Genomic DNA, 56,511 nt, shown 5'->3' with positions numbered 1-56,511 from the left:
CGAAGCCTTGCCCCTTGCCCACTGGCCTTGGGGGCGATGGTGTCATCCCCAATCCTGCTGGGGATTCTTTGACGGCATGATGCTGGTTTTGGCTATAGACAGCAGCAGCGCTGGCTCAGGTACCTGAGTCAGCGCTATCGTCGCAAGGGTGAGGGCAATTTCTATCACCCTGCGATATGTATGGTGGGCTATTGAGTCATCAAAGTTGAGTCATTAGTCATTCCACCCGAACCGAATTAGCGCTTCTAGCGAAACGCATCGGGGTTAAGAGACCGACCGGCAGGGCTGCCGCCGCTCAGACGAGCGCCGGTGCCGCCATCGGTGGGGTCGAGAAAGGGCTTAAGGTTAATGCCGCTGCTGCGCGGGCTGCTGGCGGAACTGGGCAGACCCAAAATATTGCCAATTTGCCCTAGCACGTCGCTGTTGCCGCCCGCAAAGGTGGTGACCCCGTCGGTTTGGTCGCCTCGGTCGGCGATCGCCAGGTTGTCAAACACGAGATCGCGGGTTGCGGTCGCATCTTGCCCCGGGGGCACGGTGAATACGATACGGCAGCCAGGAGTGTTTTCAGTCGTGACGCAGACGGTGTTGTAACCATTTTCTACCGAGGTTTCAAGCGCCATCAGACCGTCAGGACGGTACTCTTCCAGACGGGCGCTAATGGTAGCACAGCGGCGTTCGGCAGGCCAGGCACTGCCCATATCTTGGGGTACTGCCCAGGGGTAGGCTTGCCCCGGCTGACTAGTGGGGGAATACATTACGGTGTATTGCCCATCCTGCATCTGACAGGTGAAGCGCGGTGCGGTATCCGCCTCAGCGGACTCTGCCGGAGTCGTTTCAGGGGTGCTTTCTGGAGTTTGGGTTTGGGCTTGGCCGACGGCCCCAAACGGCCCGGTCAGTAGGGCGGTGGCTAGCCCACCCATGAGTACTTTAGTGAACGAGCTAGTCGTAGAACGAACCATGGTGTGCTGCCTCCAGAAGTCGATTTTGCGTGTGAGTACATCTTTGCTCAGGGTGCCCCGGCGGCTGAAATTCAGACCAGCCCGCAAGATTGCTTAACCCCAAAAGCAATTCCCTGTTGTGCGCGACGCGATCGCTGCCCCACAAGTTCCCCCCACTGCCTATCGCCTCAGCTCTCTGAGCTTTACCTGCTTAAACTTTCCTCTACCCCTTGCAATTCTCGAGATTGTGCGTATCCTTAGTTAGGCTTTGGGCTCACGCTGTATTTAGGCTAGGCAAACCTAGGTTTGACGCTGCATCTAGCGTTTGCCAAGGAAATCATTGGCAACTGCGTTCACTCCACACTCACACCGCCCTAGAGGGAGACATAACCCATGGCATACCCAACCCACCATTCTCCTACATCACGTACCGGCTACCGTCTGGGTGGCTGGGCAGGCGCTGGTCTGATGGTGTCTACCCTGCTAATTATCAGCCCCGCCGCCCAGGCCGAAACCCTGGCCGCCTGGCAGTTTGACCCAGCAACCCAGCAGTTAACCTTTACCCTGCCCAGCGGCATCACGCCGCAGTACGCCGTCGCAGCGGACGCTTCCCAGATTGTGGTGACCTTGCCCGAAACCCAGTTGGGAACGGCAACCACCCAGCAAACCTACAGCGGGGCTGTGAGTCAAGTGAGCCTCAGCCAGGTGAACGATGCCACCGTGGTGGTGCTCGACCTGGTCGCCGATGCCGAGCTAGCCGCAGAGGGAATCAGCCTGATTTCTATCGCCGCAGGTGATCAAACCCGCTGGGTGCTCACCGCCTCAGCCACTGCCCCTACGGCGTCTGTGCCCAGCAGCGCCCCTGCACCAGACAGTAACTCCATGATTGTGGAACTGCCGGTGATTCCAGGAAATGACCCACAACTAGGCTTTCCGGAGGCGGGTACTGGACGGCTGAGCACCTCAGCGGCCAACCTGATGCTGCCCAGCGATATTGCCAGCCTGACCAACCTGCCTGAAACTCTGCCCGTAGACCCCTTCAACCTCGGGCAACCCGGAGAGCAGATATCGGTGCCCAGCCTGGCTGAACTTGACGCGGTGATCGGCCCAGTGGCCACTGCGCCCCAAGGGCCAAGCTTAGCCTCGACCGAACCGCCGATCGCTGGGGCAGCACAGCCTGAGACAGCGATCGCCCCCCTGCCCGCCGTACAGCCTCCCGCCAGTACCGGCTCGGTGCTGACCTTTGAGCCACCGTCGCTGGCCGAGGGCGCTGTCCCCACCGCCCAGCTACCGGTTGCCGCAGCTCCTACCCCTAGCCCCGAAGCAGTGGCAACCCAGCCAGCCAGTTCCCCTGTCTCTCCGGCTGCGCCCGCGATCGATACCGAGACCAGCGGTGTGCCCATTGCGGTCACTCCACCTGAGCTGCCAACCCCTGGGCAACCAGCGGTAGAGCCTGAGGCGACCGAATCGGAGGCGATCGCGGCGGCTCCAACCCCTGCCCCTCCTGTCGAAGCCAGCAGCCCGACTCCGGTCATTGCCGCCGACCCCCCAGCCTTACCAGAACCGCCCGCAGAGGCGATCGCAGCAGCTCCAACCACAGCCCCGGCGGATGAAGCCAGCAGCCAGACTCCGGTAATTGCTGCCGACCCACCGCCCCTACCAGAACTGCCCGCAGAGACGGCAATGGTTGAAACCCAACCTGCTGGGGCGATCGCCGTTCAGCCCGACGCGATTAGCCAAGAGCCACCCCCGCTGGCCACGGTTCCCGTTGAGTTAGCTGGCACCGACCCCAATCTTCTGACCGTACCCACTGCTCCAACTACCACCAGCCAGGGTACTGTAGTTCCCCCATCGAGTCCGGTGATGTTGGCCGCAGCTAGAGAAACCGTTCTATTTGGCAGCCCCCTGCCCGGTAGTAGCGACCAGGCAGCCCTACCCAGCGCTATTAACCCGGCTTCTAGCGATCGCCCCCTTTCCCCCGACACGCTGGTAGCAGCGGGCACGGTGCTAGAGCTGCGCTACGTCGGCGATCAGCCCCTCGATCTCAACGCCAGCTCCAGCCAAAACCAGGTACTGCTGCTGGCCCACGACATTCGTGACCCCATCACCAACGGCGTTGTCGCCCCGGCGGGCAGTCAGCTCATTGGCCAGTTTGAACCAACCCCCCAGGGCCAGCGCTGGGTGAGCAAAATGCTGATTGCCCCCACCGGGCAGCAGGTCGATTTTGCCAGCACTACTGAATACATGGTGGGTAACACCGAGGTGAGCAGCCCACGCCTGGCCGCTGGGGCGGGATTAGGGGCCCTAGCTCTGCTGCTGTTGACCGGATTTAGCGGCATCGGTCTAATCGGCGGCGCTCTGGTCGGGGCCACAACCGTGGTGGGCACCTCTCCCCAGTACGTTGTCATTGAGCCGAACCAGGTGATTCAGGTGCAGGTGATGCAGGATATTCCCCGTGCTATCCCCATCGCAGCCGCCCCAGAAACCAGCCGCGAGTGGGGCAGCGGCGGCTGGTAAATCAGCACTGGCCAAGCAGAACATGTCAGCAGAAAGGCTTCAGGTAGAAGAGGAACACACTTCTACCTGAAGCCTTTCTGCTGCGCCCTTAACCCCAATCAACTAGGGCTGCGCTGGGAACAGGTCGAACGGAAACGGGCCGTAGGTGCCCGACAATTCAGTTACCTCGGGGTCAGAGGTGTGAAAGGTAATGAGCACCCCACGCGATGGGCCGCTGTAATCATCCAAATACCACGCGCCTTTGAGGGTGTTGAACTTGAGATAAATCGCTCCCTCACGGGCAGGCAGGTCTAGGCTGACGGTAACCCTAAGGGCTTTCAAAAATGACTCCAGGGCTTGCTGCCCCTCAGCCAAGGTATCGGCACAAATGCCCAGAGTTTGATAATCAGACCAGTCGTTAAAGTCGCTCAGGTCAGCCCGCACCTGGGCAGCTTCGGCATCGCTGAGGGTCGGTGGCGTAGTCAGGCAGCTAAACTGGCCCAGCCGCTGGCGAATGGCGGCGATCGCAGCAGCGGAGGGAAAGGACGAAGTGGTCATAGGGAGTTCTCTGTTGTCTGTTTCGGGGGTGAATTATCCCACAGCGGTTGGGCTTACTAGCAATGGGCCTCTGGCCCAGCTACCAGAGGTGCCACCATGACCTACCATGTCCGCATGTTAGACATGCCGTCGAGCGATCGCCCGCGAGAACGGCTGCTATCTTACGGAGCTAAAAGCCTCTCGGCTGCAGAGCTACTGGCCATTTTGCTGGGTACAGGCCAGGGGCCAGGTAAGCTGTCAGCAGTGGGGCTTGGCCAGCTTATTCTGCAAGAAATGGGGCAAAATCAGCGCGATCCGCTCACCTCGCTAAGGGATGTATCGGCCCACGATCTGGAGCAAATTTCAGGCGTTGGCCCGGCTAAAGCCACCACCATATTAGCCGCCATTGAGCTGGGGAAACGGGTGCTGCAAGCGATTCCGCCCGAAAAAACCGTCGTGGACGACCCCGCCATTGCCGCCGCCGCTCTCAGCCACGAATTGATGTGGCAGGCCCAGGAGCGCTTTGCTGTGGTACTGCTTGATGTGCGCCACCGGCTGATGGGCACCAAGGTGATCACCATCGGCACCGCCACCGAAACCCTGGCTCACCCAAGAGAAATTTTCAAAACCGTGATTCGCCACGGTGCGGTGCGCTGCATCGTGGCGCACAACCATCCTTCAGGCAACCTCGAACCTTCCCCCGACGACCTCTCGCTCACCCGTCAGCTCCTTCAGGGGGCGCAGATTCTCGCTGTGCCGGTGCTCGACCATTTAATTATTGGCAACGGTGACTTCCGCAGCCTGCGCCAAACCACCCAGCTCTGGCAAGAAACACCTCAGGGAGCCTAGGGGCGCGTTGGGCTTTCAGGGTGATGCAGACGCACAACGCAGCAATGGTTAACCCAAGGTATAGGCCAGGCTAGTCTAAGCAACAAAAAGAGGGTGCAATGGTCAAAATCCGATCCTGAAAGGATCATGCACCCTCCTATAGCTTTGTCCGAGAGGATTTGCGATCGCCTAGATCGGCGCAGCAGCAGAAGCTTCCAACGCTGGTGCTATGGTCGCTAGGTCAAGGCTGTCGTTGATGTCGCCGAGGGGCGTAATCAAAGAAGTCGTAGCAATGCCACCACTGACATCAATCACGCCATCGATACCGGCAAAGAAGTCGGCTCCCTGATTGGTGAAGGCCACTACGTCAAAGGTGGTCTCAAACAGGCCCAGGGGGCCTTCGATCGCAGCATCGAGCACGCCATCGGTGAGCGTGCCGGTGCCATTTAGATCTTGAACAAACTCAGCCACATATTCGCTGGCCAAAGGCCCAATAGCGAAATCGGTCGCTACCGGCAGGCTCAGGCCAGAGCCGATGGGCACTGAAGCATCCAAACTAGCCAGCCCGTCAGCCAGCGTCAACGACCCAGTCACCGCCGAGAGGGGCACCGACAGATCGCCAAAGGCACCTAGGGATGCCACAATATTGCCGCTGTTGAGGTCAACGGCACCGTTGATGTCGCCCACCAGCGGCAGCGCCGCAGCGAAGGGGACAACCGCGTCATCTTGAAAGTCGATGTCGGCCACTAGCTGGCCAAAGGGCGTGGCCAAATCGAGGTTGAGATCGCCTCCGGCCACATCGACGGTGCCACTAATCGGGCCGAGGGCCGTGGCCGAGTCTAGGGTAAACGCACCGTTGGCAAAGGGCACGGTGTCATCAATGGCGTTGATGGCATCCAGCACGAAGGTGCCAGCGGCGGCAGATAGGTCAAACCCGAGCACGGTGGCTGTTTGGTCGTCCGTGGCGATCGCCGCCTCTAAAATTCCCCCATCTAGGGTGAAGGTGCCATCTGAGACAGCGGCCAGATCGGCAAAGCCTCGCAGCGTTGTCGGGGCATCAAAAGTGCCCGTTAGGGCCGTGCCATCGGCCAGCAGCAGGTTGGCGTCAAACAGACCATCCTCCACAGAAATTTGGCCGGTAGCATCGGGTAGGGCGCTGGCGAAGTCGGACACCAGGTCAGCAAAGCCAGGGTCGAAAGCCGCCAGCAGAGTTAGCACACTGGTGCTGCTGAAGAAGGCTTCGTTGGGGGTAAATTCAACGATGGCTTCTTCTTCGTTGAAAAAATCTTGGTTAGGCGACAAATCAGTATCAGTCAAAGACATAGGGAACACCCTTGCTTTCCTTTAGATAAACATCAGCGACAGATAACCTGTCGCAGGCGGCGCTAGGGCCACCCACTGGTCTGCAATGCTCCGCTGGGTATTGTGCCACAGGAATTTAAGAGTGCCTAGGTAAAGTTTTGGGCGATCGCATCGTCATTCCTGCATATTCCCCTAGCCTTACCACCGCAGGCCGCTCACTACCGAAACGGCGCGATCGGCTTGCGTTCTCTGCCCCGAACCGCCCTCACACCACTCAGCCGCGCCCAGCCGCCAAAGCGATAAACCCACACCAGCACCACCACCCAGTGCATCAGCACCACCACCCAAAGCGATCCCGTAATCCAGTACGCGCCGATCAGTATTAGCCCCAACCAGCCTGCTAGCACCAAAAAGCGAGGGTCAGAGAGGCCAGCTCCAGTTCCTCGGTACAGGGTTCTATCCAGCAAAACGTGGTACAGAACAAACGCCACAAAACTGACAATGCCCCACAGCAGCCAGCGATCGCCGGGCACTCCTTCTACCGGGTGGGGCAGCAGCATGACGCGAAAGATCGTTTCTTCGAGCAGGGCGGGGGCAATGAAACGGCGCAGCGCATCTAGCCCCAGACCGAGCGGGGTAGCAGCGGCATTTTGTCGCACCAAAAACCCATTCTTCAGCCCAAAGGGTAGGGCTATCAGGCCATAAAGGGCGATCGCTCCCAGGCCCAGCAGACCCAGAGGCCAGCTCAGCCCGGTGGCAGAGGCATCGGCCAAACGCTGAGCCCCTCGCTCCAGGGCAGGAATGCCGCCAAACAGCAGGGTGAAACTAAAACAGGACATTGCGCCCCCCCTCATGGCCGCCGCAGCCCCTCCACGATCGCATTCACGATCACCGCATCGTTCCAGGCGGGAGGCTCTTCGCCCAGTCGCACGATCACTAGCTCTTCTGATGGAATCACGTACACCCGCTGGTGGTGGCGACCGTCGAGGTAAAACGTGTCGGCGGCAGCAAAGGGAGCTGACGAAGCTCGGTTGACCTGGGGGTAGTCGGCGGTGCGGGCCTTGAGCCAGATGTGCAGGCCAAAGGTCGGCTCCAGGGGCGACGCTTCTAGCATTTGCGCTAGCCAATCGGCGGGGATGATTTGGCGATCGCCCACTTTGCCCTGGTGCAGCAGCATTTGCCCCAGCCTCACCCAGTCTGGGGCAGTGGCAAAAAAGCAGCAAAAGGGTTTGGCGCTTCCTCCAGGGCGATCGAGCCAGAGAAAGCCATCCCCCGCGCCCAGCGGCTGCCAGAGGCGGCTGCTCAGGTAATCGCCAAAGGATTCTCCTGTGGCTCGCTCTAGCACTAGACTGAGCAGTTGTGAGTTGAAGTTGCTGTAGTCAAACGCCTGGCCAGGAGCGCTTTCTAAAGGAATATCCAGCACAAGTTTTTGGGTATTTGAGCCGCCATAGAGCTGCACCAGGTCAGATCGCAGCGTGTCGATGCGGTTGTCGTTGCGCAGGCCCGACTGCATGTAGAGCAGATCGGCCAGGGTGATAGCGCCTCTGGGGTCGTCGGCCCATTCTGAAATATAAGTGCCGACAGGGTCTTGAATGGAACCGATGTGCCCCTCATCGATCGCCACGCCAATCAGCAGCGCCAGCAGGGTTTTGACCATCGACATGGAGTTAACGGGGTCGCTGGCCTGGTGGCCCTGCCAGTATTGCTCGACCACTAGGCGATCGCGGTGCATCACCAGCAGCGCCACCGAATTCTGCTCCTCGGCAAAGTCCAAGGCCCTTTGCAGGGCTCTGGGAGAAATCTCGGTTGTCTCGACCTGCGCCAGCGATGGGGCTTGGGGGCCAACGCCGGGAACGAGCTGCTGAGGCCGATACCAGGCCGCTGAGGTGATGGGGGTGTCGGGGTAGGTAAGCGATCGCCCCAGCAGTCGCCAATCGACCGAAACACGCAGCAGTCCACCTACGGCCACCAGACCCACCACCGTCCACAGCCTAGGCCCAAGGAAAGCTCTCGTCATACTGCCGTCGAGTTATTTCCTGCAATTCCAGGCTCTATTCTAGCTAGCTTGGACTCAGCCATCTTCAGCAGCCAGATCCCAGGGTTCTTTTGGCCTTATCCAGGGTCTACCTGTCATGCAACCCTGGGATCTGCGCTTACCCCTACATGCCCATGATGCAGTAGCCAGAATCGACATAAAGAATTTGCCCAGTCATGCCCGTCGATAGGTCGCTGCACAGAAATGCCGCTGTGTTACCTACTTCGGTCTGCGTCACGGTGCGGCGCAGGGGAGCAATTTCTTCGACGTGGTGAATCATATCGAGAATGCCGCCCACCGCTGACGACGCCAGGGTGCGAATGGGGCCAGCGGAAATGCCGTTGACGCGAATATTGTTGGGGCCAAGCTCAGAGGCTAAGTAGCGCACGTTCATTTCTAGCGCCGCTTTCGCAATACCCATCACGTTGTAGTTGGGCACCACCCGCGCGCCGCCCAGGTAGGTGAGGGTGACGATGCTGCCACCATCGGTCATGAGCGCTTTAGCCCCGCGCGCCAGGGTAATTAACGAGTAGGCGCTGACATCCAGCGCTAGCTGAAAGCCTGCTTTAGACGTGTTGCTGAAGTCACCCGTCAGGTCATCGCGGTTGGCGAAAGCTAGGCAGTGAATCAGAATATCGAGCTTGCCCCACTTTTCGCCAATGGTGCTGAAGACCTGCTCGACCTGGGCTTCATCCTGCACGTTGCAGGGCAAAAACAGACTGGGATTGAGGGGGTCAACCAGGTCTTTGACCTTACCTTCCATCCGGCCTCTTTCGTCGGGCAGGTAGGTGATGCCCAGGTTGGCCCCGGCTTTGTGCAGCTGTTGGGCAATGCCCCAGGCAATCGATTTATTGTTGGCAATGCCCGTTACCAGGGCGTTTTTACCAGTCAGGTCTAGCATGGTGTCGTTACGTTTGGGCGGTGGTGATTCGCATTTAGGAGTCTACGGGAATTTGGGGCCGGTGAATAGGGTATAGCCCGATAGAATGAATAGGCTATTCTGCTGAACGTTTACGTCTCCGCTACCCATGGAAGTTATTCCCGCTATTGATTTGATTGACGGTCGCTGTGTGCGGCTGTACCAGGGCGACTACGCCCAAACCGAGGTGTTTAACGACAACCCGGTGGAGGTAGCGCGGCAGTGGGTAGATCAAGGGGCCACGCGGCTACACTTGGTGGATCTCGATGGGGCTAAATCAGGTAAACCCGAGAACTGGCTGGCGATCGCGGCCATTGCCAAAGCGGTAGATATTCCCATCGAAGTGGGGGGCGGACTGCGCGATCGCGCCCGCGTCACCGATCTCTTCTCTCTGGGGGTGCGCTACGCCATTTTGGGGACGGCTGCGATCGAGAACCCTGAGCTGGTCAGCGATCTAGCCAGCGAATTCCCTGGCCAGATCATCGTTGGCATCGACGCCCGCGACGGCAAAGTGGCGACGCGCGGCTGGCTCGAAACGTCGGAGGTTGAGGCGATCGCCCTCGCCCAGCAAATGGAGCAGCGCGGCGCAGCGGCGGTGATCTATACCGATATCCAGCGCGACGGCACCCTGCAAGGGCCAAATATTGCCGCCATGCGGGCCATGGCCGAGGCCGTGTCCATGCCGGTGATCGCCTCTGGCGGCGTCGGTGCCCTGCGCGATCTGCTCAGTCTGCTGGCCCTAGAGAGTCAGGGAGTCACCGGCGTCATTGTGGGCCGCGCCCTCTACACAGGAGATGTCAGCCTCAAAGAAGCGGTGCGGGCGGTAGGCAACGGTCGGTGGCAGGATGTGCCCCCCTCCCTGGGCGATTCAGCCTTTGCTTAGCAATGAAGTGGTGAAGGATCGGCCTTGATTGGCGATCGCCATACCTAACACTCACTGTTTGGAAACCGAATTGGATATGGACTCTGTTGTATTAGATACCCCATTCGAGCCCGCTGCCCTAGCCAAAGCCAGCACCGCCACCCTAAAAACCAGCCTAATCAAACAGGTAGACGAGCGTGAGGCAGAGCCAATGGCTAAAAAAGTTCGGTTTGCCAACCAGACTCTCATGCCCCTCTTCAACGAGTTAGAAAAGCGAAATCCCACCCCTGATTTGCATCAACAAATTCCGCTGCTCAAAGGGGTTTGGCATTCAGTTTGGTCTACTAATCCCTTTCAAGATATTTTGCCAGGGCGCGTGCTCCATGAGTCTTACCAAATCTTTAGTGATCACGGCTTTTATGCCAACTTAGCCCGCTACAAACCAGGCCGCAAAGCCCCAATTTTGAGCTGGGTTTCGCGCTGGTTACTCAGCTACGATTTGATGATTATGCAGAGCTATGCTGTCCAATCTCAAACCCCAGCCAAACCCAATCAGCCGTTAATGCCAGGGCGATCGGGTGATCAATATTGGGAAATCCAGAATGTCTGCATTCAGCAGGTTTTGCGCATTGGCTCCCGTTCCTTCAGTGCTGAAACCGCTCAAAACTGGTTTGAGCAAGCGGTAGACAAATATCAAAAGCAGCCCGAATCTCAGCGACAAACTTCGATACCCAGCCGGAGCACTACCCGCGTTACCGCCAAGCAGTACCAACAGATTTCTAAGGCTCGACCTCAGCTAGACAATTTGTATATTGATCAAGATTTTCGCCTAGTCAAAACCCAGCGAGAAAAATCTCAGCGCCCGTCCTACACGGTAGCGCTGCGCCTACCGAGCTAACCCCTACCTTCGAAGCACAAGATTCGCTTTTGGCGGCCCCATCACTTTGCAAACTCTGCCAATAGCGCTGGAAACTGTTCTGGTGGCGGAAATTTGCTGAAGCTATAGGTGGCAGGTGTTGTCGCCCAGGGTAGTTTCTCGTCAGTATAGGTTTCAATGAACGGGCTGAACGATTGAGCATCTTCCATAAGGCTAGCGCGGATATTAACGAAGTCATCTAGACCTTCGGGCCGGGTAAACAGCCAGCTCATGCAGTGGCCACAGAAATAATGGCGGGTAGCCCCGTGCAGACCGCCAATCACCGGGCTACCCGATGTAATGTTGAAGCTTTCGCTGGGGTAAAGAGCGCTCAGCGAAAAGGCGCTAGATGTCATTTGCTGACAGCCAGTGCAGTGGCAGGCCATCGTGATCAGCGGCTCTGAATCTACTTCAAATTGAACCTGCCCACATCTACAACGCCCTCGATTGGGAGAAGTCTTGTCTGTCATTGCTTACTCCTGGGTTGTTCACAACCTAGCGCAATCTCGCATAACCCATCCAAAGCTTTTGTAAGGCTGAATCAGCGGGATATTTGTGGCCTGTAGAGCGCCAACTAGCCAATTAAACATTCCAGCCCTACTCAGGGTGAAATATAGAAAAGTGGAGATCCCCAACAAAGGATAATGGGTCTATTGGTTAGCCAAGATCGAGATCTATTTTTGAAGGAGGTTTAAGTTGCCTCACCTGTTCTGGCTAGACCTTGGTCAGTAGCTCTGCGCCCTTGGGGTCGATCGCAGCGGGTGCCCGGTTAATTCCCGGCAGCAGATGTTCTACTAGGGTGTGGCTTTCTTCTAGCAGATAGTTTAGAAACGCCTGGGAGACTACCGAGAGCTGCTTACCCGCCAGGTGAGCCACATACCAGTGGCGATCGATGGGGAAGTGGTCAACGTCGAGGATGGCAAACTCGCCCCGGGTGCCCTCAGAAATAATGGTGTGCAGCGACAGCACCGAGATGCCCAAGCCCCCTGCGATCGCCTGCTTGATCGCCTCATTGCTGCCCAGCTCCAGGCGCACCTTCACATTCACGTCGTGCTCGGCAAACAGCTTTTGCACCGCGTGGCGGGTACCCGACCCCGGCTCGCGCATGATGAACTGCTCGCCATCGAGGACGCTGATGGGCGATCGCGCCTTGCCCACCAGCGGATGATCCTGTGGCCCCAGCACCACCAAGGGGTTTTCGAGAAAGGGGTAGATCTTGAGGTCAGGCTGCTCGGGCGGCGTGCTGATGATGTAGAGATCGTCGTCGTTAGTGGCCATGCGCTCTTGAAGCTGCTGGTGGTTCGTCACCTTTAGCGAGATATCAATGCCGGGGAACCGCTGGCAAAACGGCCCCAGCAGCCGAGGCACAAAATATTTGGCCGTGGTGATCACCGCCAGGCGCAGCTGACCCTGCTTAAGCCCCTTTAGATCAGACACCGCCATCTCAAACTGGTCGAGGCCGTCAAAAATTTCCTGGCAGGTGTCTAGCAGCTTTTGCCCTGCCTGGGTGAGGTAGAGGCGCTTGCCGATCTGCTCAAACAGCGGTAGCCCCACCGCCTTGGTTAGCTGCTTCACCTGAATCGACACCGTGGGTTGGGTCAGGTAGAGCTCTTCAGCGGCCCGGGTAAAGCTGCCGTGGCGGGCAGTTGCTTCAAAAACCTTAAGCTGGTGCAGCGTGGCATGAATCAACGAACAACCTCCCCAATCAAGCAACGGCACTTTTTACATAGACGCTATTCTATCAAATCGGGATGACTTAGTCTGCTTTTTCTATGAATGCATCAGTCGAGGGGAGAATTGACCGTTGGAAGCTAGGCTGAACGGAGGATTCAAAGTGCAGAAGCAGGGGGGCAGCACACCCCCCACACCTCACACCGCAGTTTTCAAAGCTGTGAGCCTGTCTTGGCTGCTAGCCGCCCGTCTTCATCGTGTCGATTTTGCGCACAAACAGGTCAGAGAAGATGGTGATCACCCGCCGGGGCCGGGTCTTAATGTTGGCGCTCAGCGACATGCCCGATTGCAGCTTCACGGGTTGCCCGTCGATCGCAATCACCTGATCGCCCAGGGTAATTTCTGCCGGAAAGCGAAAGTTGGGGTTGATCTGGTCGGGGGGCAGCGCGTCAGAGCCAATTTGGGTCAGAGTGCCCTTCACATCGCCAAACTCGCTGTAGGGGAACGAGTCAATGCGCACATCGACCTCCATGCCCTCGCGCACAAAGCCAATGTCGCGGTTGGTGATAAACACCCGCGCCACCAGGGCATCGCTGGGCACAATTTCGAGAATCGGCTCGGTGGAGTTGGCCACGTAGCCCGCCTGGTTGGCCTTGAGGTTAAACACGGTGCCGCTCACCGGGGCGCGCAGCTCTTGGTAGGTGAGGGTTTGCTGGAGCTGGGCAATCTGGCTGTCAAGCTCTTGCAGGCGATTGTCGTTTTCGAGAATGGTTTTGGTTAGCTGGCTGTCGATGGTGGCAATCTGGTTGTCGTTGGCGGCGATGCGCTGCTGCAACTCATCCTGGGAGGCGATGGTGGTGTTGCGAAACTGCTCCTGGGCCTGGGCGATCGCCAGCTCTAGCCGCTGGGCCTCTTCTACCAGGCGGTTGACCTCGGTCTGGCGGTTGTTCACCTCCTGTTCCTGCTGAAGGTATTGAATTTCGCCCAAGCCCCCCGCCTCATACAGCGGTCGAATGCGATCGAGAATATTTTGGTTGACCCGCAGGGCATCGCGGGCATTAGTCAGCTGGGCCTCGGTCTGGGTGAGCTGGCGACGCAGCTGATCCACCTCCAGGTTGGCAATGCTAAGGCGCGAGTTGAGTTCGGCGGTGGCGGCCCGCAGGCGATCGCGCTGGGCGATAGGCAAGCTTTCCCCGGTCACGTCCCCCGCTAGCTGGGCGCGGTAGAGGGCGTTTTCGGCCACCAGGGCGGCGCGGTTACTGGTCAGCTGCACCAGGCCAGGGGCAATATCCACCGGAGCGCTGGCATCGAGATCATCGGCTAGCTGCGATTTGTAGTAGGCGTTCTCTTCTCGCAGTTTGGTGCGAATGGTTTCCAACGAGGTGAGCTGGGCCTGGGTGGTTTCAGGGTCAAACCGCAGCAGGGGGTCACCGGCCTCCACGGCTTGCCCCTCGCTGACCAGCACCTCCTGCACCACACCGCCCACCGGAGCCTGCACCGGCTGCACCATGCCCTTGGGCTCCAGCTTGCCCTGAGCCGGTATGGCCTCCTCAAACTTGGCCAAACAGGCCCAGGCCAGAGTAAAGGTCGTCACCCCCACCAGGCTCCACACCACCGCTCGCGACCAGCGAGGCGACTGCCGCAAAATCACCGGCTTGTCGAACTGTACCTTTTGCCGCGAGGGCTGGTTGGCCAGCACGGCATCGCCGTTGGGGTCGGGGCCGGGGGTGGGGGGGATGCTGTTGATGCGAACCATGGGAGTGGGGGAGTAGGGGGTGAGGGGAGATGGAGAGTTTTGAATTTTGAGGTTTGAATTTTGAATTTTGAATTGAGAGAACGGAGATTAACTCAAAACTAAAAACTAAACATTCAAAATTTATGGCTTAAACGCCGCTGAGCTGCTGCTGGTAGAGGGTGAAATAGCGGCCCTGGAGTTCCATCAGTTCGGCGTGGGTACCTAACTCGACCGCTGAGCCCTGCTCCATTACCAAGATCTGATCGGCCTGCTGAATGGTGTTGAGCCGGTGGGTGATGAAGAACACCGTGCGGCCTTCGGCCCAGCCTTTGAGGTTCATTGAGACTTGGTGCTCGGTGTCGTAGTCGAGGGCGCTGGTGGCTTCGTCGAGAATCAGCAGGCGGGGGTTTTGGAGGATGGTGCGGGCGATCGCAATTCTTTGCCGCTGCCCTCCCGAGAGGGTCGAGCCCCGCTCGCCGACGCGGGTGTTGTAGCCCAGGGGCAAATCCATAATGAAGTCGTGGCAGCAGGCAATTTTTGCCGCTTCAATAATCACGCTGGGCTCGGCGTCGGGGTTGGTGAGTGAGATGTTCTCTTGAATGGTGCCCTCAAACAGCAGACTGTCTTGCGGCACAATGCCGATCTGCCGCCGTAGGGAGTGCAGCTCGACTTTGCTGATGTCGTAGTGGTCGATCAGAATGCGGCCCGACTCTAGCTCGTAGAGGCGCGGCAGCAGCTTCATCAGGGTGCTCTTACCCGAGCCACTCTGGCCCACCACACCGATGAAAATTCCTGCTGGAAACTCCAGGCTGACACTGGCCAATTGCAGCGGCCCCGAGGGCGCAAAGCGAAAGGCCACATTCTCGAAGGTGACCTGCCCGGCAATCTCAGGCATCGGGATCTGGTTGGCCTCGTCGGCCTCGGTCTCCTGGGGATGGTCGATGATGTCAGACAGTCGCTCCAGGGACAGGGCTGTTTCCTGAAAGTTTTGCCACAGCTGGGCCAAGCGCAAAATCGGCGCAGTCACGTAGCCCGAGATGATGCGAAAGGCGATCAGCTGACCTAAGGTGAGCTGCCCCTCCAGCACTAGGTAGGCCCCCACCCACAGCACCAGCAGGGCCGAGAGCTTGTTGAGAAAGTTACTGGCCGAGTTGGCAGTGGTGGAGGTGAGCACTGTGTTAAACCCAGCGCTAACGTACTCGGCGTAGCGCTCCTGCCATTTCCAGCGGGTGCGCAGCTCAATATTCTGCGCTTTGACGGTCTGAATACCTGACAGCGACTCGACAAGCAGTGACTGGGTAGAGGCGTTACGCTCGGCCTTGATGCGCAGCTGCCTGCGCACAATGGGTGCAGACAGCGCCGTCACCAGCACAAACAGCGGAATCGTTGCCAGGGCGACCAGGGTCAGCACCCAACTGTAGATGAACATCACCACGATGTACAACACCGAGAACACCGCGTCGAGCACCACCGTCAGCGCCGTGCCGGTGAGAAACTGGCGAATGTTTTCAAGCTCGTTAATGCGGCTGGAGAGTTCGCCTACAGGGCGTTTGTCAAAGTAGCGCAGGGGCAGGCGAAACAGGTGGTCGATAATCTCCGACCCCAGGGCCATGTCGATGCGGTTGGTAGTATCGACGAACAGATAGGTGCGCAAACTGGTGAGCAGGGCCTCAAAAATGGCCACCACCACCAGGAAAACGCCCAGCACTTGCAGGGTATCGACGCTGTTTTGCACAATCACCCGGTCAATGATGATCTGCACCATCAGCGGGTTGGCCAGGCCAAACAGCTGCACAAAGAACGAGGCCACAAACACCTCAATCAGCACCCAGCGGTACTTTTGAATTGAGGGCCAAAACCACTGAAGGCCAAACTTTTGCTGGGGAGTTTCGCGGGTGGGTTCTAACAACAGCACTTCGCCGCCCTCGCCCCAAGCCTCGGCAAAGCTCTCGGGGGTGCGGCGAATCACGCCCACCTCAGGGTCGCCCAAAATGTAGGCTTTTTCGCTGGTTTCGTAGAGCACCGCAAAGCTCTCCTGCCAGCGGATCAGGCAGGGGGTGTTGAGCCGACCAAAGGCCCCGACGGGCACCCGCACCAGCTGGGTTTTAAGGCCCATCATCTCGCTCACCGAGCCGCAGATCGGCAGCGACAGCTGGCCCATACGCTCGTGCTGGTTGGCCAAAATGCGGCGAATCACGTCCTTGCGAAAGGGCATAGAGAACTGCTGGCTGAGCATGTCGAAGCAGGCCAGCGCCCCGTCGACCTCGCCCCGACCCCGCGCGAAGGGGTAGCTGCGACTGGGCGATTTTTCTAGAGTCGATGACGGCTGGGCGCGGGGCACTAGATCAGCCTCGGTGGCGTAGGGAATGTTGTTGACATCCAGCACCTCTACCGATCGAGCAACGGCCTCTGGCTCCAGCGCAGAAGGTTCAGGCAGGGTTTCGGCCAGCACCGCCGGGGTCATACCCAGCACCCGCGCCCCTTGGGGGCTGAGGATCTCCACGGGGCGATCGAGCGCCAGGGTTGAGCCCACGGGCAGGTTGAGCACCGTGCCACCGCTGAGCACCCAGATCAGGGCGCGATCGAGCTGGGCCAGGTTGTTGGTACCGGTGGGCAGGGTGACGATCGCCGATTCGTCACAGACGGTCTGGGCCTTGGCCCTGAGATCGCCCACATCGAGGGCATGGGTTTTGGCATGCTCGGCCACTAGGTCAAAGGCCTCGATCGCATAGACGCGATCGCGCACCTCCCCACCAAACTCTGGATACTCGTTGAGCAAACTCAAAAATGTGTACGACGGCAGGGTGAGGGCCAGCACCTCGCTGGAGGCGATTACCGTTTCGCAGGGCACCCCGCGAATTAAGCTGATCACCCCCAGCATTTCGCCCCGGCTAAAGCGCCCTAGGGTCACCGGCTGCTGGCTGCGCGGGTCGTAACCCAGCAGCCGGGCCTGCCCCTCTAGCAGCACAATCACCTGCTGGGTCAATACCTCCCGCCGCAGCAACGGCTGACCAACGCGGTACCTGAGGGGCTGGGCGGTTTGCAAGAGCTGCTGTAACGCCTCGGCAGGCAGCCGATCAAACGGTTCCAGAGAGTGGAAGGTTTGCTGAATCGAGAGCGACGTTTGGGTCATAGCCAGGGGTTATGAACAGGCGGTGGGGCAGCCGGGAAGGTCTAGCAAATCTAATGTGCTAAAGCAAGAGCGTAGTATTCACCAGGGTTAATCAACACACCCCGTGAGCGATCGGCAGATACACTAAATCGATACACAACGTAATTTAAGTTCTGTCTCTCAGTTCAGCGGTGGTTTGCCACATGCTATGCCGTGAGGGGTTCTCAAAAAAGTAACTTCAGGTTAACTTAACCAAGTTTTATCACTAGCCTCCGATCGCACAGCCGTCAGGAACAGCTCCCCCGGTTGCCCCTGCTCCTGTGCCACTTTCATCCCCTGCTGCCTGGCAGACCCGTTCTCTATGAAGCGCTGGTAGCCTCTATAAACAGACCACCGATTGGATGAGTTCAACAGTTGCTATGCCTACGTTGATGTCTCAGCTCTCCGTATCCCGCTGGCTCCAGGCTGGTACCCTAGCCCTCAGTCTCGGTTTTATAGCTGGGTGCGAAAATTATCCCGCCACGGGCGACACCGTCACCACTGGCACCTACGAAGCCACAGCCACCGTTACCCAAACCTGGCAAGTTGACTACGCCCGCAGCTTCGATCGCCGCCAGACCATCCACCAAGAAACCTTCGAGTCAAACTCCCTCGTTAACCGCAATGGCGTGCGCCCCGAGGGCGCTGCCACCGGCCCCGACGACAACGGGCTCTACTGGCCCTCCCTGCCCCCTCGCCCCACCGCCGATGAGCTTGAGGCCCGCAAACGCGAACCCATCGAGCAGCGCACCGACCCAATGCTGCTCAAGGATGTCGAGTACGCCATCACCTTTGACTACAACGGCCAGCGGCGCACCCTGCCCACCACTCGCACTGTCTACCGCGAAGCCTCTAGCGCCTTTGCCGACCAGCAAGCTTTAGAAGTTACCTTTGGCCCTGGCGAGCAGAGCATTGGCGCGGCCCGGCGAATTGCGAGTTTTGATCGATAGATCTACACCCCAGCGCCCCGGTAAATGCGGGCGGCCTGATCGGGGCTGAGGCGGTTGGCCCCCGGCCAGTAGGGCTGCACCGGTTCCGAAAAATCTGGCCGGGCCACCGATGGGGCACCGGCACCGGGCCGCACTGCGTCGTTAAACTCTAGAGACAGCCCGCCGGGCTTAAGCGCCTTCGCTCCTTGCCCGTCGGTAACGATTTTGCTGTGGGGAGGCAAAAAAGCTTTGCTGTCCTCGTCGTAGGCAAGAATTTGGGCGGTTTCGAGTTCGTAGATCCAGCCGTGGATGGATAGGTTGCCCATGTGAAGCCGCGATCGCACCGAGGGGTAGGTCTGTAGGTTATCGATTTGGGTCAACACGTTCTGGGCCACCATGAGGTTGAGCTTTTCTTTTTTCTCTAGGTGGCCGTAGTTGTCTTCCACCAGCTTGCGGGTGGCCTCGGTGTGGTGCAGCCAGTGATAGACCAGGGGCATTTTTTCTTCTAAATCGCCAATCTGCAAAAGCCCCTTCATGGCTCCGCACTGGCTGTGGCCGCAGACAATCACCTGCTCAATATCCAGGGCTTCTAGGGCGTACTCAATGGTGGCCCCTTCACCACCGTTGGTGGCCTCATAGGGGGGGATAATATTGCCCGCGTTGCGAATGACAAACAGGTCGCCAATCTCCGATTGGGTAATGATCGTAGGGTCTACCCGCGAGTCAGAGCAGCCGATGAACAACACCCTGGGGCTCTGCCCCTTGGCCAACTTCTGGATCAGCTCTTGGCGGTCGGGAATATAGTTTTCCTGAAAGTCTTGCAGACCACGCAGCAGCTTTTCCATAGATCACAGAGAATTTAGGGCTGACCAAGCCCAGGCGATCGCCCGAACCCGCATCTATTGTTATCCCATATCTAAGGCATCAGCACCGCAAAGATTTACTTATCACAGCAATCATCCCTGCTTTTGAGGGGGAGTAGGACACCCGCCCAGCCTCACAATAGACACCCTTCTCACAGCCAGATTGAGAATTCAGCGCAATAATGGGCTTGACTTCCTATTGCTGCGGCTATGCGTAATCCCTTTTGGCGGCTCAAGTCTTTGCCCTGGGCAATTTTGTTTCAGGTGGCTTTGGTGGCGGTGGCGATCGCTACCGCCGCCGACCTACTGCTAGCCCAGGGGTTAGCCTTACTGCTAGCTAACGCTGAGAGCGGTCTGTTACCGCTTCTACAGCTGATATTCATGGCCCTACCCATTGCCGCCGGGTTTGGCATTGGTGCCCTGGGCCTCACCATTTTGGAACGGTTATTTAGCCAGGTGTATATCGATACCGGCGTGCTGTGGGCGCTGGTGCCCTGCATTGCTCTGGTGCTGTTTGTCAAAGGGTTTTTGCCCATTCCTACCGCGCTGGTGGCCATGTCTTACCCGCTGCTGGTCGGGGTGCTGTTGGGCATCTTTGTGGTGGGCAAACGCCACTGGCGACGCTGGTAGCCGCAGAATCAACCGGGGCAAGCTGAGCCCACTGTGTAAACAATGTCATTGAGCCAGAGAACCGTTGATGAAAGCCATCCTCACAAGCCTGCTCGTCGGTAGCCTGCTGACCCTCGGACTGCCCGCCCTAGCCGAGAACCCTCGCATCGAAATTGATTACGATACCGAAGCGCTTACCGATCGCGCGATTGCTCAAGGCCCTATTCGCGTCGTTGCCAGCTACACTCCACTCGATTACGACGCCGACGAAATCGGCAATAACCTAACCATTCAGCTGTTTTATAACGACGAACTGAAACTCTCTACCACCGACACCGCCGCTATGTTTGCGGGCATTGAGCTGATCGATCTCGACAGCGACGGCACCTCAGAGGTGGTAGTGCAAACCTTTACCGGCGGAGCCCACTGCTGCCTGGCCACGACCACCTACACCTGGCAAGACGAGCAATTTAACCCCGTCTACTTTGGCTACCTCGACGGCGGCGGTGGCGAATTCAAAGACCTCAACGGCGATGGGCTGATGGAATTTGTCACCTTCGACAATGCCTTTCTCTACAGCTTTAGCTCCTACGCCGGGTCATACCCGCCCAGCGTCATTCTCACTTACGAGAATGGCCTGTATCGCGATACTACCACCCAGTTCACCAACTACCTCGATGACACGGCAGCCGGGATGCGCTTCACCGTAGAAGACCCTGAATTTGCCGATCGCAGCGACAAAAACGGCGTGCTAGCCGGTTACGTAGCCCAAAATATTCGCCTGGGACGCTACCGAGAAGCCTGGCTATTCATGCTGGCCCACTACGATCGCACCGCTGACTGGGGCCTCAATACCTACGGCGACGACGGCGAAGCCACCCAGGCCTACGCCGACTTTCCCACCGCCCTCTACGCCTTTTTGCAGGATCTGGGCTATCTCGATGCCAGCGGCAGACCCCAACCCACCGTCGATCGCTCTCCGGTCGTAGCCGAGCGCGAGCAGTTTTAGGGGTAGATTGCCCGCAAAAAAGGGTAGGCCACTGTGACCTACCCTACTGAATATTTGGCTCGGTTTAGCTCGTTAAGGGAGCCTAGAAGCCGGTGCGGCGGTAGTTGCCACCATTGCTGCTACCTGCGTTAGCACCACTGCGGGCATCGTCGCGGGGGCGAGCCTTGTTGACCCGCATTTCGCGACCCATCCACTCAGCCCCATCGAGGGATTCGATGATGGCGTCTTCTTGAGCTTCAGCAGCCATATCGACAAAGGCAAAGCCCCGAGGCTTACCCGTTTCGCGATCGGTGGGCAGGCTAACCCGCTTCACATCGCCGTATTCTGCAAACACTCGCTCTAGATCTTCGCGAGTGACATCGTAGGACAAGTTACCAACGTAGAGTGACATAGGATTGTCTCCGTACTGTACAACGTGCAGTGAGTAAACGGAGACAAAGCTGTATCGGAAATCAAAATGAAATGAAACAAGCGAAATCTACCGAAAACTAACTAAGGCAATTTTAGCACTCCAAATCTGCCCCTGGGAGGGGTCAAATCACCGCTCAGGAGTTGCCTTTAAGTGTCGTACATTAATCCTTCAGGCGCTTCGGGATTGTCTTCTAGATACTGGTCAAAACCAGTTTTCTTAGGGATCTGGTGCTGGTGCGACACCTCGGCGCGCATCTCTTCCACGACATCCCAGGCGGCAGCAGCTTCAGTAGAGGTTTCACCCTTTTCGGCAGTGATTTGGTGGGCGTAGTCGATCGCCTTTTGCAGTTCGTCTTGAAAATCCTTGCTGTCAACGCTCATGGTTGTTCTCCTCGTAGATCATCTTCAAGGTGGATAGGCCTATCTTACCTGTCTTGCGATCGCAGCAGTCGTTCCCTAAACAGAGCCATTGACACACTTTCCCAGGGGTGAAAAGGAATGATGGCTCAGTGCTCGAACACCCCTACGTACTGAAGCAAGTCTAGGGCGACGAAGGTGGGCAAACAGTCAAAACAATCCTGCGCTAGCTCCCATCGGCCCTCGCGCTTGAGCATAGCGGTCAGGGTTTGGTGAATGCTGTGCAGGTAGCGCACGTCGTTGGCCGCGTAGCGAAGCTGCTCCTCAGACAGGTGCATGGCGTTGCCCCAGTCTGAGCTTTGGGCGGTTTTGTCGAGTTCAATGCCCTCTAGCTCTCGAACCAACTCTTTAAGGCCGTGGCGAGGACTGTAGGTGCGGCTGAGCTTGCTGGCAATTTTGCTGCAAAACACGGGAGCTACGGTAATGCCCAAGTTGTGCTTGAGCGTGGCCAAATCGAACCGAGCAAAATGAAACAGCTTGAGAATGTTTGAGTCTTCGAATAGTTCTTTGAGCAGAGGCGCTTCGGTTTGGCCTAGCTCGATGCGCACGACCGACACATAGCCGTCGGCGTCGGAGAGCTGTACCAGGCAGAGGCGATCGCGCAGCGGCAGCAGCCCCATGGTTTCGGTGTCGATGGCCATGACGCTGGCCTGCCGGTAGCGGGCGAGTAGCTCCGGGGTGAGATCGCGATCGCAGATTTCAAAACCGTCGGCCATGGTGCTCCTAATTGTTGTCAGATGGGTCGGGCTGCCACGGCAACCAATCTTCGTCCAGCACCTGCTCAAGGGTGAAATCTGGTTCTTCAGGAATAAGGTCAGGCTTTAAGCTACTGGCCTTCAAAAACGTTTTTCTGGCTTTACCATGCTCCAAGCCAAACCGCTCTTTGAGGACATTTCTTAGGCTAGGGCTGTCTTCTAAAATGGATTGAATCTCTAAGCGCAAGTTGGCAATTTCTAAATTCCAACCTCGAAAGCACCTTTCCCGATCCGCCTCCCAGTATCGCAGCTTGAGGAAATGCTCACACAATTGTCGCAAATAGCTTTTCAGCGATCGCTGATCACTTCTGCCCAAGCTCTCAATTTCCTCAATCAAGTTTTCCAAATCAAGGGCGCTAAAGTTTTGGGATTGCAGTTGAGCAACTGTCTCGTCCAACCAGAGTTGGTAATCGATGTCGTACAACGATTTTGGCTTGACGTCGATTTCTGTACTCATCTGCAACCCTTCGCTGATCAAATCCGTTGCTGGGACAATCCAATCGATTTGGTAACTTACTCTAGCCCACCCAGGGCCTTGGCTACGGTGTTCACATCCTTGTCGCCTCGGCCTGAGGAATTGATCACAATCCGGGGGTTGCCGGTCAGTTGAGGGCACAGCGTTTCGAGGTAGGCAAAGGCATGGGCCGTCTCCAACGCAGGAATAATTCCCTCCAGGCGCGACACCCGCTGAAAGGCGTCTAGCGCCTCCTGGTCGGTGACGCTGTAGTATTCGGCCCGGCCCGCATCCTTTAAGAAGCTGTGCTCAGGGCCAACGCCAGGATAATCCAGACCGGCACTGATGGAGTGAGCTTCGATCACCTGGCCTTCACTGTCTTGCAGCAGGTAGCTCATCGCTCCGTGGAGCACGCCTACTCTGCCCTCCGTCAGGGTAGCCGCATGCTTACCGCTAGCCACACCGCTGCCCGCTGCCTCAATGCCGATCATCCGCACCGTGGGCTCATTGACAAACTCGTGGAACAGACCCATAGCGTTAGAGCCGCCACCGACACAGGCCATCAGAATATCGGGCAAACCGCCAAACTTTTCTAGGGACTGGGCGCGAGTCTCTTCGCCAATGATGGCGTGGAAATCGCGCACCATCATCGGGTAGGGGTGTGGCCCCGCCACAGAACCCAGGATGTAGTGGGTATTTTCAACGTTCGTCACCCAATCGCGAATCGCCTCAGAAGTAGCGTCTTTGAGGGTACCCGTGCCCGCCGTCACACCGCGCACCTCGGCCCCCATCAGCCGCATGCGAAACACGTTTAGCGACTGGCGCTCCATATCCTGCACGCCCATATAAATGACGCACTGGAGGCCAAAGCGGGCGCACACTGTGGCAGTAGCGACCCCGTGCTGACCGGCTCCGGTTTCGGCAATGATGCGCTGCTTGCCCATGCGCTTGGCCAAAAGCACCTGGCCCAGGGCGTTGTTGATCTTGTGCGCCCCGGTGTGGTTGAGGTCTTCGCGCTTGAGGTAGATATCGGGGCCGCTGCCGTCGGGGTGGCGGTAGTGGGCGGTAAGCCGCTCAGCAAAGTAGAGGGGGGTAGCCCGACCGACGTAATCTTTGAGCAGGCCATCTAGCTCGGCCTTAAAGTCGGCCTCGTCGCGGTATTGATAAAACGCCTGCTCTAGCTCAAAGAGGGCGGGCATGAGGGTTTCGGGCACGTACTTGCCGCCAAACTGACCAAAGCGGCCCAGGGCATCGGGGCGAGCATCGGTGACGGCGGGGCGAGGCGAGAGCGGCGTTTGGGTCACGGTGGCGGCGGGGTGAAGGGTTATAGGTAGCCCTTATTATAAGGAATGCCCTGACCCGTTGCTAGACAGTGCGGCAGCTAAGCAGTCCGGCGCAGGGGCTCTGGAGCCTGCCGCCGCTGGAGAGAATGAATGTGGTGGAACAGTTCCCAGCAGTATTGCTCTGGTAGTCCGCAGGTGGCGGCACCGCGCATGACCACGCTGGAATACCACTCATTGGGGGCAATTTCTTCGTGGGTTTTGCTGATCACCGAGTAGGTGCGGGTTTCGGCGTAGGCTCGTCCGTTGCAGTTTACCGTCACTGTTTCATGGCAGTAGCCTTCTTCGCGCAAGTCGAGGGCTGGGCTGAGCCGCCAGGGCAGGTGATAGAGCACACCCTGCACGGTGTAATTTTGGTCAGGGACAACATCGAGAACACCACAGTTGCGCAGGCGCGATCGCCGAAAAAACCCCAGCCGATACCCAGCGAGCGTCGCTGGCCCCACCACGTAGGCGTGGGTGCTTTCGCCCAAGGAGCGTTTCAAATCGACTGGGCACATGCAGGAGCCGTAGGCAAAGTAGTAGAAGCGATCGTCTGGGTTGTAGAGGGGGATGACACTCGTCATGGGCGGTCGTTGAGAGCGGAGGGTTGAGAGTAACGGTATTGCTCCTAGCCCCTCCCAAGAGGGGATGGAGGCAAGGCTATGCCAAAAGCAGAACCCTGCAATAGACAAGGACTACGAACTCAATCTACGGTTTTCCGGTCGGAATATCGATGATTGGGTCTATTACTTTTGTTTATATCACTCTATTTCTGAAGGGAAAAGGTTTCTGGATGAAGCCTTGATAAGTCTTTAGAGTGCCCAAAGTGAAGAAGCTAGAAACCAGGTTCCTCAGCCAACAACGTTGGCCTTTAACAGCGTAGAGAAGAAATTCGGGCGTTGCTGATCAGTAGTATGATTTGCCCCCCTAACCCCCCAATTCTGGGGGGAACCGGACGACTTCAAAGTCCCCCAAAATTGGGGGGTTGGGGGGCCGATGCAGTAACCGTTGCTTTTGCAGATTCATTCCTCAATTCAGCAACGCCGAAATTCGCTTTGCGGCAAAGGAAGGCTCGATCGCAGGGTTTTGGCGCTAGGCAGCGCGGTGGATTATGGTTGGCTAGGGTAGTTTGTGGCGGCGATCGCACCCTCCCCCACGGCCAGTCGCCATGCACCCGATGGATAACTTAAAACCACCGCTGGTGATGCCAATGCGAGGGCATGACTTGTCAATGCAGAGGGTGGTAAAGCAATGCGAGCAGACAATGCCATTGCAGCGGCTCAATCTGCGATCGCATCAATTAGGTCATGCCATTGCCCTAGGGCGCTTTGGCTAGCGCCATGCCCTACAGATATCCCGCTGCCTGCATCGTAAACAGACGAGCGTAGCGGCCATCCTGGCGCAACAGCTCTTCGTGGCTACCCTGCTCGATCAGCTTGCCCTGGGCCAGCACAATGATGTTGTCGGCCCGCCGCACCGTCGAAAAGCGGTGGGAAATCAAAATCGCCATCTGGTTTTGGGTAGCTTCGCGAAACTGCTCAAACAAAAGGGTTTCGGCCTCGGCATCCATAGCTGACGTCGGCTCATCCAGCACCAGAATATCGGCGTCGGTGCGCATAAAAGCGCGGGAGAGGGCGATTTTTTGCCACTGCCCGCCCGACAACTCTTGCCCGCCAAAGAACCATTTGCCAAGCTGGGTGTTGAATCCCTCAGGCAAATCCTCAATAAATTCTGTAGCGGTGCCCTTGGCGGCAGCAACCTGCCAGCGCTGGGCATCTTCGAAGTCGGTGACATCGCCGACGCCAATGTTTTCGCCCACCTTGAACTGGTAGCGCACAAAGTCTTGAAAAATTACGCCGATGCGCTGCTGCACCACGTCAGCGTCCCACTCTTGCAGGTCGCGGCCATCGAGCAGAATGCGGCCTTGAGAAGGCGTGTAAAGCCGGGTCAACAGCTTGATCAGGGTGGTTTTGCCCGAGCCGTTTTCGCCCACGATCGCCATCTTTTCCCCCGGCTTCAGGTGAAAGGAGACGTTCTCTAAGGCCAGCCGATCGCTGCCCGGATAGGTAAACGACACGTTCTCAAACCGCAGCCCGTCGATCGGATCGATACCGCGATCGGCAGTGCCCATATCCTCCGGCACAGGCTGTTCGAGAAATTCGTAGAGGTTAGCCAGGTAGAGCCCGTCCTCATACATGCCGCCGATTGCTGTCAGGGTGCTGGCAAAGGTAGTCTGCCCCTGGCGAAACACCGTCAGATACATAGTCAACTCACCCAGGGAAATGCGGCCTGCGATCGCCTCCAGCACAATCCAGCAGTAGGCCAGGTAAAACGACACGGTGCTCAGCAGCCCCAGCCCGTAGCTCCAGCCGCTGCGGCGCACCGTCAGGCTGCGGTCTTCTTTATAGAGGCGCTGAAAAATATCCTGGTAGCGCTCGAGCAGCAGCGGCCCAAGGCCAAACAGCTTGACCTCCTTGGCAAAGTCCTCCCGCGCCAGCAGTGCCTCCAGGTAAATTTGCTGGCGGGTTTCGGGCGATCGCCACTTAAACAGGCGAAAGGCCTCCCCCGCGAACTGGGTTTCAGCGATGAAGGCAGGTAGGGTGGCCACGGCCAGCAGTGCCACCGCCCAGCCCGAAAATTGCAGCAGCAGCCCCCCAAAGGTGAGCAGCGACAGCACATCCTGCACCACGCCAAAGGTGCGGTTCACCATGCTCAGGGGCCGCGCTGACGCCTCCCGCCGGGCCTGGGTCATTTTGTCGTAAAACTCAGAATCTTCGAAGTAGGTCAGCGGCAGGGTCTGGGCTTTTTCGAGAATCATCACGTTGACCCGCTGCCCCAGCAGCACCCGCAGCAGCGACTGGCACAGGGTTAACCCCTGCCGCGCTCCGGCTAACCCTGCTACCAGCAAGGCTTCCAGCGCCAGGTACATTAATGCCGCCTGGCGATCGATCGCTAATCCTGACTGGGCAGCCTTGACTACGCCATCGACAATTAATTTGCCGACGTAAGCGATCGCCGCCGGTAGCAAGCCCGCCACCAATGTCAGCAACCCCAACACCACCGTCAGCCGCCAGTCGGTCTGCCACACTAGCTGAATCGCCCGCTGCCCGTAGCGATACATGGCCAGCGACTGCCCTAGATTACGCCACGAAGCTTTTTTGGGGGGAGCCGCAACCCGTTTTACCCTGTATTCACTCATTTTTCTACGATAGCGTTTGGTGAGTGAGGGATGGGTAGGCAAGTAAACCCTGTGCTGCAACACATATCTAGCGGGTTATCCTAAGCCAGCAGGAGGCCGCCTTGATAGAAAAGTTGAAAATTTGAGTTTGAAAACAACACCCTATTTTGAGCAAAAGCTGCTGGAAAGACCTGAAATTCGGCGCGAATGGTGCGAGCTAGTTCTGAGGAACCCAATCAAAACAACAGTTCAGCCCAATGGACGATTGAGTGCCTGGGCTATCATTCCAGAATATGGCGATCGCGTTCTCAGAGTTATCGTCCTAGAAGACGGTGAAACTTTGCACAACGTTTACTTTGACCGCAACTTTCGCTCTCGCTTACAAAGGGGCTTAGAACCTTGAGAATCCAATATTTCCCAGACACCGACACCCTCTCGATTCGTCTCAATGATTCTCCTAGCGTAGAATCTGAAGAAATTGCCCCTGATGTGGTGGTTGATTTTGATGAGGCTGGCAGCGTTGTAGGCCTTGAAATTGACCTAGCTTCTGCCAAGGTGGACTTGAAGAATTTAGACCTCAAGGGGCTTTTGATACCAGAACTGGCTTCAACGTAAGTAGCACCATACCAAAGCCTTGGTTTGGTAAACTCACTTTGATCCAAACTCCAAGTCCCTTACTGCATTGGTGGCATCACAACGCCTGACGATGCTGAAATTTCCTTGGAGATGGGGAGAGCACCAGCTTTTTCGACGCTTGGCTGTACTCCCGTCAGATATTCGGGATGCATCAATTCCCGCGCCTTGAGCACAATTAAATATTCATAAAACGCTTGGAGAGTGCACCAGGCTAGCCCGGCCCGGCCATCGCGCCAGCCGCCGAGGATGAACATCATGTAGAGCCACCGGGTCAGGGGGCGCAGGGGCAGTCGCAGCGAGAGATCTTTCAATGCTCGCCGTCGCTCCACTTCAGATTTGCCCCAAAGGAGCGCTTGCCAGTCCACGGTTCCGCTTTGCAACTGCCGCAGGGTTTCGGCGGCCTCATCGGTGGAGTAGCGGTTGTGCTTGTCGATCCACCGGCTCAGCCCTTTGCTACAGGTGTAGTGGGGATAGGTCTCCTGCAAAAATCCGGTGGGGCCGTCGACGATTTCGCGCTCGGTGTGACCGTAGTCGTCAAACCAGACTTTGCCCCGCCGCAGCAATCGCAGTTGGTAGCGAGGAAACTGAGTGCTGCGGCGAATCCAGCGGCCCATGAACATGACCCGCTCGGCCACGTAGTAGCCCACTTTGTCGCCGTTGGCAATTACAGCCAAACATTCGGCAAACAGCTCTGGCGTCATGCGCTCGTCGGCTTCGAGAATGTAGGCCCAGTCGTAGCGGTAGGGCACATGCTCTAGCATCCAGGTGCGCTGCTGGCCGTGACTGGTGAAGGGATGCTCGATGAAACAGACGGGGTATTGGGTGGCGATCGCTTGGGTGCGATCGCTGCTGCACGAGTCCACCACAATCACATCGTCAGACAGCAGGGCCGACTCAATACAAGCGGCAATATCCCGCTCCTCATTGTGGGTCAATATAAAAATCGAGAACATAGTCGCGGCACGCCCCAACGTTAGACAGGAAATCCTCTCTGGTTTAGAGAACCCATTTCGGCTCCCAAACTGAAATTTACTCAGCAATTGTGCTGCTAGCCACAGTTGGGCGACAGCTTTACTCCCTCGTCATTCAAATATCAAATAAAAAGGGGCAGCCAGTGGCTGCCCCAACGGGTCACTAATAGGGTTCAAACAGTAGGCTGTAGCGCTTAGTCGATGGCTTTTTTCAGCGCATCCTTCACATCTTCTTTAGCGTGGGTGGCCTGGGCTTCGGCCTGCTTAGCATGCCCCTCGGCTTTACTCCTGGTGTCGCCTGTAATTTCACCCGCAGCAGCCTGCACCTTGCCCTCGATATTTTGAGCGGTCGCCTTGACACGATCTTCAATGGACATGGGTGTAAATTCCTTAACGAAAATCTTCCCCCACTTTAGAGTTAAGCCCAATGATATACATCCCCAGAAAGGAGCAACCGGGCTCTACATTTCGACAGAGACTCAGGTGGGGATATCCGTCTTGGGGGCGGCATAGAACCCAGCTCAATCCCGCGTTACACTGTTAAAAACGCGTATTTGGGCGTCTTCGGTCTATGAGTTTAGAGATTAAAGCCGTGCAGGCACCGTATGGCGATGCGACGTACCGTACGCCGCCCCCAGATCTGCCCTCCTTGCTGCTCAAGGAGCGGATTGTATATCTGGGCCTACCCCTGTTCTCAGGGGATGACGTTAAACAGCAGGTGGGTATTGACGTTACCGAGCTGATTATTGCTCAGCTGCTCTTCTTGCAGTTTGATGACCCCGATAAGCCGATCTTTTTCTATATCAACTCCACTGGCACCTCCTGGCACGATGGCAGCATGGTTGGCTACGACACCGAAGCCTTTGCCATCTGCGACACCATGAACTATATCAAGCCCCCAGTGCACACCATCTGCATTGGTCAGGCGATGGGGTCGGCGGCGGTAATTTTGGCGGCGGGCACCAAGGGCTATCGGGCTAGTCTGCCCCACGCTCGCATTGTGCTCAACCAGCCCCGCAGCGGTGCCCAGGGTCAGGCCACCGATATCGAAATTCGGGCTAAAGAAGTGCTCGACAACAAGCGCTCCATGATGAGCATTCTGGCTAAGAGCACTGGCAAAACCTTGGAGCAGGTGCTGCACGATTCTGATCGCATGTTCTACATGAACCCAGAAGAAGCCAAAGAATACGGCATCATCGACCGGGTGCTGTCTAGCCGCAAAGAGCTGCCGGTGCCCGCTGGGGCAGGGCTTTAGGCCCAGGTATCAGGTTTGAGGGGCGATGGCACAGCCTCCCCGGAGGAGAATCGTCCCTCAAAAACCGGTCTTTAACCATCCCACGTCCGTTGTTTTATTTTTAGGTTGAAAGAGCACTATGCCCATCGGCACTCCCAAAGTTCCCTATCGTTTGCCCGGTAGCCAGTACTCCCAGTGGGTCGACATCTACACCCGCCTAAACCAGGAGCGGATTATTTTTCTCGGTCAAGAGGTCACCGACACGCTGGCCAATTCCATCGTGGCCGCCATGCTGTACCTCGACTCCGACGACAACACCAAGCCCATCTACCTCTACATCAACTCCCCCGGCGGGTCAGTGACGGCGGGCATGGCGATCTACGACACCATGCAGTACATCAAGTCTGACGTGGTCACTATCTGTCTGGGTCTGGCCGCTTCCATGGGAGCGTTTTTGCTGGCGGCGGGCAGCCACGGCAAGCGAGTTGCCCTGCCCCACTCGCGCATCATGATTCACCAACCCATGGGCGGCACCGGGCGACAGCGCCTCCAAGCCAGCGACATTGCCATTGAGGCCAAGGAAATTCTGCGGGTTCGCCAAGAACTCAACGAAATGATGGCCCGCCACACCGGTCGCTCCATTGAGCAAATTCAAAAGGACACCGATCGCGACTACTTCATGTCGGCAGAGGAGGCTGTCGCCTACGGCCTGATCGACCGAGTGATTGAAGACCGCACTCAGGAACTTGTTTCTCCTGCAACCGCTGCGGTGTAATTAACTGCGCCATTTCTGCTGACCGTTGGCAGAATAGGGCCAGCACACGTACCTCATTCTCTTGAGTTAGCGAACTATGGCGCTGGCGCATTACTACCGCATATTGGGGCTTAGAACCGGGGCCAGCTTTGGCGATGTCAAGCTGGCCTATCGCAATCTAGCTCGGCTATATCACCCCGACATCAACCCCGGTGATCAGTTAGCCAAAGAAAAATTTATTCAGGTGACCCAGGCCTATCAGGCTTTGGTGAATGCGCTGCCCGTGGAAGCCGTAGCGGCTCAGCGCAAAGCCACTCCCAGCCAAGCCACCAAGGCACCTGCTCAAACAACACCTTCCGCTGCTGCCTCCCGCCCTTCAGTACCCGCCACTCCGCCACCCGCCAAAGAGGTCGAATTCACCGTTAGCCCCACCCCTGGGGGATCAGCAGCCGATCAACAGCTTAAGGTAAACAGCTTTAAGCAGTTGCGAGAGCTATTTAAGGGACAGCGGTTTCCCCGGGCGGTAGCTCTGGTAGAAGGGCTGGTGCAGCGCTTCCCAGAAGACCCAGAGATTCGCCAGTGGCACGCCATCACCTATTATCGTTGGGGGCACGACTTGCTCAATCACGGCAACCTCCAAAAAGCGGAAGCCTGCCTGAAAAAGGCCCGCCGGGTCGATCCTCAGAATCGCTCTTTGCGCCAAGCCTTGCACCACGACTTTCAGCGGCTAGAGCAGCTGCGGCAGCATCCCGTAGCCCAAGCCCAGTAGTGGCCAAAGTTTGTGTAAAACCCTCTACCGGTTCGCGATTATAGTTTCGAACCATTGCTCAAAGCGAACGGCTAGGGCACTGAGGGAATACTCGGTTTCGGCCTGGCGACGGCAGGCGTAGCGATCGAGCTGGTCGATTTTGGCGATCGCATCCACCAACCCCTGCACATCATCCGGCAGCACCAGCCAGCCCGTTTTACCTGGCTGCACAATTTCAGCCGGGCCGCCTCGGGCATAGGCAATCACCGGCACGCCGCAAGCCAGAGCTTCAATGGCCACATTGCCAAAGGCTTCGACCCAGCGCGGGGTCATCACCAGAGCGCGGCACTGGCGCAGCACCTGCTGGAGTTCGGCGGTGGGCAAGAACCCAAGGTAGCAGTCAGAGGCTCGGGGAAAGCGATCGCACAGCGCCTCCCAGTAGGCGGCGTCCTCCAGCTTGCCCAAAATCTTCAGCGGAGCCTGAGCAATTTCGGCGGCCTCTAGGGCATCCTCTAGCCCCTTTTCGGGAGAAATGCGCCCCAGCCAGGCCAGGGCATCACCGGGGGTAGAGCAAAACTCGTATCGATCTAGATCGATGGCGCTGCTGAGCAGCTCAAAGGCATCAGCCACCCCAAACGTTTCGGCCTGGGTGCGCGTGTAGGCTCCCAGGTAACGGGGAAACTGCTGAGCTACCTGGCAGATAGCTTCATCCATCGCATCGCTGAGGGAGCCCATGGTGACAAAGTGAGCCACCGGGGTCACAAAAAACTCCGTTAGGTAAAAGGGCAACCAGTCATAGGCTAGGTTGATAATTAGGTCAAATTGATCCTGGTGCTGTCGAGCATAGCGCCACATCGCGCCCAACGCACTGTCTACGGGGAGCACGACCGGCGCACAGCGGCCCTGAGTATGGGCCGTGGGCTGTAGCTGCCCCGGCACCGTCACAATGGCAACATCACCCAGGCTCGACCCATCGGGAGCGAGCACGGTGATCTGATGGCCGCGATCGCGCATTCCCCGAGCCAGGTTAAGCAGGGTAAGCTCTACCCCGCCCCCCAGCCCCGACCCCAGCGGCCCGACAGGAGTTGACACAAACAGCAGGCGGCGAGGGATGGACATGGGAGAGGGTGAGGGAGTAATGGAGTGAGGCGGCAGAGGGGCCAAAAATTAGCTGGCTGGGGGGAGGCTGTCGTAGGGGCCATCTCGGAAGTTGGCCTCGGGGGACAGCGTTGGATAGGTCGCCGCCGGAATGCGGTTGAGCTGGCTAAGCGCCCACTGGGCGGTTTCCTGCACGCCGACATCGGGGTCTTGGGTGGCGTGGGCCAGCATGTGGCTGAGCTGCACCACCGTGTCGTAAATCCGGCTCAGGTCGCGAATGGCGTTTTTGCGCACCTCGGGGCTAGGGTCTTGCAGGCCTAAAGCCAAGGCCCGGTGCATGGGCTTTAGGCTACGGCTGCTAATCTCGGCCAGGGCGGCCAAAATCAGGCTTTTTTCTTGGGAATCGGCATCGAGCAGGCCGTTGATCAAAGGCTGAATGGCGTCAGAATGCCCCCGCTGACCCAGCTCCCAAATGGCGTGGCGGCGTATCGCACCATCGCGGTTAGCGAGCTCATGGATCAACGAATCTACGATATCCCCCGAGGTCAGACGGGTGGTGGCGTCTAGGGTCAGGTCAGTGGCCGCCGCCGGGGTTGCCAGATCCAGGGCCGGGGACTCTAGAGTCTCTGTATGCCCCGCTGCACTTGGAGGAGCAGTGGAATCATCTGGGGCCAGGGCAGGCTCGGCCAAGCTCCTAGTCTGGGAGTCAGCACTGGGTGCTTGTCCCCCGTTAGCGGTTGAACGTTTTGCCGATCGCCCCTGGCCTAAAAACCGCCAGCCCCCCAAGCAGCCCGCCAGCGCCAGCCCCCCCAACCCTAGCCACAGCCAGCGGCGGCCAGACTCAGCCTGCTGCACCGCCTGGTCTGCGTCCGCAGGGAGCTCAGTCGGTGCAGCAGGTTCGGCGTCAGAGGGTTCGATCAAGTCAGGCGCAGGATCGGCTGTCTGGGCGATCGGCTGGGTATCGAGCTGGTCAGATGGGTCGGTAGAGGCTTGGGCGATCGCAGACTCTAACCCCGACAGACCCATCATCGATAAACCCACAGCCAGGGTCACAACAGCAAACCCCGCCCCAGAAGCACTGCGGCAGACCAGACCTCTCCCTGGCGTTAGCATTCTAAATCTCATATCAGCCCATAGCTGGCGGCAACGGTTGCCCAGTGTGGATGCCCCTAAGGTAACTTAACCTGCCAGCGGTCAACTCAGGATGCTGCCCCACCCATCTACTCCCTCACCTAGTCCGGTTCCACTGGGGTACTGTCTGTCGAGGTTGCCGTCTCGTAGGCCAGGGTCAACTGGCGTAGCTTCTGGGTTAGGGCATCGCGCTGGTTAATCAAGTAAATGCTGACCAAGGTAAAGCTGACCCCCAACCACTGCAATGAACTCAGGGTTTCGCCCAAAAACAGGTTGCCAAACAGCAGGGCAAATACTGGGGTCAAAAAGGTCAGGGCGCTGAGGCTGGTGAGGTTGCCCTGGGCCGCTAGAAAGAAGAAAATGCCGTAGGCCAGGGCACTGCCGAAGATGGTCGAGTAGGCGATCGCCCCCCAGTCTAGGCCCGTCAACCCCTGCCAAGGCTGCACTTCCTCCAGGGACGACAGCACAAATAGAGGAATACCTCCTAGCACCATGTGCCAGCCTGTGGCCACAACCGGGTCCACATGGCGGCAGACGTAGCGAATTAAAATTGTGCCAGTGGCCATTGACAGGGCCGCCAGCAGCATCAGCCATTCGCCGCCTTGCGAGAGGGTTGTTAGGGCGGTGCCCTCGGTCAGCCAGGCCGTGTCGCCATGGAAGAGCGAAAAAATCCATTCGTCGGGCAGGCCTAGCAGGCTAATACCCGCAATGCCCCACATCAGACCAATCCAGCCGAGGGCACCGATGTACTCGCCAAAAAGACCTCGCGCCATGACCGCCACCGCTAGGGGTTGAGAGTCAATCATCACCGAGCCCAGGCCGGCCCCAGTCCGCTGCAGACCCGCCGCCAAAAATCCTTGGAACAGTGTGCCATCCACCAGGGCAAAGAGCGCTATCCACAGCCAGCCCTGACGGCTAATGGTCTGGGAACGGCCCAAAAACAACCCCACCAACAGTACGAGCAGACCCGCAGGCACCAGCCGTACACCCGCCATAAAGAACGGCGTGGTGTGGGGCATGGCTCCCTTCATCGCCACCATGGCTGTGCCCCACAAAAAGAAAGGCGCAATCAGCACAATGGGGTTGCGAGTAACCGACTGGGGAACGGAAACTGAATCCATAGTGGGGAAATGAAGGGGAATGGTTAGAAACCCGCCCAAGGGCGATCGCAGCGGCCAAAAAGGCTTTCTTTGAGGAATGTTAACGCAGTTCGGGGTAGGGTGCTGTCCTCCCTAAAATCACTCAACCTCTACCCCCGGCGGCGCTACGCCTCGCACAGTGTCGTTTTGGCTACAATAGACCCTGGCCCTAGCCCATTCACTGCCGGGGCATCTGCTGTTCACCCTTGTCCGCCTACAGTTGTTGATAACCCTATGGTTTGGCCGTTTTCTCGCCGTTCTCGCAAGTCCATTGCCCGCATTGACGTGACCGGCGTGATCGGGGCCGCCACCCGCAAGCGCATGCTAGAGGCCCTCAAAGAAATTGAGGAAAGGCGCTTTCCGGCGCTGCTGCTGCGCATCGATAGCCCAGGCGGCACCGTGGGCGACTCCCAAGAAATCTACGCCGCCCTCAAACGGCTCAAAGACAAGCTCAAAATTGTGGCCAGCTTTGGCAATATCTCCGCTTCGGGCGGGGTTTACATTGGCATGGGGGCCAACCACATTGTGGCCAACCCTGGCACGATCACCGGCAGCATTGGCGTCATCCTACGGGGCAATAACCTGGAGCGTCTGCTCGATAAGGTGGGCGTGTCGTTCAAGGTGATTAAGTCTGGCCCTTACAAAGACATTCTCGCCTTCGATCGCGAACTCACCGAGCCCGAAAAGGGCATTCTGCAAGAGCTGATCGACGTTAGCTATGGCCAGTTTGTCAAAACCGTTGCCGAGGCTCGCCACCTGAGCGAAGAGACCGTGCGCAGCTTTGCCGACGGACGCATTTTTACCGGCGAACAGGCTCTCCAACTTGGCGTTGTCGACCGCCTCGGCAGCGAGGAAGACGCCCGCCGCTGGGCCGCCGAACTGGCCGATCTCGACCCTGACAAGGCCGAGTGCATCACCTTTGATGAGAAAAAGCCTTTCTTGCGACGACTGGTGCCCGGCAATAGCCATGTCGCTGTCTCGGGCCTGGCCTATCCCGCCCTGGCGGTACCAGCCCTCAATGCCACCCTAGAGTGGCTAGAGTTTGAACGCTCTACCAGCGGCATGCCCCTGTGGCTTTATCGTCCCTAGGGCGTCCTTAAGGGCCAGCACAGATCAGTGCCCTGGTAGGATTAAAGCAGTAAAATGCAGTCAATTCTCTGCCCCAATTGTAGCCGTTGGTGCCATTGGGGCTTTGAAGAATGACCTTTGGAGGCTAACGCGTGGACTGGCGAGTGTGGGCAATTCGGGGAGCGGTAACGGTACCAGAAAATACGGAGGGGGCAATTCGGGAGGCCGTCACAGAGCTGATGGATGCCCTCGAAGAGCGCAACCACCTCGACCCGACCTGCATTATTAGTGCCACCTTCTCGGTCACCCGCGACTTAGATGCGGTGTTTCCGGCGGCGATTGCCCGCCAGCGCCCCCAATGGGACAACGTTGCCTTCCTCGATGTGCAGCATATGCATGTCGAAGGCAGCCTGCCCTGCTGTATCCGCATTCTGATGCACGTGCAGCTTCCCGTTTCTCACGGTAAAGTTCAGCACGTCTATCTGCGCGGAGCCCGCGACCTGCGCCCCGATCTAGTAGTTACGAACTAGAAAGTAGATATTGACGGATTCTAAACCGTAAAAATGACCCCCAATTCTGGCCAACTAAGCCAGAACTGGGGGTCATTTTTATACGTGAATTTGATATTGCTTCAATGGCGCTTCAGGCGAATGCCTAAAAATAGGTCATACAGAAAGCCAAAGAAATCTTTCATTTGCAGCAGCCCAAGGGACTGGGGCGACCCTTTTTCATCGAGCAAGGGCTGCATCACCTCGTAGGTGGGCTTGTACTTATACCAAGGCACCGAGGGCCAGAGGTGGTGTACGAGGTGATAGTTCTGACCCATGATCAGCAGGTTTAGAATTGGGCTGGGGTAGACCCTAGCGTTTTTCCAGCGATCGCGGTCTTCAAACGGGCGATGGGGCAGATAGTCAAAAAACAGGCCCAGGGCAATGCCCACTACCAGCGCAGGCGAAAACCAGTAGTTAAAGATATAGCCCAAAAAGTCGAACCGCCAGGCGATAAACACCAGCAGCCCCACCACAAAGCGCCCTAAAAACCACTCCAGCAGCTCCCAATTGCGCCAGAGGCGACGCTTAAAGAAATAGATCTCGTGGTAAAAAAAGCGCGCCGCAATCAGCCACAGCGGCCCCCCCGTCGAGACAAAATGGTCGGGGTCATTCTCAGGGTCGTTGACGTGGGCGTGATGCTGCAAATGCACCCGCGTAAACACAGGGAACGAGAACCCCAGGATCAGGGCGCTGCCGTGGCCCAGCAGGGCATTCACCACGCGGTTGCGGTGAGCTGAGTTGTGGCTAGCGTCATGGATCACCGTCCCCGACAGGTGTAGGGACAGCACATTCATTAAAAACACACACCAGCCAGCCCAGTGCCAGCAGAAATAGCCCACCGTAGACAGACTGATCAGCCCAACGGAAGCTATAAACATGAGAGAATTGAGGCTCAACCCACCTTCGGTTTTGAGTAACTCAGGGGGAACCGTTTTTCTAACCGTCAGGGCTTCAACTGCCACCGACATGACGCATCGCTCCTACACCAGTGTCTTCGGTAGTATACGTTACGATGCTTTATTAATAAAGTTTTGTGACACAGCCTCAAGATACACGCTGCTCAGGCAGCTCACCGTCGATAGCACGCCCTAGCAAGGGTCGGACAAGCGTCACCCGCCTCAGCCCCTTCTCCCTGCTCATCATCGGTGAAAACGCTGAAATTCCTGCCGGTTTTGGGGTAACGCGTAAAGCCCATCGGCATTCGTGCTACTATCCCTGTGCTTTATGGCTGCTAGTCTACGACCTTATTTAAGGTCCTACGCGGTAGCGTTTTATTCTCAGTAGAGGTCGTTTATGCCCCTGCGCAACTCTGTCCGCCGCACCAAAATTGTTGCCACTATCGGCCCTGCCACCCAAAATGCCGATGTGCTGCGGGAACTGATCGAGGCTGGGGCTACCACCCTGCGGCTCAACTTCTCCCACGGCAGCCACGACGACCACCAGCGCAGCATTCGCCTGATTCGGCAGATCTCCTTCGAGCTCAACCAGCCGGTGGGCATCCTGCAAGACCTCCAGGGGCCAAAAATTCGCCTGGGCAAGTTTGAGCACGGCTCTATCCAGCTAGCCAAGGGCGATCGCTTTGTGCTCACCAGCGAGATTATTCCGGGCACCCAGGAGCGGGCCTGCGTCACCTACGACAAGCTGGCCCAGGAAGTGCCTCCCGGCTCGACGATTTTGCTGGACGACGGCAAGGTCGAAATGCAGGTGGAGTCGGTCGATCTGGTGGCCCAGGAGCTACACTGCCGGGTGGTCGTGGGCGGCACCCTGTCAAACAATAAAGGGGTCAACTTCCCGGGGGTGTATCTCTCGGTCAAGGCGCTCACCGACAAAGACCGCGAAGACCTGATGTTTGGCCTCAATCAGGGCGTTGACTGGGTGGCCCTCAGCTTTGTGCGCAACCCCCAGGACGTGCTGGAAATTAAGGAAATCATCCATGCCGCCGGGAAGAATGTGCCGGTGATCGTCAAGATCGAAAAGCACGAGGCGATCGAGCAGATGGAGGCCATTCTCTCCCTCTCAGACGGGGTGATGGTGGCCCGAGGCGATCTGGGGGTAGAGCTACCCGCCGAGGAGGTGCCGATCCTGCAAAAGCGGCTGATTGCCATGTCCAATGCCTTGGGCATTCCGGTGATTACAGCCACCCAGATGCTCGACAGCATGGTGTCGAACCCTCGCCCTACCCGAGCCGAGGTGTCTGATATTGCCAATGCCATTCTCGACGGCACCGATGCGGTCATGCTCTCCAACGAAACCGCCGTGGGCAAGTTTCCGGTGGAAGCGGTGGCGACGATGGCGAAGGTGGCCGTATGCACCGAACAGGAGGGGCTATCTCTGGGCGATCGCAATGACGGTGGCGGTGCCCGCTCGATTCCCAACGCCATCAGTCAGGCAGTGGGCCGCATTGCGTCGCAGCTCAACGCGGCGGCCATCATGACCCTGACCAAATCCGGGGCTACTGCCCGCAACGTCTCAAAGTATCGTCCCCAAACGCCAATTCTGGCGGTGACCCCCCATGTCCATGTAGCGCGACAGCTCCAACTGGTATGGGGAGTGCGTCCGCTGCTGGTGCTTGATCTGCCTTCTAGCACCCAGACTTTTCAGGCGGCCATGAGCGTTGCTCAAGAAAAGACCCTGCTCAACGATGGCGACCTGGTGGTGCTAACGGCGGGCACCCTACAAGGGATATCGGGTTCTACCGATTTGATCAAGGTAGACGTGGTGACAGCGGTGCTAGGGCGCGGCGTGGGCATTGGCGAAGCCTCGGTGAGCGGGCGAGCCCGAGTTGCCCACAACAGCCTAGAGGTCAACGACTTTAACGACGGCGAAATTTTGGTGGTGCCCCACACCAGCGCTGACTTTGTCGAAGCCATTCGTCGGGCGGGCGGTATTGTCACCGAAGATGATAGCCCCACCAGCCACGCAGCGGTCATTGGCCTGCGGCTGGGGGTGCCGGTGATCGTGGGGGTTAAAAACGCCACCGAAATCATCCGCGATGGCAGCATTTTGACCCTCGATACTCGGCGGGGGCTGATTTACTCTGGGGCCTTGGGGCCAGTTAAAAATGAGCCCGCCATGAGCTTTTAGCGGGTTTTGGTCAGCCCGACGGTCATTCGGTTATAACAAAAGACTCCGGCATCTAGATGCCGGAGTCTTTTGTTTAGTGAACTATGCCTTTGGGACGTTAAAATAATGCCCCGGCTTAACCTACTTATAAAGCTCAGTGGACAGGCGGAATGCCAGAATACCAGGCAATAGAGCTACGGCTAGGGCAATAAAAACTTGGGTATCGGAAAGGGGCATAAAAAATACTCCTCAAGCTGAGTGAATAACGCTTAAGCAAAGACGCTTGGTCTAGACCGATTGTTAACTAAGATGGGAGCTTTCGCAGGGCCGGCCAGCCTAACTGTTACAGAGCTTAACGGGAACCCCCTAGGCAGCGCTGGGGTTTCTGGTTGGGGTTAGCCCTGGGGGGCTGCTAGGCTGAAGAGCCCCGATCGCTGCGGTCTTCTTTTTATTCGGTGTGCTTCGCGATGCTTGATATGGATACAACTCAACCCGTGCGTGGTGACTTTGATCGGCAGCTGCTGCGGGTGCAGCGCGATCTGCTGCGCATGGGGGCGTTAGTTGAAAACTCCTGCGTGCTGGCTCGGGAGGCCCTGTGCGATCGCAATCTTGATGCCGCCCAGCGGCTTCACCGTCACGATAAGCAGATCGACAAGTTCTACCGCCAGATCGAGATGGACTGCATGCATCTGTTTACGCTCCAGGCTCAGCCTGAGGCCGAAGATCTGCGACGCATTGGAGCCTTTATGCAACTGGTGCGCGACCTAGAGCGCATTGGCGACTATGCCGAAGATCTGGGCGAAGTGGCGATCAAACTTTTTCCTTACCCCGTACACCCGGTGATGGGGCGGGTGCAGACCATGCTCGATCGCTGCCGATCAATGGTTGCCATGTGCCTGCTGGCCCTCTCTGACCTCGATGCCAAGAGCGGCCTAGAGATTAAGCAAAAAGACGATGCCATCGACGCCGACTACGATGAGCTGTACGCCCTGCTGGCCCATCAAACTAACCTGATCGGCTCGGTCGAGCCGACGGTACTGCTGGTGCTAGCCATTCGCTACATGGAGCGGATTGCCGACCACGCTACCAACATTGGCAAGCGGGTGGCCTACATCGTCACGGGCGAGCGGAAGTGATGAATTGAAGGAAGGGTGTCAGGTTTAGGGTGTTAGGTATTAGGGGTGGCTCACGCCCTTGCACCCGACACCTTGAGCCTTGCGCCTGCTTTACAAAACGTTGTCTTCCATTGACAAAAAGATTTGACAGCGGTCCATTTCCTGAGAAACTGTAGGGTGTAACCAGCTCCCCATCGTTTGAGGGGTTTAGCCTCCCTGAGGGGCTGGGCCTGAGGTGAGGGTTACTTTCTCCAGCCGGGTTCATCTGCGGCTGTAGCAGTTACACTTGGGCGTTGGCTACCCCAGTCTGTCGGTTGTCCTCTCGGCCATAGCTAGAGGAGGGAGCCAGAGCGCTTGTCTGCAACCTTGTCTTGAGGAAGACGAATCGAGGCCGGTTGCCGCTACAGCTTCACCCCCAGCCCTGGTTTCGGCGTCGCCTCGTTGCCACAGGCAGCGTACTGAGACCGCATCCCGGTTGTTCCTACGGGTTGATGACCTGTTGTAGCCCGGGACACCCCAGTCATGAATAGTTTTAGGAATCAGTCGCTACATGGAACTCTCGATCGCGGCCTTACTGGCAAGCTTCGCCAAAGATAAAACCCACACCCTCAAGGGCCTAGAAAAAAAGCTGCACTGCAACGACGATGCCAGCCAGCGCGACTTGCAGATCGCCGTTGACGCCCTAGAGCGCATTGGGGTGCTGGTCAAAGAGAGAGGCAAGTACCGCCGCGAGCTGGAAGAGAATGTGATTGAGGGCAAGCTGCGCTGCTCCAGCAAAGGGTTTTGCTTTGCCATTCAGGACGAAGAGGGGGCCGACGATATCTACGTGCGCGAGAGCCAGCTGAATACGGCCTGGAACGGCGATCGCGTGCTGGTCAAAGTCACCAAGGAGGGCAGCCGCCGCCGCAGTCCCGAAGGCGAAGTGCAGCTTATTCTGGAGCGGGCCAATGCCTCAGTGCTAGCCCGCGTCAAGCAAGAGGCTGACGACTACCGCGCCGTGCCCCTCGACGATCGCCTGCTGTTTGAGCTGGCCTTAGTAGCCAACGGCGGCGACCTGGCCGACGCCGTCGATCAGCTGGCCCATGTCGAAATTGTGCGCTATCCCCTGGGGCAGCACCCGCCCCAGGGCCGAGTCGCCCAAATTCTCGGCAGCGACGCCGAAGCCGCTGCCGACATCGACATTGTTTACTGCAAACACGACCTGCCCCGCAAGTTTTCTGACGCCGTGCTGAGCGCCGCCCAGGATCTACCTACCCGCGTGCTCAAGGCCGATATCAAAGACCGCCTTGACCTACGGGAGGCGCTTACCGTCGCCATCGACGGCCCCAATGCCCAAGTGATTGACGACGCCCTCAGCCTGGAGCGCACCGCCGCTGGCCAGTGGCGACTGGGCATTCACATTGCCGATATTTCCCACTACGTTCCGGCCCATTCCCCCATTGACCAAGAGGCCTGCAAGCGCGGCACCTCGGTCTATCTGGGTGACGAAGTCATCCCTATGCTGCCGCCGCCCCTGTCTGGCCCCCTGGGGTCGCTGCTGGCGGGCAAAGACCGGCTGGCGATCTCGGTGCTGGTCACCCTCGACGACACCGGAGCGGTGAAGGAGTACGAGGTGCAGCCTACGGTAGTGACCGTAGACCACCAAATTTCCTACCAAGAAGCCCAGGGGATACTGGAGCGCGACAACTCCGATGTGCTCAAGAGTCTCGGCATCAAGCCGAAGGCCCTCAAGGCCCTAGAGCCGGTCTACGACCTGATGGATAACCTGCTCTACCTGAGCCAGGCGATCAAGCGGCAGCGCCTCCACCGGGGATCCTTTGAGCTAAACCTGCCAGAGTACGACTTCCCTGCCGACGCGGGTGAGCCACTCGCCCACTACCGATCGCCCAAGTTTCAGTACGACGATGAAGGGCTGCTGGGGGTGATGGTGACGGCCACCAGCCTGCCCTCTCGCCAGATTGTGACCGAGTGCATGCTGCTGGGCAACCAACTCATCGCCCAGCAGCTCAAGGCGCTGGGGGTGCCCGCTATTTACCGCCTGCACCGCGCCCCCGACGCCAGTGATGTGCAGGAGCTGGTCAAGCTAGCTGAAAACATGGAGATTCAGCTCACCCTCGATGACGAAGCCGCCCCCCAGCCGAAAGACTACCAGCGGTTTGTGGAGCAGTTTGCCGCCTCGGGGGCTGAGAAAATTCTCACCTACCTGCTGCTAGAGACCATTCAGCCCGCTTTTTACAGCACCCACGCCGACCTGCACTTTGGGCTGGCCCTCACCGAGGGCTACACCCACTTCACCTCGCCCTCCCGCCGCTACGCGGATTTGCTGGTGCACCGCATTCTCCACGCGGTGTTTGAGTCGGGCCGCGATCGCCGCTCTACCCGCTCCAAAGACCCGGCCAACCTGCGCCACAGCTCCTGCCACGGCCAGGTCAACTGGAACGTGCTGCCCCCCGAAATTCAGCACGAGCTAGAGGACGATCTGCCCCGCATCGCCATTCACCTCACCGAGCGCGAGCGCCTGGCCCAAGAGGCCGAATCAGACCTGGAGGGGCTGAAGAAAGCGGAGTTTATGCGATCGCACACGGGCGAGGTCTTTCACGGCCTGATTACCGGCGTGCAGTCCTACGGCTTCTTTGTCGAAATCGAAGAACTGCTGGTGGAAGGGCTTGTCCACGTCAGCTCGCTCAAAGACGACTGGTACGAGTACCGCGCCCGCCAGCAGAAGCTCGTGGGCCGCAAAAACCGCCAGCAATACCGTCTCGGTGACAAAGTTGACGTGCAGGTCAAGAGCGTTGACTACTACCGCCAGCAGATCGATCTCGTCGCCGTCGGCGGCGGCAGCCAGGCTCCCGAAGACGAAGACAACAACTACAGCGAAGACGACAACGGCGACCCCATTAATAGTCGAGATGATGGGCGCGATGACGGCCAAGACGATGGGCGCGATGAGGGTGAGTAAGGGGGCAGGGGAGTAAGGAAGTGCCTGAGATAGCGGGCTAGTTCAGTGACATTAGCCCTAAAAACTTAAGCTCGTTAGGATTAGGACAGATCAGCGGGCGACCCTGAATATCTGCACTGGTCAGGAGCCTCCCCCGCCCACCCCCATAGTCTCTACCCCCATACACAATGCCAACTGCCGAAACTCCCCTCTCCGCCCGTCCTCTCATTGTGGGAGTTACCGGCGCATCGGGCTTGATTTACGCCGTACGCACGCTGCGACACGTGCTCAACGCTGACGGCGTGGTGGATTTGGTTGCGTCTAAGGCCTCGCAAATGGTGTGGCAGGCCGAATCAGGCATCCACATGCCCCTCGACCCTGAGAAGCAGGAGCAGTTTTGGCGCGACCAGGCGGAGGTGCCCACCGCAGGCAAGCTGCGCTGCCATCCTTGGGGCGATGTGGGGGCGACCATTGCCAGCGGCTCGTACCGCACAGCGGGGATGGTGGTGATACCGTGCAGCATGAGCACGGTAGGACGCCTGGCGGCAGGCCTGAGTTCTGACCTGCTGGAGCGCGCCGCCGATGTACAGCTCAAGGAAGGGCGCAAGCTGGTGGTGGTGCCGCGCGAGACGCCCTTTAGCCTGATTCACCTGCGCAATCTGACCACCCTGGCCGAGGCTGGTGCCAGAATCGTGCCCGCGATTCCAGCTTGGTACCACCAGCCCCAGACCATCGACGACCTGGTAGATTTTGTGGTGGCCCGCGCCCTCGATCAGCTCGACATCGACTGTGTGCCTCTCAACCGCTGGCAGGGGCACCTATCTAATGTCTAACCCTCCGCGAGTCACGATAGGATGGGCAGGACGACGCTATAGGGCTAACCATGGCTACCTTACGTCTAATTGTGGTCTTGCTGGTGTTGGGGGCAGTGCTGCTGCTGGGGGTGCAAAACTTAGCCCCGACCCTGCCCCTGGTCTTTTTTGGCGGCACCACCCAGGCGTTGCCGCTTGGCATATGGCTGACGGGGGCGGTGGGTCTGGGGGCGCTAACAACGCTGGTACTCACGGCTCTACTGGGAGCGATTGGCCCTAGCGGCGGCGATCGCTCCAAGGCCTACAAATATCGGCCTCAGTCCTTCTACGAACCCACCGGTTCATCTGCTGGGACGACCTCGACGGCTGGACAGGCCGGGCGCAACGCACCACCGCCCTACACCGCCCCCGGTTCGAGAAGTGGCGGCGCAGGGCGACAGGCGGCCTCTCCCAGCACCAGCCGAGATCATCCCGCTGATGATGACCCCAGTTGGCGAGCCTGGACAAATTTGAAATCGCCCGCCCAGTGGAACGACTGGGAATCGCTCAGCCAGGCCCCGAAACCCGAAACCACCCCGTCATCCTCAGCCTCGTTATCATCCTCAGCGTCGGGAATTGTCGATAGCGTCACCACCTGGTTTAGCAGCAGCAAGCAGCAGGCCAAGCAGCAGCAGCGGGTCAACGAGTCGCTGCGCGAACTCGACACCGACTGGGATGGGCTAGAAAATCGACCCTACCGCGCCCCCGGAGTCAGCCCCGTGGAAGACCACCTGGATGACATCACCCAGGGCTGGGAACAGGACAGTGGCCCCGATCGCAACCCCAGCCGCGACTTTGAAGCCTCCCAAGCGCCGCGCCGAATGTATCGAGACGGTTCGCTATACTCCTACAGCTACCGCGATGAAGGCGATCCGACACCCCAGAGCGGCCAGGTTGACAATATATACGCGCCCCCAGATGACGTCATCTACGGCAATGACCCCGACCCTCGGTATGCCGACACCGCCTACGCCAGAGGCCCAGTCTACGCCGCTGACGACAGTGCCTACAGCCGAGATCGGGACGAGGACGACGATGGCAATGATTTGGGCGAACCCGAAATCGCCGAAGATGGCGTCGTCGATGCCGACTATCGAGTGATTGTGCCCCCCTACACCGCCGCCGCCGAAGCCGCCGCCGTCGAAACCTGGAGCAATTCGCGAAGCGATCCGTCCCGGAATCGCAGCGAACCTGCCCCAACCCGCCCCCCCAGCGACGAATGGGACGACGCCGACGACGCCCTCACCCCCTAACCCCCACCTTCCCCAATCCACTCATCTCCCCTACCCCCCACCCCCCACCCCCCACTCTCTTCCCTCTATGGCTCTGACCGATCGCCTCAACGGCATCAACCTCTACCTCATCGGCATGATGGGCGCTGGCAAAAGCAGCACGGGCGCAGCCCTAGCCCAGATGCTCGGCTACCAGTTCTTTGATACCGATGCCGTGGTAGAAGCCGCCGCCAGGCAGTCCATCCCTGACATCTTTGCCAGCCAGGGAGAAACCGCCTTTCGCCAGCTCGAAACCGAGGTGCTGGCGGAGCTGGCGGCCTACCGTCGCCTGGTGATCGCCACGGGCGGTGGCATCGTCACCCAGCAGCAAAACTGGAGCTATCTGCACCACGGCATTGTGGTGTGGCTGGATGTGCCGACTGCGGTGCTGCAAGGGCGACTGGCGGGGGAAGCGGGTCGTCCGCTGTTACAGGGGCAGGATTGGGACACTAAGCTGACAACTCTTTTGGCGCAGCGGCAGCACCTCTACGCCCAGGCCGATGTGCGGGTGACGGTGGGCGCGGGGGACGCAGTGGAGGCGATCGCCGCCCGCATCCTAGACCTGGTAGCCGAAAGAATTAGCTCTGAGGCTAATTCTGAGACTGATTCTGCCGTGCTCAATTGATACACTACTGGCAGCTTGATTTCGCCAACCCTATCGGTAGCGCCATGGTTCAGTCTCCTTCTTCGCAAACGGACAGCATCCACGAGGCCGAGGCCGCCCGAGTTCGCATTCTCAGCGAGGCGTTGCCCTACATTCAGCAGTTTCGGGGCCGCACGGTGGTGGTGAAGTACGGCGGCGCGGCGATGAAGGACGGCAGCCTAAAAGCGGGCGTGATCCGCGACATTGTGTTTATGGCCTGCGTCGGCATTCGTCCGGTGGTGGTGCACGGCGGCGGCCCTGAAATCAACATTTGGCTGGGCAAGCTGGGCATTGAGCCCCAGTTCAAAGATGGCCTGCGGGTCACCGATGCCCCCACCATGGATGTGGTGGAAATGGTGCTGGTGGGGCGGGTCAACAAGGAACTGGTGTCGCTGATTAACCAGGAGGGGGGCAAGGCCGTGGGCCTCTGCGGCAAAGACGGCAACCTGATCACTGCTCGGCCCCAGGGCGCAGCCGATGTGGGCTTTGTAGGGGAAGTGAGCGGCATTAATTCGGGCATTATCAAAACCCTGGTCGAAGCGGGCTACATTCCGATTGTGTCGAGCGTGGCCAGCGACGAAACCGGCCAGGCCTACAACATCAATGCCGACACCGTGGCGGGGGAAATTGCCGCCGCCCTGGGGGCCGAAAAGCTGATTTTGCTCACCGACACCAAGGGCATTTTGGAAGACTACCACGACCCCTCTACCCTGCTGCCCAAGCTCGATATTCAGCAGGCGCGGCAGCTAATTGAGAGCGGCGTGGTGTCTGGAGGCATGATTCCCAAGGTGAACTGCTGCGTGCGATCGCTCGCCCAGGGAGTTGGTGCCGCCCACATTCTCGATGGCCGCGTGCCCCACGCCCTGCTGCTCGAAATCTTTAGCGATCTGGGCATTGGCTCGATGATTGTGGCTTCCGAGTTTCGGGGGTAAGCCCCAAGGAACCCTATAGGGGCGCAGCATGCTGCGCCCCTACCCACATTTTCTGCATTTTCTAAAGGCATGCCGCCTTAGGAAATCACCTCTAGGAAGCTGGGCCGATGACTGACCTCAGCCCACCAGGCGTTGAGCTGGGGAATTTCGCTAGTGACGGCGGCAAATTCTGGCGTCTTCGACAGATAGAGCATCACCGGCATGAGATAGAAGTCGGCCAGGGTAATGGTGGGGCCGAGCAGATAGGGGCTACAGGAGGCGATCGCCTCAATTGCCTCCAGGGCGGTCTTCGCCTTTGGGATCGCGGCGGCGACGGCATCCTCATCGGGCTGGCCCCCTTTACTCGGCACAATCAACCGCTGAATGGTGATTGTGCTGATAGCCGGAGCGTAGAGATAGCTATCGACGATCGCCATGATTTGGCGCATGCGGGCCTGGCCCATGGGGTCGGCGGGGGTGAAGGCGCGGTTTCCCACCACCGTATCGAGATATTCGACAATGGCGCAGGTTTCGTAGAGCGTTTCCCCATCGACCTCTAGGGTAGGCACCTTGCCAAAGGGGTGCTTGGCCAGGTAGGCGGGATCGCGATCGCTAAAGATATCGACCGCTTTGAGATCGTAGGGCGTGTTGGTCTCCGCCAAAATCATGCGGACAGTGCGCACGTAGGTGCTGAGGGCTGGCCCGTAGAGCGTATATTGTGTCATCTCAGTTAGCAAATAAGTATCAGTGCCACAAGCGGCTTCTTCAACCTACCGCGAGATTTTGTTTCATGCCGGTATCACCAAGGCTCGATCCGTCCCTAGATCCATCGTTTGCAGTGGCGCGGCCCACCACAGCGCAGGCGTATTGGGCCGAGTAGGCATTGTGCTCATTCAAAAGCTGTCCTTCACGGCAATTAGGCCACTATTCTTGAAGCCACTATTGTCGAAGTTCAATCTCCGGTAAAACCACGACATGCCGCGCCATCACTTTCAGGCCAACTTGCAAGATCTAACCCAGCGTTTAGGCTGGATTTATATCGGTGCGATCGCCCTTTGGTTTGGGCTGCGGTTGGTCTTCTTCGATCAATTTTGGTGGCTGGCGCTGCTAAATACGATCGCATTCTACTTATTTGTGCCCGTTGTGCTGTTGCTACCCCTGGGTATTGGGCTGCGGCGGCGCGGGTTACTGCTGGGGCTAGCCCTTCCCATCGCCATTTTTGTGGGGCTATTCGGCCCGCTGTTTTTGCCGTCTGGGGCCGCGCCCGCTTCTGCCCTCCAGCCTAGCTTTAAGGTGATGAGCTTCAACCTGTTGTGGAGCAATGAGAACTATGACCAGATCGCCCAGTCCATTCGAGCGGCTGCCCCCGATATTGTCGGTTTTCAAGAAGTACGTCCACCAAACATTGCGGCGTTGACAGCGGCTTTGCCAGACTACCCATACAGCGTTTTTCATCAGTCAGACCACTACCATACCGTTGGCCTGGTGAGTCGGTTGCCCATCGTTGCCTCTAAGCAGTTCCCCGATCCACCGTTTAAGCGCGGTTTGCAAAGCGTTATTGATCTAGAGGGAACACCCCTAACTGTCATTGTGGCCCACCTGGCCCCCAACAATATGCCGCTGTTCCCGCTGGGTGAATTTGTCAGGCAGACCCAAGAGCGTTACACCCGCCGGGCTGCTGAGGTAGACCTGCTAAAGCAGGCCGTGCAAACCCGCGATCGCCCCACGGTGATCCTCTGTGACTGCAACATGACCGACACCTCCCAAACCCACGCCGAGCTGCGCTCGGTGCTGACCGATAGCTTTCAGCAGGCGGGATGGGGGTGGGGCCATACCCTGCGGGTAGGGAGCGTCCCCTGGCCTCTTCAGCGCGTTGACTATGTGTGGCACACCGCCGACCTGCGATCGGTGAGCGCCAGAGTCGGCGATCGCGCTGGGTCTGACCACTACCCTGTGGTGACTACCCTGAGACCGCTAAAGTCCTAACCTGCATGCGATATTCACAATGAGAATGGCTAAGCGCTTTCGTGGCGATCGATAAAGCGATCGATGAACTGTCCTCGACTTTGAGAAATTTAGAGAACAGCCATCTTCTTCTCCATTTCTTTTTAATTTCACCCTGGGCACGGCTGTAGATTTGCCGTTAGATAGACTTAAACCAATGAGTACCAAGCAGATCTACTCACGAGCTATGTCGCTCTTTTTCGGTCAGCCCCAAGGCAATCGACAAGCAGGCAGTCCCCATAAATTGAGGAAACTGCTGTCTTGAACCCTCAACAGCCTTTTATGACCAAAGGTGACGGATTGGCTCTTGCCAGCCCAAGAGTAGCTTCATTCAGCAATTGAGACAGCAGGCTGCAATGGTTTCTAAGGAGCGGTCTTTGACCATCGCGCGGCCATCTCAGCGCATTGCCACCAACCCTAACCCCCATCGGTCTGAGATCTCATCTACAGCGATCGGGGCGAGGGCTAAGAGAGTTAGGCAACCAGTGCTCTGCCTGGCCCAACCAGGTTTAGTCTTCCAGGCTTAGGTGACCCCTTGAACAACTCTACTGTCAATCTTCGATCTCTAAATTTGCGCGCCCTGAAACGAGATTGGTGGTCTAACCCCAGGGCTGACCTGCTGGCTGGGGCGGTGGTGGGGCTGGCCCTGATTCCAGAGGCGATCGCGTTTTCGATCATTGCCGGGGTTGACCCCAAGGTGGGCCTCTACACCTCCTTCATCATTGCTGTGGTCACCGCCTTTTTGGGCGGGCGACCCGCTTCGATTTCCGCCGCCACCGGGGCCATGGCCCTGCTGATGATCGACCTGGTGCGCGACTACGGGCTGGAGTATCTGCTGGTGGCTACCCTGCTGTGCGGTGTGTTTCAGGTGATCTTTGGGCTGCTGCGGCTGGCTCGCCAGATGCGCTACGTGCCCCGCGCCGTGATGGTGGGCTATATCAATGCCCTGGCGGTGCTGATTTTCTTAGCGCAGCTGCCCCAGCTAACCAACGTGCCCTTTGCCGTTTACGTGATGACGGCGCTGTCTCTAGCGATCATCTACATCCTGCCGCGCTTCACCAAGGCGGTGCCTTCGCCCCTAGTAGCGTTGTTTGTGATGACAGTGGCGGCGATCGCCCTCGGCCTTGACGTGCCCACCGTCGGTGACATGGGCGAGCTGCCCACCACCCTGCCTATCTTTGCCCTACCCCAGGTGCCCTGGAGTCTCGAAACCCTGAGGATTGTGCTGCCAACGTCGTTGACGATGGCCGTAGTGGGGCTGCTGGCCTCATTTCTGACCGCTTCGCTAGTGGACGAGTTGACCGACACGCCTAGCGACAAAAACCGCGAGGCCAAAGGGCAGGGCATCGCCAATATCATCACCAGCTTTTTTGGCGGCATGGCGGGTTGCGGCATGATTGGGCAGTCGGTGATCAACGTGCAGTCGGGCGGGCGAGGACGACTCTCGACCCTGTGTGCTGGCATATTTCTGCTGTTTGCCATCTTGGTACTGAGCCGCTGGGTGCAGCAGATGCCCATGGCGGCCCTGGTGGCGGTGATGATCATGGTTTCTATTGGCACCTTTCGCTGGGCGTCATTTCGCGACATGGCCAAAATTCCCCGCACCGAGACGGCGGTCATGCTGACCACCATGCTGGTGACCATCTTCACCCGCAACTTTGCCCTGGGGGTGGCCATGGGCATCGTCATGAGCACGGTGTTTTTCAGCCGCAAGATTGCCCGGTTGGTGTTTGTCGATAAGGTGCTGAAAGACGACGGCAAGCACCGTGTCTACAGCGTGTCGGGGCAAATTTTCTTCGTTTCGATTGAAGAATTTCTCGACGCCTTTGACTTCGAAGAGTTTATCGATCGCATCACCATCGACCTCACCCACGCTCACCTGTGGGATCAAGGGGCCGTCGCCGCCCTCGATAAGGTGGTCAGCAAGTTTCGCCGCACCGGGGCTGAGGTAGAGGTGGTAGGCCTCAACGAGGCCAGCGCCACTTTGGTGAACAAGTTGGCCGTCCACAGTCAGCCATCTGCCCTACAGGAATAGCCACCCCATGAAACGAATTTTACTTTGCACGGACGGCTCCACTGCTGATGGGAGCCTACGGCCATCGCCGCATTCGCTACCTGATGATCGGTAGCACCAGGGTACAGATGCTCCGCAGTAGCCAAATTCCGGTGCTGCTTTACCGCTAGATTTACCCGGTTCAACGCTTGCCCGTTCCGTTTATAGCTAGGAAATCAGGGGGAATCGGGGAGGTTGAGCCTTAACTCAAGGCATCTATCAGGGCACCGATGACGCGTACCCCCCTGCCGCATCAGCAGAAGAAATCGGCGTAGGAGGCGATCGCCCCGCTGGGTTCTGGCCCCTGACCGTAGGCCCGCTGAATATTGTCGAAGGTCATCACCGCCTGGGGGGTGTCATCGGCTAGTAGCTGCCGATTGAGCAGCAGTAGGCGATCGTAGCGGTGCAGAGCGTCGCCCCACTCGTGGCTGCATACCACTAGAGTTTTGCCCTCGGCCTGGAGTTCGGCAAAGATCGCCAGCATCAGAGCTTCGGTCTTTTTGTCGATGCCGGTGAAAGGTTCGTCGAGCAGCAGCAGGTCGGCATTTTGAGCCAGGGCGCGGGCCAAAAACACGCGCTGCTGTTGGCCGCCAGAGAGTTGGCCGATGGGGCGATCGCACAAATGCAGCATATCCACCCGTTCGAGAGCCACGGTAACTCGCTGCCGCGCCTGCTGGCTGGGCCGCTGAAACCACCCCGCCAAAGCTGACTGCGCCATCATCGCCACCTGCCCGGCGGTGATCGGGTAGTCCCAGTCGATGCGCGATCGCTGGGGCACGTAGGCTACCGACTGCCGCCGTCGTCGCAGCGGCGCGCCTTGAAAAAGCACCTGCCCCCGACAGGGCACCAACCCCAGCATTGCTTGAATTAGGGTGCTTTTGCCCGCACCGTTAGGGCCAATCAACCCGACCAGTTCCCCTGCCTCTAGAGACAGAGAAACGTTCTCTAGGGCTGACATTCCCCGGTAGTTGACAGACAGGTTTTGAACCTCTAGCATGGCACCCATGAAATGATAACCATTATCACTATCATATTAAAGCAGTTATCTGTTTCTGGGAGAAGTAGGCCATGTTTTTACACCGGGTTAGCCCGCTAGTGCCTTCAAGGGCGAAGCGGTGGAGTGCTGCGATCGCCCTGGCAGTAGGGCTAGTCGGGTGCAGCAGCAACGGCGGCCCGGTGGCAGAATCCGAAGCCGAGGCCCCAGTGGAGGCAGACAGTCCGGTGGTCGTCGCCACGACCAGCGTGCTCTGCGACCTCACCCAGCAGATCGCCGAAACCACCATCGCTCTGACCTGCCTGCTCGACCCCGGCACCGACCCCCACACCTACCAGGTCAAACCCTCCGATCGCCAAGCCCTTGAGCAGGCCGACCTAGTGCTTTATGACGGCTACGGCTATGCTCCTACCCTGATTAAGATGGTGGAAAGTAGTTCTACCGAGGCAGCGCAGGTGCCAGTGTACGAACAGGCGGTACCGACGCCACTGATGGGTGCAGCCCATGACGATCACGACAGTGAAGCAGTTCACGCCGAGGGCGATGGGCACGACCACAGCGCTGAAGGAGCAGAGGAACATGCCAACCGCGCCGAGGAGGACGGCGACAGCGACAGCCAAGGTTCAATGCCCGATCCGCACATCTGGCACAGCGCTAAGCACAACGCCGCTATGGCCTCGGTAATTGCCGATCGCCTTGCTGAAATCAATCCCGACCAAGCCGGTCTCTACGCCGAGAATGCCAGCCGCCTAGTCTCGCAGTTCGAAGCCATCGATCGCTGGATTCAAACCCAGGTAGCTACCATACCCGCCGATCAGCGCCAGCTCGTCACCACCCACAATTCCTTTGGCTACTTTGCCGAGGCCTACGGCTTTGAGGTCAAGGGGGCGCTCAGCGGCCTCAGCACCGACGAAAAGCCGACGCCCGGTGCCCTGACAGCCCTAGTCGAACAGGTCAAGGCCGCCCAGGTGCCCACCATTTTTGCCGAAACCACCACCAACCCCCAGCTAATTGAAACCGTCGCCAAGGATGCGGGCGTCACCGTAGCAGAGCAACCCCTGTTTGTGGAAGGGCCAGGTGGCCCCGGCAGTGCTGCCGAAACCATGCAGGATGTACTGGTGGTAAATACCTGCGTGGTGGTCGACGCGCTGGGGGGCAGCTGCGATCGCGCCAGTGCCCCGCTTTAACGGTTGCGAATCCCTCAGTTGGGCAGGGCAAACGCCGTAAAGCCTCTGGCTTGGCTTCGCCTACGCCCCTACTCTTTCATTAATGGTCTGAGTAGGGCGCTCACCCGCAGCACCTCGGCCACCGACCAGGCCTGAGCAAACGTGCCGCGCGGCTCCATCGGGGCGTTGCCGTCAAAAATTTCGCTGATGGTGCCCAGACAGCCGCCGCCGTGCAGGTGGTGAATCAGTGGATCGAGGAAGCTGTGGGCCAGGTCGGCATCTTGGTAGACCTGCCAGTGGGCCTGCACAAACGGCCCAATCAGCCAGCTCCAGACCGTGCCCTGGTGGTAGGCTCCGTCGCGCTGCACTAGGTCGCCGCCGTAGTGACCGCGATAGTCAGGATGGGCCGGATCGAGCGATCGCAACCCGTGGGAGGTCAACAGTCGTTGAGCCACCACATTCACCACCGCCCGCTGCTGCTCGGCACTCAGGCAGGGCTCTCCCAAGGCGGCATCGGGCAGAGAAACAGCGAAAATTTGGTTGGGCCGCAGGGCCGCATCTGCGCCGTTGGGGCCATCCAGCAGGTCGTAGCAGTAGCCCAGATCGTCGCTCCAAAATCGCTGAAATCCCTGACGGGTTTGAGACGCTAACTCCTGAAACAGGCCGACAGGTTGGCCCAACATTCCCGCAAAATCGGTCATCACCAGCAGAGCGTTGTACCACAGAGCATTGACCTCTACCGGCTTGCCAATGCGAGGGGTGACTACCCAATCGCCCACCTTGGCATCCATCCAGGTGAGTTGCACCCCCGGCTCCCCGGCAGAGAGCAGCCCATCGGTGGCATCGACCTGAATGCCGTGGCGGGTACCTTTGCAGTGCCAGGTAATCACCTCCTGCAGCTGGGGAAAAAGGTCTTCGATTAATGCTGTGTCGGCAGTGGCTTGGTGGTAGGCGCGCAGGGCCTCAAAGTACCAGAGGGTGGCATCTACGGTGTTGTAGTGGGGCGCTTGGCCATTCTCAGGAAAAGCGTTGGGCAGCATGCCCCGATCGAGAAAGCGGGCAAAGGTCTGCAAAATCAGCCGAGCCAGGGCCGGACGCCCGGTGGTTAGGGTTAATCCCGACAAAGCGATCATGGTGTCGCGGCCCCAGTCGCCAAACCAGGGGTAGCCCGCAATTACGGTTTTGCCCGGATTGGCCGATGTTAGAGGCGCTAGGTCAGACCATTCTGCCACCTCATCTGCTGGTAGGGAGTCCGTAGGAATCTCCTGGCTCACCCCAGATTGAGGACTGTGGTCTGGGGCAAAGTCTCCCAACGTGAGGGGGGTGGGGGTGCCTTCGAGATCCACTGCCCCAATGGAATCGCTGGCTTCCAGCACCGTTATGGGGCGGCTGACGATGAACTGATCGGCGGCCAAGACTAGCTGGCTTACCCAGGCGGGTGGCGAGTCGTCGGGTTGGGCCGTCTTGCCCTGGGTCGTCAAATGTTGCTCGTGGGCCAGGCGGCGGAGCAGGGCACTTTGCCCCGAGCGATCGGCCTCGGCTTCGGTGGTGGCCACTAGGGTGAACGACTGGCCCTGACCCAGAGTGGGTGCAAAGGTGGCCGCGTGCAGGTGGTCGTCGTAGGGGTGAATGCCCCGGTAGGTTTCGACGGCGAGGCTGTAGCCCTTGTGCCAGGTGTGGGCGGGCTGGGCTGGGGCGGTTTCGCTGAGTAAATAGAAGGGCTCAACGTTTCCTTTGGCCTGAATGCGCAGACCCTGGGGGCAGTCGGCGATCGCCATTTGCCAGCCCTGCCCCTGGGTGCTGTGGTGGTGGTGGCGGTGGTTGACCAAGACTTTCAGCGTCAGTTCCATGGGGGCGCTGGCGCGGCTGAGGGTGTAGCGCACGTAGGTGGTGTTGGCCCCAGGCTCCATCCAGACGCGCTTTTCGAGGCGAGCATCGGCGATCGCATAGACCCAGATCGGGATGGTGCCCTCCAGCCGAAATGATTCTAAGTACAGGTAGCCCTCGGGTTGCAGCGTGCCATCGGTCCAGCGATCGCAGTACAGCGCGTGGGACTGGCCTAAATAAGTCGCGGTTTCGTCAACCTTAGTCACCAGCAGAGTACGCTCTAGCGGCGGCTTGAGCGCCGCCACCAGCAGCCCGTGGTAGTGGCGAGTGAGCACTCCAGCCACCGTGCCGCTGCCATAGCCGCCAATGCCATTCGTGACCAGCCATTCCTGCTGAGTAGCGATCGCCGCATTGCCGCACAGGTGCCGCCCCAAAGAAATAGTCATACGTTATTGACCCGTGTTCTGCTCGCGAGGATGTGCATTCGCTCGCTACTATAGCCAACCTGCGGCAGGTCGCACTGCTACCTAAAGGGCGATTACAGCCTCTACTGCAAAGCTTTACAGAGATTTCTTCGAATCCCTTGAACCCACCGACTCGCTCACTCACCTACTCACCCACTCCCCTAAAACTGCCCCTGCCACGAAATCGCCTGCTCAGCGCGGTTAGTTCCCAGCGATCGCACCGCCGTAATCTCAATTTGGGCGTACGTGCCACGGGTCAGGGGGCCGCGATCGATGGGCAGGCGACCTAGCGCTAGCTCAAAGCGGTTGCCCGTCAGGCTGACCAACTCCGCTGGCACCACATCGTCGTAAACGGTGACGTAGCGCGGGCGGCGATCGTCCCTGGGGTCGCCGTCGGTGGTTCTCAGCGTCAGGCGAAACTGGGTCGTTAGGTAGGCTGATTCCCCAGCCAGGTCAAGCACCACGGCCTTGAGGTTGGCTCCGCTGCCCTGCACCCCTCCTGAGGCCAAGCGGGTAACGTCGCTAGCTCGCACCGCATTGGTGA

At 58.5% G+C, this 56,511-nt stretch carries 52 protein-coding genes (1 of these 52 cut by a window edge); 23 read left to right on the top strand and 29 right to left on the bottom strand.

The genetic code is table 11. From position 1 onward, the window contains the following. Positions 1 to 245 precede the first annotated feature (245 nt). On the bottom strand, positions 246 to 959 hold the full coding sequence (locus H6G07_RS20205) for a COP23 domain-containing protein (protein WP_199312277.1): 714 nt from the start codon (positions 957 to 959) through the stop codon (positions 246 to 248). Positions 960 to 1,331: 372 nt separating this feature from the next. Here H6G07_RS20205 and H6G07_RS20200 point away from each other — a divergent pair, with 372 nt between their 5' ends. Then, positions 1,332 to 3,455 (top strand): AMIN domain-containing protein, encoded by a 2,124-nt coding sequence (locus tag H6G07_RS20200; RefSeq protein WP_084173420.1) that lies wholly within the window; start codon positions 1,332 to 1,334, stop codon positions 3,453 to 3,455. Between the two features lie 102 nt (positions 3,456 to 3,557). Here H6G07_RS20200 and H6G07_RS20195 read toward each other — a convergent pair whose 3' ends face one another. Further along, positions 3,558 to 3,992 (bottom strand): DUF1824 family protein, encoded by a 435-nt coding sequence (locus H6G07_RS20195; protein ID WP_073610091.1) that lies wholly within the window; start codon positions 3,990 to 3,992, stop codon positions 3,558 to 3,560. A gap of 96 nt (positions 3,993 to 4,088) precedes the next feature. Here H6G07_RS20195 and radC point away from each other — a divergent pair, with 96 nt between their 5' ends. After that, complete coding sequence (gene radC, locus H6G07_RS20190; RefSeq protein ID WP_073610090.1) at positions 4,089 to 4,820, top strand: RadC family protein; 732 nt, start codon at positions 4,089 to 4,091, stop codon at positions 4,818 to 4,820. A 168-nt stretch (positions 4,821 to 4,988) separates the two neighbouring features. On the opposite strand, the gene H6G07_RS20185 is transcribed toward radC, so the two are convergent. The 4 genes from H6G07_RS20185 to fabI all read right to left on the bottom strand — a co-directional run bounded on the left by H6G07_RS20185 (position 4,989) and on the right by fabI (position 9,037). Then, the gene (locus H6G07_RS20185; RefSeq protein WP_073610089.1) at positions 4,989 to 6,122 is read right to left on the bottom strand and encodes a hypothetical protein; all 1,134 of its coding nucleotides are present in this window, start codon (positions 6,120 to 6,122) and stop codon (positions 4,989 to 4,991) included. A 197-nt stretch (positions 6,123 to 6,319) separates the two neighbouring features. Continuing rightward, positions 6,320 to 6,940 (bottom strand): CPBP family glutamic-type intramembrane protease, encoded by a 621-nt coding sequence (locus H6G07_RS20180; RefSeq protein WP_073610088.1) that lies wholly within the window; start codon positions 6,938 to 6,940, stop codon positions 6,320 to 6,322. Positions 6,941 to 6,951: 11 nt separating this feature from the next. After that, a complete protein-coding gene (locus H6G07_RS20175) occupies positions 6,952 to 8,118 on the bottom strand; it encodes a serine hydrolase domain-containing protein (protein ID WP_073610087.1) in 1,167 nt (388 codons plus the stop codon). Between the two features lie 142 nt (positions 8,119 to 8,260). Then, positions 8,261 to 9,037, bottom strand: coding sequence for an enoyl-ACP reductase FabI (fabI, locus tag H6G07_RS20170; RefSeq protein ID WP_073610086.1), 777 nt, complete (start codon positions 9,035 to 9,037; stop codon positions 8,261 to 8,263). 127 nt (positions 9,038 to 9,164) lie between these two features. On the opposite strand from fabI, the gene hisA reads away from it, so the two are divergent. Next, entirely contained in the window at positions 9,165 to 9,938 is a 774-nt protein-coding gene (gene hisA / locus H6G07_RS20165) for a 1-(5-phosphoribosyl)-5-[(5-phosphoribosylamino)methylideneamino]imidazole-4-carboxamide isomerase (RefSeq protein ID WP_073610085.1), read from the top strand. Between the two features lie 76 nt (positions 9,939 to 10,014). After that, complete coding sequence (locus H6G07_RS20160; protein ID WP_073610084.1) at positions 10,015 to 10,815, top strand: hypothetical protein; 801 nt, start codon at positions 10,015 to 10,017, stop codon at positions 10,813 to 10,815. A gap of 41 nt (positions 10,816 to 10,856) precedes the next feature. Here the strand turns inward: H6G07_RS20160 and H6G07_RS20155 are convergent, their stop codons facing one another. The 4 genes from H6G07_RS20155 to H6G07_RS20140 all read right to left on the bottom strand — a co-directional run bounded on the left by H6G07_RS20155 (position 10,857) and on the right by H6G07_RS20140 (position 17,372). Further along, the gene (locus H6G07_RS20155; protein ID WP_073610083.1) at positions 10,857 to 11,303 is read right to left on the bottom strand and encodes a GFA family protein; all 447 of its coding nucleotides are present in this window, start codon (positions 11,301 to 11,303) and stop codon (positions 10,857 to 10,859) included. Positions 11,304 to 11,547: 244 nt separating this feature from the next. Continuing rightward, the gene (locus H6G07_RS20150; protein ID WP_073610082.1) at positions 11,548 to 12,522 is read right to left on the bottom strand and encodes a LysR family transcriptional regulator; all 975 of its coding nucleotides are present in this window, start codon (positions 12,520 to 12,522) and stop codon (positions 11,548 to 11,550) included. Between the two features lie 220 nt (positions 12,523 to 12,742). Then, positions 12,743 to 14,260 (bottom strand): HlyD family type I secretion periplasmic adaptor subunit, encoded by a 1,518-nt coding sequence (locus H6G07_RS20145; protein ID WP_084173416.1) that lies wholly within the window; start codon positions 14,258 to 14,260, stop codon positions 12,743 to 12,745. A gap of 127 nt (positions 14,261 to 14,387) precedes the next feature. Continuing rightward, positions 14,388 to 17,372, bottom strand: coding sequence for a type I secretion system permease/ATPase (locus tag H6G07_RS20140; protein ID WP_073610081.1), 2,985 nt, complete (start codon positions 17,370 to 17,372; stop codon positions 14,388 to 14,390). Between the two features lie 410 nt (positions 17,373 to 17,782). Here H6G07_RS20140 and H6G07_RS20135 point away from each other — a divergent pair, with 410 nt between their 5' ends. Then, entirely contained in the window at positions 17,783 to 18,340 is a 558-nt protein-coding gene (locus H6G07_RS20135) for a hypothetical protein (protein WP_199312274.1), read from the top strand. A 2-nt stretch (positions 18,341 to 18,342) separates the two neighbouring features. On the opposite strand, the gene H6G07_RS20130 is transcribed toward H6G07_RS20135, so the two are convergent. Continuing rightward, a complete protein-coding gene (locus H6G07_RS20130; protein WP_073610080.1) occupies positions 18,343 to 19,164 on the bottom strand; it encodes a carbonic anhydrase in 822 nt (273 codons plus the stop codon). 228 nt (positions 19,165 to 19,392) lie between these two features. On the opposite strand from H6G07_RS20130, the gene H6G07_RS20125 reads away from it, so the two are divergent. Together H6G07_RS20125 and H6G07_RS20120 are read left to right on the top strand one after the other, a co-directional pair. Next, entirely contained in the window at positions 19,393 to 19,812 is a 420-nt protein-coding gene (locus tag H6G07_RS20125; RefSeq protein WP_073610079.1) for a hypothetical protein, read from the top strand. Positions 19,813 to 19,879: 67 nt separating this feature from the next. After that, positions 19,880 to 20,800, top strand: coding sequence for a hypothetical protein (locus H6G07_RS20120; RefSeq protein WP_073610078.1), 921 nt, complete (start codon positions 19,880 to 19,882; stop codon positions 20,798 to 20,800). Between the two features lie 82 nt (positions 20,801 to 20,882). Here the strand turns inward: H6G07_RS20120 and rbp are convergent, their stop codons facing one another. The 7 genes from rbp to H6G07_RS20085 all read right to left on the bottom strand — a co-directional run bounded on the left by rbp (position 20,883) and on the right by H6G07_RS20085 (position 27,358). Further along, positions 20,883 to 21,191 (bottom strand): RNA-binding regulator, encoded by a 309-nt coding sequence (rbp, locus tag H6G07_RS20115; protein ID WP_073610077.1) that lies wholly within the window; start codon positions 21,189 to 21,191, stop codon positions 20,883 to 20,885. Between the two features lie 167 nt (positions 21,192 to 21,358). Then, complete coding sequence (locus H6G07_RS20110; protein WP_073610076.1) at positions 21,359 to 21,592, bottom strand: Calvin cycle protein CP12; 234 nt, start codon at positions 21,590 to 21,592, stop codon at positions 21,359 to 21,361. A gap of 125 nt (positions 21,593 to 21,717) precedes the next feature. Then, positions 21,718 to 22,344, bottom strand: coding sequence for a ribonuclease D (locus H6G07_RS20105; RefSeq protein ID WP_073610075.1), 627 nt, complete (start codon positions 22,342 to 22,344; stop codon positions 21,718 to 21,720). 7 nt (positions 22,345 to 22,351) lie between these two features. Beyond that, a complete protein-coding gene (locus tag H6G07_RS20100; RefSeq protein ID WP_073610134.1) occupies positions 22,352 to 22,840 on the bottom strand; it encodes a DUF29 domain-containing protein in 489 nt (162 codons plus the stop codon). A gap of 56 nt (positions 22,841 to 22,896) precedes the next feature. After that, positions 22,897 to 24,141, bottom strand: coding sequence for a tryptophan synthase subunit beta (trpB, locus tag H6G07_RS20095; RefSeq protein WP_073610074.1), 1,245 nt, complete (start codon positions 24,139 to 24,141; stop codon positions 22,897 to 22,899). A gap of 77 nt (positions 24,142 to 24,218) precedes the next feature. Further along, a complete protein-coding gene (locus H6G07_RS20090; protein WP_073610073.1) occupies positions 24,219 to 24,743 on the bottom strand; it encodes a gamma-glutamylcyclotransferase in 525 nt (174 codons plus the stop codon). A 761-nt stretch (positions 24,744 to 25,504) separates the two neighbouring features. Then, the gene (locus H6G07_RS20085; protein ID WP_073610072.1) at positions 25,505 to 27,358 is read right to left on the bottom strand and encodes an ABC transporter ATP-binding protein; all 1,854 of its coding nucleotides are present in this window, start codon (positions 27,356 to 27,358) and stop codon (positions 25,505 to 25,507) included. A gap of 378 nt (positions 27,359 to 27,736) precedes the next feature. Here H6G07_RS20085 and H6G07_RS20080 point away from each other — a divergent pair, with 378 nt between their 5' ends. Beyond that, complete coding sequence (locus H6G07_RS20080; RefSeq protein ID WP_073610070.1) at positions 27,737 to 27,952, top strand: DUF2283 domain-containing protein; 216 nt, start codon at positions 27,737 to 27,739, stop codon at positions 27,950 to 27,952. A gap of 59 nt (positions 27,953 to 28,011) precedes the next feature. Here the strand turns inward: H6G07_RS20080 and H6G07_RS20075 are convergent, their stop codons facing one another. Together H6G07_RS20075 and H6G07_RS20070 are read right to left on the bottom strand one after the other, a co-directional pair. Then, entirely contained in the window at positions 28,012 to 28,926 is a 915-nt protein-coding gene (locus tag H6G07_RS20075; protein WP_073610069.1) for a glycosyltransferase family 2 protein, read from the bottom strand. 212 nt (positions 28,927 to 29,138) lie between these two features. Then, positions 29,139 to 29,321 carry a CsbD family protein gene (locus tag H6G07_RS20070; RefSeq protein WP_073610068.1) on the bottom strand — a complete coding sequence of 61 codons (183 nt, stop codon included), beginning with the start codon at positions 29,319 to 29,321 and terminating at the stop codon, positions 29,139 to 29,141. Positions 29,322 to 29,515: 194 nt separating this feature from the next. Between H6G07_RS20070 and H6G07_RS20065 the strand changes: the two genes are divergently transcribed. The 3 genes from H6G07_RS20065 (at position 29,516) to H6G07_RS20055 (ending at position 31,701) form a co-directional block, all read left to right on the top strand. After that, on the top strand, positions 29,516 to 30,199 hold the full coding sequence (locus tag H6G07_RS20065; RefSeq protein WP_073610067.1) for an ATP-dependent Clp protease proteolytic subunit: 684 nt from the start codon (positions 29,516 to 29,518) through the stop codon (positions 30,197 to 30,199). 118 nt (positions 30,200 to 30,317) lie between these two features. Next, entirely contained in the window at positions 30,318 to 30,953 is a 636-nt protein-coding gene (locus H6G07_RS20060; protein ID WP_073610066.1) for an ATP-dependent Clp protease proteolytic subunit, read from the top strand. Between the two features lie 76 nt (positions 30,954 to 31,029). Beyond that, positions 31,030 to 31,701, top strand: coding sequence for a J domain-containing protein (locus H6G07_RS20055; RefSeq protein WP_073610065.1), 672 nt, complete (start codon positions 31,030 to 31,032; stop codon positions 31,699 to 31,701). A gap of 24 nt (positions 31,702 to 31,725) precedes the next feature. On the opposite strand, the gene H6G07_RS20050 is transcribed toward H6G07_RS20055, so the two are convergent. From H6G07_RS20050 to H6G07_RS20040, 3 genes are all read right to left on the bottom strand, one after another. After that, complete coding sequence (locus H6G07_RS20050) at positions 31,726 to 32,799, bottom strand: glycosyltransferase family 4 protein (RefSeq protein ID WP_073610064.1); 1,074 nt, start codon at positions 32,797 to 32,799, stop codon at positions 31,726 to 31,728. A gap of 48 nt (positions 32,800 to 32,847) precedes the next feature. After that, entirely contained in the window at positions 32,848 to 33,831 is a 984-nt protein-coding gene (locus tag H6G07_RS20045) for a HEAT repeat domain-containing protein (RefSeq protein ID WP_073610063.1), read from the bottom strand. Positions 33,832 to 34,010: 179 nt separating this feature from the next. Next, positions 34,011 to 35,030, bottom strand: a complete 1,020-nt coding sequence (locus tag H6G07_RS20040) for a DMT family transporter (protein ID WP_073610062.1) — start codon at positions 35,028 to 35,030, stop codon at positions 34,011 to 34,013. 252 nt (positions 35,031 to 35,282) lie between these two features. Here H6G07_RS20040 and sppA point away from each other — a divergent pair, with 252 nt between their 5' ends. Further along, positions 35,283 to 36,137, top strand: coding sequence for a signal peptide peptidase SppA (gene sppA / locus H6G07_RS20035; RefSeq protein WP_073610061.1), 855 nt, complete (start codon positions 35,283 to 35,285; stop codon positions 36,135 to 36,137). A 131-nt stretch (positions 36,138 to 36,268) separates the two neighbouring features. Beyond that, positions 36,269 to 36,646, top strand: a complete 378-nt coding sequence (gene aroH, locus H6G07_RS20030; RefSeq protein WP_073610060.1) for a chorismate mutase — start codon at positions 36,269 to 36,271, stop codon at positions 36,644 to 36,646. A 101-nt stretch (positions 36,647 to 36,747) separates the two neighbouring features. Here aroH and crtR read toward each other — a convergent pair whose 3' ends face one another. Then, complete coding sequence (gene crtR, locus H6G07_RS20025; protein ID WP_073610059.1) at positions 36,748 to 37,635, bottom strand: beta-carotene hydroxylase; 888 nt, start codon at positions 37,633 to 37,635, stop codon at positions 36,748 to 36,750. 325 nt (positions 37,636 to 37,960) lie between these two features. Here crtR and pyk point away from each other — a divergent pair, with 325 nt between their 5' ends. Further along, positions 37,961 to 39,751, top strand: a complete 1,791-nt coding sequence (gene pyk, locus H6G07_RS20020; RefSeq protein WP_073610058.1) for a pyruvate kinase — start codon at positions 37,961 to 37,963, stop codon at positions 39,749 to 39,751. 120 nt (positions 39,752 to 39,871) lie between these two features. Here the strand turns inward: pyk and psaM are convergent, their stop codons facing one another. Next, positions 39,872 to 39,967, bottom strand: a complete 96-nt coding sequence (psaM, locus tag H6G07_RS20015) for a photosystem I reaction center subunit XII (protein WP_073610057.1) — start codon at positions 39,965 to 39,967, stop codon at positions 39,872 to 39,874. Between the two features lie 239 nt (positions 39,968 to 40,206). On the opposite strand from psaM, the gene phoU reads away from it, so the two are divergent. From phoU to argB, 6 genes are all read left to right on the top strand, one after another. Then, a complete protein-coding gene (gene phoU / locus H6G07_RS20010) occupies positions 40,207 to 40,866 on the top strand; it encodes a phosphate signaling complex protein PhoU (RefSeq protein ID WP_084173428.1) in 660 nt (219 codons plus the stop codon). Between the two features lie 529 nt (positions 40,867 to 41,395). Continuing rightward, the gene (locus H6G07_RS20005) at positions 41,396 to 43,804 is read left to right on the top strand and encodes a ribonuclease R family protein (RefSeq protein WP_073610055.1); all 2,409 of its coding nucleotides are present in this window, start codon (positions 41,396 to 41,398) and stop codon (positions 43,802 to 43,804) included. A gap of 167 nt (positions 43,805 to 43,971) precedes the next feature. Next, complete coding sequence (locus tag H6G07_RS20000; protein WP_073610054.1) at positions 43,972 to 44,616, top strand: flavin prenyltransferase UbiX; 645 nt, start codon at positions 43,972 to 43,974, stop codon at positions 44,614 to 44,616. Positions 44,617 to 44,666: 50 nt separating this feature from the next. After that, a complete protein-coding gene (locus H6G07_RS19995; protein WP_073610053.1) occupies positions 44,667 to 45,887 on the top strand; it encodes a hypothetical protein in 1,221 nt (406 codons plus the stop codon). A gap of 67 nt (positions 45,888 to 45,954) precedes the next feature. Next, positions 45,955 to 46,530, top strand: a complete 576-nt coding sequence (locus H6G07_RS19990; protein WP_073610052.1) for a shikimate kinase — start codon at positions 45,955 to 45,957, stop codon at positions 46,528 to 46,530. 44 nt (positions 46,531 to 46,574) lie between these two features. Then, positions 46,575 to 47,480 (top strand): acetylglutamate kinase, encoded by a 906-nt coding sequence (gene argB / locus H6G07_RS19985; protein ID WP_073610133.1) that lies wholly within the window; start codon positions 46,575 to 46,577, stop codon positions 47,478 to 47,480. 77 nt (positions 47,481 to 47,557) lie between these two features. On the opposite strand, the gene H6G07_RS19980 is transcribed toward argB, so the two are convergent. Then, on the bottom strand, positions 47,558 to 48,184 hold the full coding sequence (locus tag H6G07_RS19980; RefSeq protein WP_073610051.1) for a glutathione S-transferase family protein: 627 nt from the start codon (positions 48,182 to 48,184) through the stop codon (positions 47,558 to 47,560). A 250-nt stretch (positions 48,185 to 48,434) separates the two neighbouring features. On the opposite strand from H6G07_RS19980, the gene H6G07_RS19975 reads away from it, so the two are divergent. Both H6G07_RS19975 and H6G07_RS19970 read left to right on the top strand, forming a co-directional pair. Continuing rightward, positions 48,435 to 49,445 carry an endonuclease/exonuclease/phosphatase family protein gene (locus tag H6G07_RS19975; protein WP_073610050.1) on the top strand — a complete coding sequence of 337 codons (1,011 nt, stop codon included), beginning with the start codon at positions 48,435 to 48,437 and terminating at the stop codon, positions 49,443 to 49,445. Between the two features lie 553 nt (positions 49,446 to 49,998). After that, entirely contained in the window at positions 49,999 to 51,498 is a 1,500-nt protein-coding gene (locus H6G07_RS19970) for a SulP family inorganic anion transporter (RefSeq protein WP_171973068.1), read from the top strand. Between the two features lie 271 nt (positions 51,499 to 51,769). Here H6G07_RS19970 and H6G07_RS19960 read toward each other — a convergent pair whose 3' ends face one another. After that, positions 51,770 to 52,513 carry a metal ABC transporter ATP-binding protein gene (locus H6G07_RS19960; RefSeq protein WP_073610131.1) on the bottom strand — a complete coding sequence of 248 codons (744 nt, stop codon included), beginning with the start codon at positions 52,511 to 52,513 and terminating at the stop codon, positions 51,770 to 51,772. Positions 52,514 to 52,584: 71 nt separating this feature from the next. On the opposite strand from H6G07_RS19960, the gene H6G07_RS19955 reads away from it, so the two are divergent. Then, positions 52,585 to 53,697: a metal ABC transporter substrate-binding protein gene (locus tag H6G07_RS19955; protein ID WP_073610049.1), complete on the top strand. Its 1,113-nt coding sequence runs from the start codon at positions 52,585 to 52,587 to the stop codon at positions 53,695 to 53,697. 68 nt (positions 53,698 to 53,765) lie between these two features. Here the strand turns inward: H6G07_RS19955 and H6G07_RS19950 are convergent, their stop codons facing one another. Beyond that, a complete protein-coding gene (locus H6G07_RS19950; RefSeq protein WP_073610048.1) occupies positions 53,766 to 55,949 on the bottom strand; it encodes an amylo-alpha-1,6-glucosidase in 2,184 nt (727 codons plus the stop codon). A 179-nt stretch (positions 55,950 to 56,128) separates the two neighbouring features. Beyond that, on the bottom strand, positions 56,129 to 56,511 hold the end of the coding sequence (locus tag H6G07_RS19945; protein ID WP_073610047.1) for a hypothetical protein. Its footprint extends 1,003 nt past the window's final position; 383 of the gene's 1,386 nt are visible here — the last part of the coding sequence; its start codon lies off the right edge, out of view; it ends in the stop codon at positions 56,129 to 56,131.

This window comes from Phormidium tenue FACHB-1052 (genome assembly GCF_014696675.1).
Lineage (GTDB): Bacteria > Cyanobacteriota > Cyanobacteriia > Phormidesmidales > Phormidesmidaceae > Nodosilinea > Nodosilinea tenuis_A.
The sequence above is the reverse complement of the archived record's forward strand: the minus strand, read 5'-3'. Positions and strand labels throughout refer to the sequence as shown.

Excerpts from the sequence above, each read along its gene's own strand:
- H6G07_RS19960 (WP_073610131.1), bottom strand. The coding sequence starts at position 52,513 with ATGCTAGAGGTTCAAAACCTGTCTGTCAACTACCGGGGAATGTCAGCC.
- H6G07_RS20135 (WP_199312274.1), top strand. The coding sequence starts at position 17,783 with ATGTCTCAGCTCTCCGTATCCCGCTGGCTCCAGGCTGGTACCCTAGCC.
- radC (WP_073610090.1), top strand. The coding sequence starts at position 4,089 with ATGACCTACCATGTCCGCATGTTAGACATGCCGTCGAGCGATCGCCCG.
- H6G07_RS20090 (WP_073610073.1), bottom strand. The coding sequence starts at position 24,743 with ATGACGAGTGTCATCCCCCTCTACAACCCAGACGATCGCTTCTACTAC.
- rbp (WP_073610077.1), bottom strand. The coding sequence starts at position 21,191 with ATGTCACTCTACGTTGGTAACTTGTCCTACGATGTCACTCGCGAAGAT.
- H6G07_RS20155 (WP_073610083.1), bottom strand. The coding sequence starts at position 11,303 with ATGACAGACAAGACTTCTCCCAATCGAGGGCGTTGTAGATGTGGGCAG.
- H6G07_RS19990 (WP_073610052.1), top strand. The coding sequence starts at position 45,955 with ATGGCTCTGACCGATCGCCTCAACGGCATCAACCTCTACCTCATCGGC.
- H6G07_RS20140 (WP_073610081.1), bottom strand. The coding sequence starts at position 17,372 with ATGACCCAAACGTCGCTCTCGATTCAGCAAACCTTCCACTCTCTGGAA.
- pyk (WP_073610058.1), top strand. The coding sequence starts at position 37,961 with ATGCCCCTGCGCAACTCTGTCCGCCGCACCAAAATTGTTGCCACTATC.
- H6G07_RS20185 (WP_073610089.1), bottom strand. The coding sequence starts at position 6,122 with ATGTCTTTGACTGATACTGATTTGTCGCCTAACCAAGATTTTTTCAAC.
- H6G07_RS20110 (WP_073610076.1), bottom strand. The coding sequence starts at position 21,592 with ATGAGCGTTGACAGCAAGGATTTTCAAGACGAACTGCAAAAGGCGATC.
- H6G07_RS20000 (WP_073610054.1), top strand. The coding sequence starts at position 43,972 with ATGCCAACTGCCGAAACTCCCCTCTCCGCCCGTCCTCTCATTGTGGGA.
- H6G07_RS20175 (WP_073610087.1), bottom strand. The coding sequence starts at position 8,118 with ATGACGAGAGCTTTCCTTGGGCCTAGGCTGTGGACGGTGGTGGGTCTG.
- H6G07_RS20050 (WP_073610064.1), bottom strand. The coding sequence starts at position 32,799 with ATGTCCATCCCTCGCCGCCTGCTGTTTGTGTCAACTCCTGTCGGGCCG.
- H6G07_RS20125 (WP_073610079.1), top strand. The coding sequence starts at position 19,393 with ATGCGTAATCCCTTTTGGCGGCTCAAGTCTTTGCCCTGGGCAATTTTG.
- H6G07_RS20200 (WP_084173420.1), top strand. The coding sequence starts at position 1,332 with ATGGCATACCCAACCCACCATTCTCCTACATCACGTACCGGCTACCGT.
- H6G07_RS20005 (WP_073610055.1), top strand. The coding sequence starts at position 41,396 with ATGGAACTCTCGATCGCGGCCTTACTGGCAAGCTTCGCCAAAGATAAA.
- H6G07_RS20065 (WP_073610067.1), top strand. The coding sequence starts at position 29,516 with ATGAGTTTAGAGATTAAAGCCGTGCAGGCACCGTATGGCGATGCGACG.
- H6G07_RS20120 (WP_073610078.1), top strand. The coding sequence starts at position 19,880 with ATGAAAGCCATCCTCACAAGCCTGCTCGTCGGTAGCCTGCTGACCCTC.
- H6G07_RS20100 (WP_073610134.1), bottom strand. The coding sequence starts at position 22,840 with ATGAGTACAGAAATCGACGTCAAGCCAAAATCGTTGTACGACATCGAT.
- H6G07_RS20055 (WP_073610065.1), top strand. The coding sequence starts at position 31,030 with ATGGCGCTGGCGCATTACTACCGCATATTGGGGCTTAGAACCGGGGCC.
- fabI (WP_073610086.1), bottom strand. The coding sequence starts at position 9,037 with ATGCTAGACCTGACTGGTAAAAACGCCCTGGTAACGGGCATTGCCAAC.
- hisA (WP_073610085.1), top strand. The coding sequence starts at position 9,165 with ATGGAAGTTATTCCCGCTATTGATTTGATTGACGGTCGCTGTGTGCGG.
- H6G07_RS19975 (WP_073610050.1), top strand. The coding sequence starts at position 48,435 with ATGCCGCGCCATCACTTTCAGGCCAACTTGCAAGATCTAACCCAGCGT.
- H6G07_RS20130 (WP_073610080.1), bottom strand. The coding sequence starts at position 19,164 with ATGGAAAAGCTGCTGCGTGGTCTGCAAGACTTTCAGGAAAACTATATT.
- H6G07_RS20205 (WP_199312277.1), bottom strand. The coding sequence starts at position 959 with ATGGTTCGTTCTACGACTAGCTCGTTCACTAAAGTACTCATGGGTGGG.
- psaM (WP_073610057.1), bottom strand. The coding sequence starts at position 39,967 with ATGCCCCTTTCCGATACCCAAGTTTTTATTGCCCTAGCCGTAGCTCTA.
- H6G07_RS20060 (WP_073610066.1), top strand. The coding sequence starts at position 30,318 with ATGCCCATCGGCACTCCCAAAGTTCCCTATCGTTTGCCCGGTAGCCAG.
- H6G07_RS19995 (WP_073610053.1), top strand. The coding sequence starts at position 44,667 with ATGGCTACCTTACGTCTAATTGTGGTCTTGCTGGTGTTGGGGGCAGTG.
- H6G07_RS19955 (WP_073610049.1), top strand. The coding sequence starts at position 52,585 with ATGTTTTTACACCGGGTTAGCCCGCTAGTGCCTTCAAGGGCGAAGCGG.
- H6G07_RS20075 (WP_073610069.1), bottom strand. The coding sequence starts at position 28,926 with ATGTTCTCGATTTTTATATTGACCCACAATGAGGAGCGGGATATTGCC.
- H6G07_RS20160 (WP_073610084.1), top strand. The coding sequence starts at position 10,015 with ATGGACTCTGTTGTATTAGATACCCCATTCGAGCCCGCTGCCCTAGCC.
- H6G07_RS20085 (WP_073610072.1), bottom strand. The coding sequence starts at position 27,358 with ATGAGTGAATACAGGGTAAAACGGGTTGCGGCTCCCCCCAAAAAAGCT.
- H6G07_RS19950 (WP_073610048.1), bottom strand. The coding sequence starts at position 55,949 with ATGACTATTTCTTTGGGGCGGCACCTGTGCGGCAATGCGGCGATCGCT.
- argB (WP_073610133.1), top strand. The coding sequence starts at position 46,575 with ATGGTTCAGTCTCCTTCTTCGCAAACGGACAGCATCCACGAGGCCGAG.
- H6G07_RS20145 (WP_084173416.1), bottom strand. The coding sequence starts at position 14,260 with ATGGTTCGCATCAACAGCATCCCCCCCACCCCCGGCCCCGACCCCAAC.
- H6G07_RS20070 (WP_073610068.1), bottom strand. The coding sequence starts at position 29,321 with ATGTCCATTGAAGATCGTGTCAAGGCGACCGCTCAAAATATCGAGGGC.
- H6G07_RS20195 (WP_073610091.1), bottom strand. The coding sequence starts at position 3,992 with ATGACCACTTCGTCCTTTCCCTCCGCTGCTGCGATCGCCGCCATTCGC.
- H6G07_RS20105 (WP_073610075.1), bottom strand. The coding sequence starts at position 22,344 with ATGGCCGACGGTTTTGAAATCTGCGATCGCGATCTCACCCCGGAGCTA.
- phoU (WP_084173428.1), top strand. The coding sequence starts at position 40,207 with ATGGATACAACTCAACCCGTGCGTGGTGACTTTGATCGGCAGCTGCTG.
- H6G07_RS20040 (WP_073610062.1), bottom strand. The coding sequence starts at position 35,030 with ATGGATTCAGTTTCCGTTCCCCAGTCGGTTACTCGCAACCCCATTGTG.
- crtR (WP_073610059.1), bottom strand. The coding sequence starts at position 37,635 with ATGTCGGTGGCAGTTGAAGCCCTGACGGTTAGAAAAACGGTTCCCCCT.
- sppA (WP_073610061.1), top strand. The coding sequence starts at position 35,283 with ATGGTTTGGCCGTTTTCTCGCCGTTCTCGCAAGTCCATTGCCCGCATT.
- H6G07_RS20180 (WP_073610088.1), bottom strand. The coding sequence starts at position 6,940 with ATGTCCTGTTTTAGTTTCACCCTGCTGTTTGGCGGCATTCCTGCCCTG.
- H6G07_RS19980 (WP_073610051.1), bottom strand. The coding sequence starts at position 48,184 with ATGACACAATATACGCTCTACGGGCCAGCCCTCAGCACCTACGTGCGC.